The organism is Kitasatospora indigofera (genome assembly GCF_014655955.1).
In the GTDB taxonomy this organism is placed as follows: domain Bacteria; phylum Actinomycetota; class Actinomycetes; order Streptomycetales; family Streptomycetaceae; genus Kitasatospora; species Kitasatospora indigofera.
In genome coordinates this window covers 57,672-115,180 of sequence record NZ_BNBO01000025.1, presented here as the reverse complement: position 1 = coordinate 115,180, position 57,509 = coordinate 57,672, and the positions used below count along the sequence as shown (strand labels likewise).

The window sequence follows — 57,509 nt, the reverse complement described above, 5'->3', positions numbered from 1 at the left end:
AGCGAGGCCAGCGCCCGCACCAGGGCCTGCAGGGCGTCCGGGGCGGCGCCGCCGAAGGCGCCCGAGTGGAGGTTTCCGGCCAGCGTGCTGACGGTCACCTCGACCACGGTCATACCGCGCAGCGAGGCCGTGACGGTCGGCAGGCCCGGCGCGAAGTTGCCGGTGTCGCCGATCACGATGACGTCGGCGGCCAGCAGTTCGGGGTGCGCCTCGGCGTACCGCTCCAGGCCGCCGGTGCCCTGCTCCTCGGAGCCCTCGACGATCACCTTCAGGCCGACCGGGTACGAGCCGTCCACCGCCCGCAGCGCCCGGAGCGCCGTCAGGTGCATCAGGATGTTGCCCTTGCAGTCCGCCGCGCCCCGCCCGTACCAGCGGCCGTCCCGCTCGGTCAGCTCGAAGGCCGGGCTCGCCCAGGCCGCCTCGTCCAGCGGCGGCTGCACGTCGTAGTGCGAGTACAGCAGCACCGTCGGCGCGCCCGCCGGGCCCGGCAGTTCGGCGTACACGGACCGGGTGCCGTCCGGGGTGTCCAGCAGCCGCACACCCGTCAGGCCCTCGGCGGCGAACGCGTCGGCGACCCACCGGGCGGCCTTGTCGCACTCCTCGACCGGGAACTGGCGCGGGTCGGCCACCGAGGGGAAGGCCACCAGCTCGGCGAGGTCGGTGCGGGCCCGTCCCATCAGCGAACTGACGGCGTCGGCCAGGGACAACTGCGGCATCGGGGGCTCCAGGTTCTCCGAGGGGGTGGTTCGGGTGAACACGACAGGGGGATGGCCATGATCATAGGGGTGCGCCGGCCGCCCCCGGGAGGGGAATCTGACACGAGCGTGGTGGTGGGCGGCCGACCGGGCCGGTGGACGCATAGGATTGCTCGACGTGACAGACTCCGGTAGCTCCGTTTCCCGCAGCCCGCTCGGTGCAGACCGCCCGGCGGGTGCAGACAGCCCGGTCGCCGAAGCACTCCCCGGGGCCGGGCCCGGGCCCGAACCGCTCGACGGCATCTGGGACGTGGTGGTGGTCGGCGCCGGTCCGGCGGGATCCTCCGCCGCCCACGCCGCCGCCGCGCAGGGCCGCCGGGTGCTGCTCCTCGACAAGGCCGAGCACCCCCGCTACAAGACCTGCGGCGGCGGCATCATCGGCCCCTCCAGGGACAGCCTGCCGCCGGACTTCGTCCTGCCGCTGCAGGACCGCGTGCACGCCGTCACCTTCGCCTACGACGGGCGCTTCACCCGCACCCGGCGCTCCAAGCGGATGCTGTTCGGCCTGGTCAACCGGGACGAGTTCGACCTGCGCCTGGTGCAGGCCGCCAAGCAGGCCGGCGCCGTGCTGGTCACCGGAGTGACCGTCAGCGGCGTGGAGCAGCGCGGCGGCGACCACCGGACGGTCGTGGTCACCGCCACCGACGGGCGCCGCTTCGAGGCCCGCGCGGTGGTCGGCGCGGACGGCAGCGCCGGCCGGGTCGGCCGCCACGTCGGGGTGACCTTCGACCAGATCGACCTCGGGCTGGAGGCGGAGATCCCCGTCCCGGCGGAGATCTCCCGGCACTGGGCCGGCCGGATCCACCTCGACTGGGGGCCGCTGCCCGGCAGTTACGGGTGGGTCTTCCCCAAGACCGAGTCGGGCAGCCTCACCGTGGGCGTCATCTCGGCCCGCGGCGACGGCGAGCGCACCAAGCAGTACCTGGCCGACTACATCCGCCGGCTCGGCCTGGCCGGGTTCACCCCGAGCGTGGAGTCCGGGCACCTGACCCGTTGCCGCGCCGAGGACTCGCCGCTCAGCCGGGGCCGCGTGCTGGTCGCCGGCGACGCCGCGGGGCTGCTGGAGCCGTGGACCCGGGAGGGCATCTCGTACGCGCTGCGCTCGGGCCGGCTCGCGGGGGAGTGGGCCGTGAAGGTGGCCGAGGCGAACGGCAGCACCGACGTGCGCCGGCAGACCCTCAACTACGCCTTCGCGATCAAGGCGGGCCTGGGCGTGGAGATGCGCGCCGGCAAGCAGATGCTGGCGGCCTTCGAGCGCCGTCCGCACCTCTTCCACGCGGCCGTCTGCCTGGTCGACCCGGCCTGGCGGGCCTTCGCCCGCACCACCCAGGGGCACACCACCTTCGCCCAGGTGCTGCGCCAGTACCGCGCGGCGCGCCGGCTCTCGGCGCTCGCCTCGCGCTGAGCGGCCCGGTCGCGGGCGCCGAGGGGTGCCCGCGACCGTGACCCTGGACGCCCGGGCCTCACTCCCGGGGCGAGCGCCCGGCCGGGAGCACGCCCTGGTCGCGGGCCCGGGCGACCGCCCTGCGCAGCCGTTCGCCGGCGGGCTCCTCGTCGACCAGCCGCAGGACGGTGTCGAGCGCGGTGTGCGAGCGGTACAGCTGGTCCTTCAGCTCGCGAAGCTGCCGCTGGGCGTCGAGGAGTTCGGCCATCAGCGCGATGACCTGCTGCTGCGACTCGACCAGTTGCTCCTGCGAGGCGGTGCCCGCGGCCCCGTTCCGGACGTGGGTGGTGAAGGTGACACCGCCGTTGAAGACGGCGTCGTTCAGCACGACGCCGCCGCCGTTCGCCACGAACTCCGCCTCCGGTCCCGCACCCTGCTCGTCCTGCGGCTGCTCGTCCTGCGGGGCGGGGTCGGGCGGGGTCGGGGCGCGCCGTGCCCGCTCCCACAGCCGGCGGGCGGAGCCGATCCGCAGCCGCTGTTCGTTCTCCTCGTGGGAGGTGACGTCGATGACCGCCTCGACGAACTCCCAGTCGTTCTCCAGGTTCTCCGCCGCGAGCCGGCGCGCGGTGGTGGCCCGGCTGGGCGGCTGGCCCTCCCGGAAGTGCTCGGGCAGCAGCCGGTGCTGGAGTTCGCCGACGGTGAGGCCGCTCTCGTCGACCAGCGTGCGGAGCATCTCGGCGAGCTGGTTGATCTCGGCCGACGAGCCCTGAGGAGGCGCCCACGGGCGGCCGCGCCGGGTGTGACGCGGTGGCTCTTCGAGCATCGGTTCCTCCACCTCTCCCGCCGGTGCACTTTGTCTTGGGACAACATCGTCCGCTGTCAGCCTTCCCGGCCCGTTCCGTGAAACAAACCCGGAGCATGGCGTGGTCAGGTGGGCGCGCGTACAGTGGAAGGCCGAGCAGCACGAACCCGCCCCGAGGCGCGAATCTCCAGGGCGGGCCGTGTTCATCTCACCGCTTGAGGGGATCGTCACCGAGCAGATCGATGTCGATCCCCTTGAAGCGCAGACCGAGCTTCAGGAGTTCGACCGCGATCCTGACGGTTCCCTTCCCTGCGGGCGACGCCAACCACTTCGCGGTGACGCGGTGTGCCGAACGCAGGTGCTTTCCCGTCTCGCGGGCCTTGCCGCGCAAGCCGCCGGGCGGCAACAGGCGCCTTCTCAACGTCCCTCCCCGGTAGGTCCGATCCCGGTCGTCCCGGGATCGAGGGCCCAGTCCTGTACCGGGCCCGGTCAGGATGGGGAGGTGCGCAGAATCAGCGTAGCGCCCTTTGATGTCATTGTCTCCTGATGGTCCATGAGATGACGGGCCATCAATTCAGCCTATTCACACGGGTATCAGCAGCCCCAGGAGTGACGAAGCCCCGCCCGGGCCGGCGGTGGGCCGGTCCGGGCGGGGCGGTGCGGAGGGCCCCTACTTCAGGCCGTTGTCGAGCGCGGTGATCAGGGTGCCGGTGGGAGTGTCGCCGGACATCTCCCAGATCATGCTGCCCAGCAGGCCCTTGGACTTCAGGTAGGCGGTCTTCTGGCCGATCGACCAGGGGTCGTCGAAGGTCCACCACTGGCCGCCGGCCCCGGTGTACCCGTAGGTCGAGACCGACTGGGTGTCGTGGTAGACGGTCAGGTTGGGGACGCCGGCCAGCAGGTTGTTGTACCCCCTGGTGCCGGCCTCCTCGGCGAACTGGCCCGGCGCCGCGCCGGTCGCGGCCTGCCACTCGCCGTTCGCCCCGCCGGCGGTGACGCCCTGCCAGCCGCGGCCGTAGAACGGGAACCCGATGGTGAGCTTGCGCGGGTTCACCCCGGCGGAGAGGTAGGCCTGGACGGCGGCGTCCACGCTGAAGTGGAAGGGGTACGGGTCCTGGGCGTCGGCGTAGAGGTTGGCCTGGTGGCCGGCGCGGTTCGGCTCCCAGGAGTTGTCGCTGCCGGCGCCGTGGAAGTCGTAGCCCTGGACGTTGGCGATGTCCAGGTAGTTGAAGATCTTGGAGAGGTCCCAGCCCTGGTTGATCTTGACCGGGTCGGCCGGGGTGAAGGCGGTCAGCAGCTTGTGCGAGCCGCCGAGGGCGTCCAGCTGCTTGCGGAACTCGGCCAGCAGCAGGGTCAGGTTGTCCTTGTCGGCCGCGCTCCAGTGGTTCCCGGCATGGCCGTCGGCCGATCCGGGCCACTCCCAGTCCAGGTCGATGCCGTCGAAGATGCCGGCTCCGACGCCCGGGCCGCCCGCGCCGTTGTAGAGCGGCAGGTTGCCCTTGATCCAGATGTCGAGGCAGGACGAGACCAGCTTCTTGCGGGAGGCGTCGGTGGCGGCCGCGTCCGAGAAGTACTTGGAGTACGTCCAGCCGCCCAGCGAGACGACCACCTTGAGGTTCGGGTACTTGGCCTTGAGCTTCTTCAGCTGGCCGAGGTTGCCGCGCAGCGGGCCCCAGCCGTCGTCGGCCACGCCGTCCACCGACTGCGCCGCGCTCATCGGCCGGGCGTAGTCGGCGTCCGCGTCGCCCGCGCCGGTGCCCTGGTCCGGGTCCTGCGGGTCGGCGGTGGTGCCCTTGGTGACGCCGGCCAGGCAGGTCAGGTTGACCGGGTCGATGTTCTCGAAGGCGTAGTTGATGACGTCGAGCTTGGCCGCGCTGCCCGAGGTGTCCAGGTTCTTCACGAAGTACTGGCGCCCGTAGATGCCCCACTGGGTGAAGTACCCGACCCGGGCGTACTTGCCGGGGCCGACCAGGTCGCCGGTGCTGACGGTCAGCGCGTTGGACGCGGGCGAGGCGTTGTCGGCGGGGTCACGGGCCTTCACCGTGAAGGTGTAGGCGGTGGACGGGGAGAGGCCGGCGACGGTCGCCGAGGTGGTGGCGCCGGTGACGGTCTGCACCAGGGTGGCGCCCTGGTAGACGTCGTAGGCGGAGATCCGCTGGTTGTCGGTGGCCGCCGTCCAGGCGAGCGTGATCGTGGAGGAGGTGACGGCCGTGCTGCGCAGGGCGCCCGGCGCGGTCGGCGGGGAGGTGTCGGTGGCCGGGTCGACGGTGCGCGCGGTGACGCCCGCCCCGAGCGGGCCGGTGTTGCCCCGGGTGTCCTTGGCCCGGACGGCCAGGGTGTACGAGGTCGCCGGTGTCAGGCCGGTGACCAGGACCGAGGTGGCGGTGGAGGTGGCCAGCACGGTGGCGCCGTCCAGCACCTCGTAGGAGGCGACCGGGAAGTCCCCGGCGGTGGCGGCCGGCCAGCTCAGCGCCAGGCTGTGCGCGGTGGCCTCGGTGACCTGCGGGGCGCCGGGGGCGCCCGGCAGGACGTCCGAACTGCCGTCGCACTTGTCGCCGTTGATCCGGCAGCCGGTCGGCACGCCGATCGGGCCGTTCGCCACGAACCAGAAGCTGTAGGGCTCCGTGGTGCCGTGCGCGGCGACGTTGGCGTTGTAGTAGGCGTTCTTCGCGGTGACGTGGCGGCCGCTCACGGTGGCGTCGCCGTTGTAGCTGCCGCTGATGGTCACGCCCGCCGGGAGGTCGAACTCCAGCGTCCAGCCGGGGACGGCGGTGGCGTTGTCGTTGCGGACGATGTAGGTGCCCTTCCACCAGGAGCCGTTGTCGGCGCTGGTGAAGGCCGCGGTGAGCTTGCCGGCGGCGTGCGCCGGGGCGGCCAGGGCGGTGATCGCGGCCAGCGGCAGGAGCAGTGCGGTGAGCAGGGACGCTACCCTGCGGCGCGTTCTGCGCCGGCCGGCGCGGTGCTGTGCGGACATGGTTCTCCCTGTGGCAGTGGGGTTGGACAGGGCGGTTCCGAACCTTGCGCATGGCGCCCCCGGTGGTGGGGGTGGGGGCATGGGAACTGTAGGAGGACTGGACCAATGCGTCAACAGGTCCATACCATTTGGGAGTTGGTGGACGGAGCGGTGGTGTCGCCGAAGGCGCGAGGGCCCGGCGGGGCGGTCCGGGTCGAGCCGGGGCGGTGTCCGACCCGCCCTGGGCCGGGTCCGACGATTCGCGGTGGATCGGCGCCCGGCGTCGCGCGCCCGGCGGGAATGGTCCGACGCGCCCTAGCGTCCCGCCAGTTCGTCCCCGAGCGCGCTGCGCGCGTACAGCACCGAGCGGCCGTGCCGGGCGCGGGTGACCAGACGGGTGTCGAAGAGCACCGCCAGGTGCTGGCTGACCGCGCCGGGGGTCACGCCCAGCCGGCCGGCCAGCTCGGTGGTGGAGGCGGGCTCGGCCAGCAGGGCCAGCAGCCGGGCCTTGGGAGCGCCCAGCAGCAGTTCCAGCGCGTGCGAGGTCGGCGGGGAGGCGGGCGCACCGGCCATCGTCGCCTGCCCGCGGGCCGGGTAGCTGATCATCGGCGGGTGGTCGTCGCTGATCGACGTGATCGCGCCGCGGGCGAAGAAGGTCGGCACCAGCACCAGGCCCCGGCCGTCCACCGGCACGTCCCCGTCGACGGCCTCCCACTTGCGGTGGATCGCCAGCACGCCGTCGGCCCAGCGCAGCCGGCTGTCCAGTTCGGCGAAGAGCGCCGCCGCCCCGTAGTGGGCCAGCACCCGGGAGCGGTGCACCAGGTCGGCCTCCAGCACCGCCCGGGCCCGCGGCCACCAGTGCGGGGCCAGGCAGCGCTCCCAGTACTCCTCGACGGCGTCGGCGATCCTCGCCAGCAGCCGGGCCGGGTCGTCCAGTCCGGCGGCGAGCGGCTCGGGGATCACCCGGTCGTGCGGCAGGTAGGCCTGCTCCAGTTCGGTCCGCAGCCGCCCGGGCGGGGTGGCCCGCAGCACCGCCAGCTCGGAGCGGAAGTCCGGGGCCGGGTTGGGCGGACGCGGTGTCAGGAAGTCAGGCACCCAGCGGTTGGTCGCGATCAGGGAGCAGAGCAAAGGCCCGCAGTCGAGCTGCTCGAAGGCCGGGCGGAGCCGCTCGAAGCCCGGGGTCTGCCAGACGTACACCCCGGGATGGGTCCACATCCGCAGGCTGAGCACCGTCTCCTGGAGCGGCGACAGGGCGAACGAGGTCGCGGCGAGGTCCGCCGTGCCGAGCCGGAACCGGTGCACCTGGGCCTCCGTGCCGACGACGACGTTTGAGGCTCACCCTAAATCAGTTCTGCTGCGGCAGCGGGCGCGGTGGGATCGGGACATGACCACCACACCCACCGGGGTGCCGGCCGCCGTGAGCGGATCCGGTACCCCCGCCGCCGTCCCCGCCCGCGGTCCGTCCCGGCTGCTGCACCCCGACCCGATGGTGCGCCGGCTCGCCCGGCTCACCCTGCTCAACTGCCTCGGCAACGGGCTCTCGCTCGCCGTCGCGGTGCTCTTCTTCACCCGGGTGCTCGGCCTCTCCGCCGCCCAGCTCGGCTTCGGCCTCACCGCCGCCGGCCTGTGCGGGGTCGCGGCGAGCATCCCCGCCGGGCGGGCCGCCGACCGTTGGGGCATCCGGCGGGTGCTGGTCGTCCTGGTCGCCCTGGAGGCGGTCGGCACGGCCGGGTACGCCCTGGTGCACGGCTACGCCGCCTTCGTGCTGCTGGCCTGCGCGGTGACGGCCGCCGACCGGGGTTCCTCGGCGGTCCGCAACGCGCTGTACGCCGAAGTCCTGCCGGCCGACCGCCGGGTGGCCGGCCGCGCGTACCTCCGGGTGGTCACCAACGTCGGGATGTGCCTCGGCACGGCGCTCGGCGCCGTCGTCCTCCAGGTGGACACCCGCGCCGCGTACGTCGCCGCGATCCTGCTGGACGCCCTCTCCTTCGCCGTGGTGGCCGTCCTCTACGGCCGGATCCGGATCGCCCCGCCCGCCGGCGCGCACCCCGCGCCGGGCACCGGACCGGCGGCGGGGGCGGAGGGCGGCGCGGTCAGCGGCGCGCGGACCGGTGGGCCGACCGGTGGGCGCGGGCCGAACCCGGCGCTGCGCAACGGGCCGTTCCTCGCCGTGACGGCGCTCAACGCGGTGCTCTGCCTGCAGTTCGCGATGCTGGAGGTCGGGGTGCCGCTGTGGATCGTCAAGGAGACGCAGGCGCCGCGCATCGTGGTGGCCGGCACCCTGGTGGTGAACACGGTGCTGGTGGTGGCCCTCCAGGTGCGCGCCACCCGGGGCACCGAACGCCCGGAGCTGGCGGCCCGGGCCTGCGGCCGGGGCGGACTGCTGCTGGCCGGGTCGAGCGTGGTGCTGGGTCTGGCCCACGGGCTGCCGGCGGTGGCGGCCGCCGTGGTGGTGCTGGCCGGGATCGCCCTGCAGGCCCTCGGCGAGGTGCTCAGCCAGGCGGGCGGCTGGGCGCTCGGCTACGACCTCGCGGGCGAGGGCGCGCACGGCGCGTACCAGGGCGTCTTCAACGCGGGGACCTCCGCCGCGATGATGATCGGCCCGGCACTGGTCAGCACCGCGGTGATCGGGTACGGCCTGACCGGCTGGGCCGTCCTCGGCGCGGTCTTCGCCGCGGCCGGGCTGGCGATGGCGCCGGCGGTCCGTTGGGCCGCGCGGCGGAGCGCCCGGGCCACTGTGCCGGCGACGGCCTGACGCCCGGTCGGGGGCGCCGGGCCGCGCGTCGGACGCCCGCCGCCGGTCAGGCCGTCGCCGCCGGCCGGACGAGCCTGAGCAGGACTTCGCCGTACTCGTCGTCGTCGCGCCGGCCCTGCTCGGTGAAACCCGTCCGGGCGTAGAACTCCCGGGCGGCCGTGTTCTTCTCGTACACCTCCAGGGTCAGCGCGCCGTGCCGGGCGGCCGCGTGCGCGACCAGCGCCCGTCCGACGCCCCGCCCCTGGGCCTCGGGGGCGACGAACAGCCCGCCGATCTCGGCGCCGGCCTCCGGGCCTGACCCGGCGGAGGTCTCCGTGCGGGTCTCCGCGCCGGTCTCAGTGCCGGGCGCGGCCGCCTCCGTCCCGCTCCCGTCCGGCAGGGCGGTCCCGGAGTGCAGGAGGCCGAGCACCCCCACGGCCCGGCCGTCGATCTCGGCCACCCAGTTGTCCGCGTGGACCAGGTAGACCTCCCGCATCTTCCGCTCCCGCACGCCCGTCCCCTCGTCCGGGACGAAGGGGTGTGCGGGCCGGGCGGCCCGGGCCCACACCCGGACGGCCGCGTCCTCGTCCGCCGGCGTGTAGGGACGGATGGTCAGATGGTCGGTCATGGCGCCGACGGTAGCCGGGTCCGGGCCCGGGGGCGCGGCAATTTCCCGTCGGGTGCGGGTGCGGGTGCGGGTGCGGGTGCGGGTAGGGGCGAGGGCGCGGGTGCGCAGCCGCGCCGGGCTGCGGGCCGCCGGGCACCCGGTGCGGGGCGGGGTGATCATTCTGGTAATGTTCATCCCGTCGGAGAGAGATCTCCGCACATGCGTCGGTGGTGCTGGTGGAGCACGTCCTACTTTCAGTAGGAAGAGTCCGTTCGAATCGGGCCCGGCGCTCCAATTTTTTCCCTCCGCCCGGGATGCGATCCGCACCCCGGGCGGAGCTGTGTCAGCGGACCACCCGGGGGAGGTCCCGGCAGAACCGGCGGTCGGCGTCCCGGAGGTCGGCGGCCGGGCCGGCCGCGCGCAGGACCACGTCCAGCACCGCGTCCGGGTCGCAGGCGTAACCGCCGCTGGCCCAGGCCGGATTGGCCTCCACCACGCTCCAGGCACCGGAATCCGCGAGCAGGCCGATGTCGACCACGACCGCGCTCGGCAGGCTGCCGGCGCAGGCGGCCAGCACCTCGGCCGCGAAGGCCAGGGCCTGGTCGCGACGGGGGTCGGCGTCCAGCGGCGCCACCGACAGCGAGCCGTCCACCGCGTACCGGCTCGCCGCGTGCACCGCGCCGTCCAGGACGAACAGCCGGTACTCCCGTTCGAACGTGACGATGTCGCTGACCAGGACGAGGGTGTCGTCGTCCAGCGCGTCCGGGCCGGGCAGGCCGCTGCCGTCCGGGTAGATCCGGGCCGGGAAGAGCTTGTCCACCGGGGGCTTGAGGAACGCCGGGCGGCGCAGCCGGCGGGCGTCGGCCAGCGCGAGGCACTCGATCCGCCGCCCGGTCAGCCCGGCGGGCAGGGTGGTCAGCCAGTCCGGCGCGGCGTCCAGCAGGGCGAGGCCCAGCTCGCGGCCGACCGCGTCGGCGAACAGCGGCCCGCCGTACAGGTGGACGGCCGCCGACGCGGGCACGTCCTCGGGCACCCGGTACGCGGGCGCCGTCCGGGCCGCCAGCCCCCGCCGCTGCGCGGTGGTGCGCAGCTGGAGCCCGGTCTCGTTGATCCGGGGCGCCAGCAGGAGCAGACGGGCGGCCGGGCCGGCCGCGGTGGCGGCGGCCGGGCTGCCGGCCGTGGCGGAGCGGGCCTTGGCGGTGCGGGCCGTGGTGACGGTGTCGGCGGGACTGGTGGTCATGAGAGGCGATGCTGCCCCGCCGGGAGTACGGCTGACCAGTGGTTTTCGCCGGGGGATCTGGTGACCGCACCCTTCGGCGTGCCAGAGTCCTCCCTGGACCGACCGGCGACGCGGGCGGGGGACACCCGTCTCCGCGCGCCGCCCGTCCGGGCAATCCGACCCACCCTCAGCCGGAAAGCAGGCCACCGCCGATGACCCGCGAAGTACCCTTCGTCCGCGTCAGCACCGCCGACGCCGTCACCACGCTCGAACTCGACTCCCCGCACAACCGCAACGCGCTCTCCACCCGCCTGATGGCCGAACTCACCGCCGGGCTCGCCGCGGCGGCGGCCGATCCGGCGGTGCGGGCCGTGGTGCTGGGCCACACCGGCAAGGTGTTCTGCGCCGGCGCCGACCTGTCCGAGGCCACCGGCTCCGACCCGACGGTCGGGCCGCGCGGGCTGGTCGACCTGCAGCGGGCCCTGCTGGACTGCCCCAAGCCGGTGATCGCGGTGATCGACGGGCACGTCCGGGCCGGCGGTCTCGGCCTGGTGGGCGCCGCCGACCTGGCGATCGCCGGGCCCGCCTCCACCTTCGCCTTCACCGAGGTCCGGCTCGGGCTGGCGCCGGCCGTCATCTCGCTGCCGCTGCGCCCCAAGCTGCAGCCGCGCGCGGCCTCGCGCTACTACCTCACGGGGGAGACCTTCGACGCGGCCGAGGCGGCCCGGATCGGACTGGTCACCGAGGCCGCCGAGGACGTGCCCGGCGCGCTGAAGACGCTGCTGGACGCGCTGCGGCTGGGCTCGCCCCGGGGCCTCGCCGAGTCCAAGCGGCTCGCCAACGCCGAGGTGGTCCGCTCCTTCGAGCGGGACGCGGACGAGCTGGTCGCGCTCTCGGCCAGGCTGTTCGGCTCGGCCGAGGCACAGCAGGGCATGCGGGCGTTCCTGGAGCGCCGGCCGGCGCCCTGGGCGGAGTGACGCCGGCCGCCAAGGTGGTGCCGTCGGCCCGGTGAAGGCTTCCCCCGCGGTCGCCGGGCCGCCGCCGGCCGGGTCCGGCGTCAGCTCCAGGTGATGACCGCGGTCTCCCGCCAGAGGTCCAGCAGGGTGCGGTCGCCCTCGCAGCCGACCGCCGCGGGCCCCAGCCGGTTCCAGAGCAGCAGGAACAGGTCGCGGGCCGGCCCGGTCAGGGTGAGGTCGGCGGGGGCGGGCCCGGACCGGCCGTCCCCGAGCGCGACCGTGACCGGCTCGCCGGTGATGGTCACCAGCCAGGACGTCGGCCCGTCGGTGGGCCGGACCGCCAGGGTGCGGGGGCGCTCGCTGCGCAGCTTGGCACGCGGGCGGACCAGCATGGCCCGCAGCAGTTCGTCGATCCCGTCCAGCGCCGGCCCGGTGCCGGCCGGCGGGCCGGCCAGGCCGGCCGCCGCCTCGGCGTCGAAGCGGTGGACGGCCGTTTCGTGCGCCTGCCGGCGGGCCCAGAAGGCGAGCGGCGAGGGCGCGGGCAGGAAGGTCCAGCAGTCCAGGCCGGCGGGCGCGGCGCGGAGCGCGGCCAGCAGGTTCGCGTGGCCGGCCCGGAACCAGCCGACCAGCTCGGCGTCGGCCGGGACGGGCCCCCAGGCCGCCTCCTGGCCCGCGTCGTCCAGGGGTTCGGTGCGGGCCTGCGCGACGTGGGCGGTGGCCCAGCGGTGCACCTGGCCGGTGTGCAGGACGAGGTCGCGCAGCAGCCAGCCGGGACAGGTCGGGACGGGCGCGCCGAGGTCGGTGACGGCGGCCGCGTCGGCGAGGAGCCTGCCTTCCCGGCCCAGGGCTTCGATGTGCTCGTTGATCTCCATGGGGCGTCAGTGTGGCAGGGCGGCGGTGTGACGTTGGCCGCCCTGTCGGCCGGGCGGCCCGTACGGGCCGGTAACGTGAGCGCATGTCGATCATCCGTTCGCTGTCCTCCGCCGCCCGGGCCACCGGTCGTCGCGCCGCCGGGCGGCTGGTGCACCGCGGATGGCGGTGGGTGCAGCGGGCCGGCGCCGTCTCCAACGACAACCCCGGCCCCTACCGCTTCGGCGAGTTGGGGGACGGCACCAAGCTGGCCTTCCCGCTCGGCGCGGTCTTCAACGAGCAGTGGATCACCATCGGGCCGTTCTCGATCATCGGCGAGCGGGTCACCATCAGCGCGGGCTTCCTGCCCGGTCTCGACCTCGGCCCGGAGCCGATCGTCCGGATCGGCGGCGGCTGCGTGATCGGCCGGGACAGCCACATCGTCGGCCACCAGTCGATCGTGCTCGGCGACGACGTCTGGACCGGCCCCGGCGTCTACATCTCCGACCAGGCCCACGAGTACCGCGCGACCGACCTGCCGATCGGCAAGCAGTGGCCGCGCAACGAGCCGGTGGAGATCGGCGCGGGCAGCTGGATCGGCACCGGCGCGGTGATCCTGCCCGGCGCGCGGCTGGGCCGCAACGTGGTGGTGGCGGCCGGCTCGGTGGTCCGCGGCGAGGTGCCCGACCACAGCGTGGTGGCCGGCGCCCCGGCGAAGGTGGTCCGCAGCTGGACGCCGGACGAGGGCTGGCAGCCGCCCTTCCGCAACGACGCCCCGAGCCCGATCCCGGAGGGCGTCACCGCCGAGCAGCTGCGCGCCCTGGTCGGCTGGGACCTCCGGCTGCCCGGCGAGGGCGCCGCGCAGTGACCACCGGCCTGCCGTACGTCCACCGGGCGACGAAGGACGACCCGGCGGACCGCGACGAGCGCGGCTGCTGCACTGCCCCGAGGACAGCGACTGCGACCACGGCCCGGTCGAGGCGGCGTACCTGGCGGCGCTCGCGTCCTTCGCGGAGGAGGCGGGGATCACCGAACTGACCGTCCGTGACCCCGATTACCACGGGGGCGAGGCCTTCTGGGCCGAGGTGGCCGGCCTCGCGGCGAGCCGGCGCGCGGTGCTGCTGCAGGAGGTCCACGCGGGCAACTCGGCGCGCCGGCACCGGCTCCGGGCCGCCGACGTGCCCGGCGTACGGGCTCGGCTCACGCCGCGCGCCGTCCTCCACGTCCGGCCGGACCTCTCCACCGACCTGCCCGGCGTGCCGGCCGCCGGGCTCGCCCGGCAGTCCGCCGGACCGGTCTGGCAGGAGGCTGGATCGAGGATCTTCGCCGCCCGCTTCCAGCAGCGGGACCACCGGCTGCTGCCCGGGGTGCCGGCCGGTGCCCGGGCCGCTTCCCTCGTGGGGTACGGCGAGGACGCGGCGGACCCGCTGCTCTCCGCGGTGCTGCTCGACCCGGACGGGGTGGTCCGGGTCCGGCGGCCCTTCTGAGCGGTGGCGTCAACCGGGCGGCGGCGTCAACCGAGCGGCGGTGCGGACCGGGCGCCGGAGCGAGCGGGGGGGTGCGGCGGCGCGATCGCCCCGCCGGTCCGGCCCGCGGTGGCTCAGCCGGCCGGGTGGAGGGTGACCACCGCGGCGACGCCGTCCACCCGCAGCAGGTCGTGGCCGGGGGAGTCCAGCAGTGCGGCGTCGAACCGGCCGAGCCGGACACCGGCCGCGTCCAGCTCGGCGCCGCCGTCGAGGCAGACCAGCAGGACCGTGGCGCCGGGCGGCACCTCGACCGCACGCCCGCCCGCCGGTCCCGGTCCGCCCTCCGGCTCCTGCCGGCCCGCCGGTCCCCGTCCTTCCGAGCCCTCCCGGCCGGCGGTGGCGACCTCGGCCGTCGCGCGGCCGCGACGGGTCATCACGTTGAAATCGACGACCGGGCCGCCCAGCAGCCGGCAGCCGGTGTCGGCGTCGCCGGGGAAGGCGAACGGCTGGTACGGCTGCGCGAGGACGTGCTCCGTGCCCGCCACGGTGAGGGCCATGCCGGCGCCGTCCACCAGGGTGATCACCCGGTCGACCCCGGGGAAGACCGAGAACGGTCCGCCCTGCCCGACGTCCGCGAGGCTCACCCGCCAGTCGAAGTCGGCCAGTCCGGAGCCCTCGGGCGCGCCCGCGACCTCGCGGGTGACGCCGCCGCCGTTCAGCCAGGCCGTCGCGGGCCGCCCGGCCGCCCGCAGTACTCGTACCGCCATGCCGTGCCTCGTCCCGTCGCCCCTGGTACCGGTCAAGGCGATCCTCGCACGTACCGGCGCCCCGGCCGGACGGCGGACGGGGCCGGGCGCCCGGCCCCGTCCGGTGAACCGTTCGGGCAGGGCCGTCGGTGTCCCGGGGGCACGGTCGGCCGACCTCCGGGGCAGTGCTCCCGGGGACGGCAGGGCAGTGCTCCCGGCCCGGTCGGGACGGGAGCACTGCCCCGGGAACGGCCGGGCCGCGGAGCTGCTGCCCGGTCGTGACCCGGTCCGCCGGGCGGTTCCGTGCCCGGTTCGGCGGCTCGCGGTCAGTGGCTCGCGGCCACGGGGCGGCGGGAGCGCACCGCGAACGGGAGCAGGCCGGCCAGGGCGGCCGCGCCGGCCACCGTGGTGAGGGCCAGCGGGAGGCCGACGGCGTCGGCCAGGAAGCCGATCACCGGCGGGCCGATCAGCATGCCCGCGTAGCCGAGGGTGGAGGCGGTGGCCACGCCCCGCGGGCCGCCCGCCGCGCCAGCCTGGGCGATCGCCAGCGGGAAGATGTTGGCGAGCCCGAGGCCGACCAGAACCAGCCCGGCGAGGGCGGCCGCCACCGACGGCGCCAGCGCCACCACCAGCATGCCGGCGCAGGCGGTGAGGCCGCCGGTCGCGATCAGCCTGGTCTGGCCGATCCGGATGGAGAGCCAGGTGCCGCCGACCCGGCCGGCCGTCATGGCGAAGGCGAACGCCGCGTAGCCGGCGGCGGCCAGGCCCGCGGTCGCGTGCACGTCGTCGGTGAGGTGCAGGGTGGCCCAGTCGGCGATCGCGCCCTCGCCGTACGCGTCGAGCAGGGCGGTGAGGCCGAGCAGGACGACCAGCAGGCGGACCGACCGGGCGACGCCCGGGGCCGGCGTGGCGGAGGCCTTCCCGGCGGTCCCGGCACCGGTGTCGGCACCGGCCCTGGCACCGGCCCCGGCGGTGCGCCGGGCGGCCGGGGCCTGGGCCGGGCGGCCGGGCCGGCCGCGCAGCAGGGCGGTGCCGGCGGCGGCGGTGACGACGAGGCCGAGGGCGCCGCTCAGCGCCAGTGCCCAGGTGGTGCTGAGGGCGCCCGCGAGCAGCCCGCCGATGCCCGCGCCGAGCAGCCCGCCGAGGCTGTAGCCGGCGTGGAAGCTCGGCATGACCGGGCGGCGGAGCTCACGGACCAGGTCGACGGCGGCGCTGTTCATCGCGACGTTCGCGGCGCCGTAGCCGGCTCCGAAGAGCAGCAGGACGGCGCCGAGCGACAGCACCGAGTGGGTGTGCGCCGGCAGCGGGACGGCCAGGCTGAGCAGGGCGACCGAGGCGATCGTCACCGGCTTGGAGCCGTACCGGACGCAGAGCCGTCCGACCACCGGCATGGTGGCCACGGCGCCCGCGGAGAGGCAGAGCAGGGCGAGCCCGAGGGCGCTGTGCGTGGCGCTGACCTGGCCGCGGATGTCCGGGATGCGGACGACCCAGGCGGCGAACAGGAAGCCGTCCATGGCGAAGAAGGCGGTGAGGGCGAGTCGGGCGGGCGACCAGGCGCTCCGCTTGCTGGGAGACTGGTAGGGGGCTTCCGAGCGGGCGCGGGTTTTGTTTAGGAGCGGCACAAAGTAAGAATAGGCGTGTGCAGCACTCACCCACAAGCCCGAAGCCAGCACCGGACCCCAGCCGCCGGGCCGCGCCCGACCGCGGACGCACGCTGCTCGGCCCGGCGCTCACCCTCATCCACACCGGCCAGGCGCCCACCCGGTCCGCCCTGACCAAGGCCCTCGACGTGACCAGAGCCACCGCCGGCGCCGTCACCGGCGAACTGGAGGCACTGGGGCTGATCACCGTCGACTCCCGCCCCGCCGGCGGCGGCCGCGGCCGCCCCTCGCACCGGCTCGCCGTGGACCCGGCCGGCCCCGTGGTGGTCGCCGGCCAGATCCACTCGGACGGGTTCAGCGTCGCCCTCGCCGGGCTCGGCGGCCTGCTGGAGCCGCCCGTGCACCGGCCGCTGCCGGCCGCCACCGACCCCGTGCGGATGCTGCGCGCGGTCGCCCAGACCGGCGCCGAACTCGCCCGCGCCACCACCCGCCGCTGCCTCGGCGCCGCCCTCGCGCTGCCCAACCCCGTCACCGAACCGGACGGCACCGCGCTCGCCGCCCTGCACTTCGCCTGGCCCAGCGGCACCCCCGTCGCCGACCTCTACGACGTGGAGGTGCGGCGCGCCGACCACGGCCCGCACGCGCCGGCCGCGCTGCCGAGCTTCGTCGCCAACGACGCCAACCTCGGAGCGCTGGCCGAGTACCGGCACGGCGCCGGCCGGGGCGCCCGGCACCTGCTGCTGGTCAGCTCCGGGCACCGGGGCGTCGGCGGCGCGCTGGTCATCGACGGCAAGCTGCACACCGGCAGTGCCGGGCTCGCCCTGGAGGTCGGCCACCTCACGGTGGACCCGCAGGGCCGGCTCTGCCAGTGCGGGAACCGCGGCTGCCTCAACTCCGAGACCGACCCCAACGCCCTGTTCGCCGCCGCCGGACTCACCCCCGACCCGGCCCGCCCGCTGCTCGACCAGGCCCGCGAGCTGACCCGGGCCGCCGCCCACGACCCGCGCGCCCGGGCGGCCGTGGACCACGTCATCGACCGGCTCGGCCTTGGCCTGGCCGGGGTCGCGAACATCCTCAACCCCGACCGGGTGGTGCTCAGCGGCCTCCACAAGGACCTCTGGGAGGCCGATCCGGACCGGCTGCGGGCCGTGGTGGCCGAGCGCTGCCTGTGGGGCCGCAGCGGGCGGGTGCCGATCGTCGGCGCCGCGCTGGAGCACGGCGCCCTGGTCGGCGCGGCCGAACTCGCCTGGCTGCCCTACCTGGCCGACCCGCAGGCGGTGGCCGCCGACTGAGGCCCGGGCCGCGGCCCGGGGCTGCGCCCGGCCGCGGTCCGTACGCCGGTACCCGGGCAGGGGTGCCGGCGTACGGGCCGTGCCGGGCAGTGGTGCCGGGCCAGGGGACCGACCGGCCTACCGCAGGAGGGCGAGCGCCGCCCGGAGGTTGTGCTCCGCGATGCCCCGCATCGCCCCGCGGTCCGGGAAGTCCCCGTCCAGCAGCCGCAGCGGGCCGGGCACCAGGGCGAGCCGCATCGCCAAGGTGTGCAGGGCGAGCCGCTGTTCGTCCAGGCCGTCGTGGTCCAGCCACCGGTAGTGCTCGCCGAAACGGATCCGCAGGAAGGCGTGCTCCCACTCGACGTCGAAGTGCATCAGACCCTCGATGTCGATCAGGACAGGGTGCCCGTGCCGGTCCACCAGGACGTGGTCGGGGCCGAGTTCGCCGTGCACCAGCCCGTACTCGGCGCGCGGGCGGACGGCCGCGCCGTGCGCCTGGACGAGCGCCGCCAGTTGCTCCTCGGCCGCCGCCAGACGGGCGTCCCGGGCGGCGCCCTCGGCCAGGTCGGCCAGCGCCCTTTCGACCACCAGCCGCTCGGACGAAGGGCTCGCGGGCAAGGCCCCGGCACCGCTCGGGGCGGTCCGGCCGAGGTACGGGGCACGGTGCTCGCGCAGCAGGCCGAGGGCGTCGGCCAGCCGGGCCAGCACCGGTTCGGCGGCGCGCGGATCGCGCCCGAGCAGGGTCTCCAGGTTCTCGCCGGGGACGTCCTCGACGACCGCCAGGTCGGCCGGGTGCAGCGTGCGGCCGCCGTCGGCCAGGTACAGCCGGGGTGTCCGGACACCGAGGGCGGCCAGCCGGCGGTGGGCGGCCTGGAACAGGCCGAGGCCGGAGGCGGGGGAGAACGGGTCCTGCTGCCCGCCGGTGCCGCCGGCGCCCGCTCCGGGCTCGTCGCCCGCCCCCGGCCAGTAGTTCTCGGCGGCCGCCCAGCGGTAGACGACCACGCTGGACCCGTCGTCGAGCCGCAGGCGGTAGACACCCTTCTTGCTGCCGCCCCGCAGCCGTTCGACCGCCACCGGCCTGCGCCCGCCGCCGAGCGCCGCCCGGACGACACCCTCCCAGAGCTCCGGCGCCACCGCCCCGCGCACCGTCCCCATCCCGCGCCTCCTCGGTGAATCGGCGGCCGTCCCGTGCGGCCGTCCTGTCCCGTCCCGTCGGCCGTGGGCCGGCCGCCTCGCCGACCCTAGTGCGCGCTGGCCCGGCTGCCGTCCCGTGGCCGCTCCGGCAGCCGGAACCTTGCGCAGATCGTCATGTTTTTGCGTAAATGATCTTTGTTTTTGCGAACCATCCTGTAGGTTGATTCCCGTGACGAAACGACTCTCCGAAGTTGCCCGATTCGCCGGCGTCAGTGAGGCGACGGTCAGTCGCGTGCTGAACGGACGGCCCGACGTGGCGCGGTCGACCCGGGAATCGGTGCTGACCGCGCTCGACGTCTTCGGCTTCGAGCGGCCGGCCAAGCTCCGCGGGAACCGGGCGCCGCTGGTCGGCCTGGTCGTCCCCGATCTGCAGAATCCGGTCTTCCCGGCCTTCGCCGAAGCCCTCGCCGGGGCCCTCAACAAGCGCGGCCTGATCCCGGTGCTGTGCACCCGGACGGCCGACGGGGTCTCCGAGGCGCACTACATCCAGATGCTGCTGGAGCAGAACATCGGGGGCATCATCTTCGTCGGCTCCAGCTACGCCGACGCCGGGCCGGAGCACGGCCGGGCACTGCGCGAACGGCAGGTGCCGATCGTCCTGATCAACGCCGCCGACGAGAACCTCGGGGTGCCCCAGGTCTCCGCCGACGATGCCGTGGCGGTGGAGCAGGCGCTGGTCCACCTGACGGCGCTCGGGCACCGGCGGATCGGCCTGGCGCTCGGGCCGGTCGGCCATGTCCCCTCTGCCCGCAAGCTTGCTGCGTACGCGTCCTACTGGCGGGGGCAGGGCCGGGGGCCGGAGTTCTGGCGCCCGCTGGTGGCCCACTCCATGTTCTCCATGGAGGGCGGTGCGATGGCGCTGGGCCGGCTGGCCGGGCAGGGGATCACCGCGCTGGTGTGTGCCAGCGACGCGCTGGCGCTGGGGGCGATCCGGGCCGCCCGGCGGCGCGGGACGGCGGTGCCGGAGCAGCTCTCGGTGACCGGGTTCGACGACTCGCTGTACATGGCGGTGACCGACCCGCCGCTCACCACGGCCCGGCAGCCGATCCAGGCGATGGCCGCCGCGGCGATCGCCTCGCTGGTCGCGCAGATGGACGGCGGCGAGACCGCCGAGGAGCTGATGGTCTTCGAGCCGGAGCTGATCGTCCGGCAGTCGACGGCGGTCTGCCCGGTGCCGCGGGAGGGCTGAGCGGGCCGCGTTCGCGAGGGGTGTGGTGCCGTCGTCCGGCCGGACGACGGCACCACACCCCTCGGCGTTTCCCGGGGTGGGCGAGGCCGGCCGATAGTGACGCAGTGTTACGAGCATGGGCTTCGGCGATTAATATTTTGCGCGCATTGATTGACATCTTGCGGCAGCCACTTCTACTGTCGGCGCGAAGCCGGGCGGTCGACACCGGCGGATCCCACCCCATCACGCAAGCCGCTTGCAGCGCCGCGCCCGTCCCGGGCGGTGCCCTGCCGCGTACCCAGGAAGGCCCTGATCCCCATGGACGGCATCAGAACCCGCCAGGCCCTCGGGCTGAGCATCGCCACCGCCCTCGCCCTCGGGCTCACCGCCTGCGGCGGATCCGGCTCCGGCGGCGCCGCCGCGGACGGTGTGGTGACGATCAGCGTCAACGGCATGCCGGCCGCCACCCAGACCGTCGACCGCAAGAACTTCGAGGACGACGTCAAGGCGTTCGAGGCGAGCCACCCGAAGATCAAGATCGACGCCCGTGAGGGCCAGATGGACCCGACGACCTTCGCCGCCAAGCTGGCGGGCGGTCAGTTGGAGGACGTCTTCTACGTCTACTTCACCGACCCGGCCGGCCTGATCCAACGCCGCCAGGCCAAGGACATCTCGGCCGAGATCAAGGACTTCCCCGCCCTCGCCGACATCCGCCCCGCGCTGCAGGACGTCTTCCGGGACTCGGGCGGCAAGATCTACGGCGTCCCGGAGGGCAACTACTCACTGGGCCTGGTCTACAACCGCGCGCTCTTCACCAAGGCCGGCCTGGACCCGGACAAGCCGCCGACCACCTGGGAGGAGGTCCGCACCGCCGCCGGGAAGATCACTGCTCTGGGCGACGGGGTCACCGGCTACGCCGACTACAGCAAGAACAACCAGGGCGGCTGGCACCTCACCTCGTGGATCTACTCCATGGGCGGCGACGTGGCGACCCAGCAGAACGGCGGCTGGAAGGCCGCGTTCAACTCCGACGCCGGCCGCAAGGCGCTGCAGATGCTGCACGACATGCGCTGGACCGACCAGAGCATGGGCACCCGGCAGCTGCTGGAGATCCCCGACGTCCAGAAGATGATGGGCTCCGACAAGCTCGGGATGTACATGGCCGGACCGGACAACATCCCCACCATCGTCAAGCAGTTCGAGCGCAAGTACGACGACTACGGCCTGGCCGCCCTGCCCGGTTCCGCCACCCTCGGCGGCGGCGACGGCTTCATGTTCAACCCCAAGATCTCCTCCGAGAAGGTCAGGGCCGGCCTCACCTGGCTCCAGTGGAAGTACCTGAACCCGGACCGCGAGGAGGAGATCACCAAGAAGTCGGTCGGCGGCTCGATCCCGATCGGCCTGCCGCAGCCCAACCTCTGGTCCGGCGCCTCCGCCGCCAAGGTCGACGCGGTCCATAAGCAGTACGCCAACGTGCCGGTGCAGAACTTCAAGCCCTTCACCGACCGCAGCGACTCCGTCAAGGTCAAGGTCGAGCCGCCGAACGCGCAGCAGATCTACACCGTGCTGGACGCCGTGATGCAGGCCGTCCTGACCGAGAAGGACGCCGACCTCGGCCAGTTGCTGAGCGGCGCCGAGGGCAAGGTCAACACCATCCTCGCCACGGTCAAGTGAGCCGGCCGGGCCGGGGCCGCCGGGCCGGTCCCGGCCCGGCGGCCCCGGCCCGCCCGTCGGCCGTCCGGCAGCGGCCGGCCGTCCGGCCCCCGTCGGCCCCCGCGCCCGACCACCCCAGGAACCACGCAGAGCAGGAAACGAGCCCGCCATGACGGCCGAACCCCTCACCGCACACCGAGATCCCGCCCCCGCCCCCGGCGCCGCACCCGCACCCGGGCCCGTCCGGGCCGGCCGGCCCGGACCCGCAGGGCCCACGGCTCCCGCGCCCGCCGCCCCCGCCGGCCGGCTGCGCCGCAAGGTCCGCGACAACCTGGTCGCCCACCTCTTCCTCGCCGCCGGCATCCTCTGCTTCGCGCTGTTCTCCTGGTACCCGATCGTGCGGGGCCTGCTGCTCAGCTTCCAGCAGGTGAACTTCGCCGAGCCGGCCCGGTGGGTCGGGCTGGACAACTTCCGCCGGCTGTTCGAGGACCCGCTGTTCCTGACCGCCTGGCGGAACACCGGCTGGTTCACCCTGCTGGCGCTGGTCTTCGGCTTCGCGGCGCCGTTCGCCACCGCCGTGGTCCTCAACGAGCTGCGGGGCGGCCGGAGTTACCTGCGGATGACGGTCTACCTGCCGGTCATGCTGCCGCCGGTGGTCACCATGCTGCTCTGGCGCTGGTTCTACGACCCGGGACCGGGCCTGTTCAACCGGGCGCTGGACGTCCTGCACCTGCCGGCCCAGCAGTGGCTGGAGTCCCAGAACCTGTCGATGGTCTCGCTGGTGCTGGTCTCCACCTGGGCCAACATGGGTACCACCACCCTGGTCTACCTCGCCGCCCTCGGCGGCATCCCCGGCGAGCTGTACGAGGCGGCCGAACTCGACGGTGCCTCGATCCGGCAGCGGCTGTGGCACGTGACCGTCCCGCAGATGCGCTTCATCCTGATGATCACCCTGCTGCTGCAGGTCATCGGCACCATGCAGGTCTTCGTCGAGCCCTTCGTGCTCACCGGCGGCGGGCCGAACGACGCCACCGTGACCGTCCTGCTGCTCCTCTACCGCTACGCGTTCGTCTACAACGACTTCGGCCTGGCGAGCGCCATGAGCACGGTGCTGTTCGTGGTGCTCGGGCTCTTCGCGGGGATCTACCTGCGCCTGACCCGGACCAAGGGCTGAGAGGAAATCCCATGGCTGACGGAACCGCTGTCCGCACCCTTGTCGCACCGACCGAGATGAGCCGCCGGGCCGGCCGCCTGATCCACCGCTTCGTCCTGACCGCCACCCTGGTGAGCTTCACCCTGGCCTTCGTCTTCCCGCTCTACTGGATGGCGAGCGGCGCCCTCAAGTCCTCGGCCGAACTGGCCCGCTCCACACCGACGTTGACCCCGCACAGCTGGCACCCGGAGAGCTACTCGGCGGCCTGGTCGAGCGTCGGGCTCGGCCACTACTTCCTGAACACCCTGCTGCTGGCGGCCGGGGCCTGGGCGTTCCAGCTGGTGGTGGACGTGTCCGCGGCCTACGCGCTGTCCAAGCTCCGCCCTGCGCTCGGCAACGTGGTGCTGGGGATGATGCTGGCCACGCTGATGCTGCCGGTCTCGGCGCTGCTGGTGCCGACGTACCTCACGGTCGTCGACGTCCCGCTGATCCACGTCAACCTGATCAACACGCCGTTCGCGGTCTGGCTGCCGGCCGCCGCCAACGCCTTCAACATCTTCGTCCTGAAGCGCTTCTTCGACCAGATCCCGGCCGAACTGCTGGACTCCGCACGGATCGACGGCGCCGGCCCCGTCCGGGTGCTGGTCTCGGTGGTGCTGCCGCTGTCGCGGCCGGTCCTGGCGGTGGTGTCGATCTTCGCGGTGGTCGGGGTCTGGAAGGACTTCCTCTGGCCGATGCTCGTCCTGCCGGACCCGGCGAAGCAGCCGATCACGGTGGCGCTCAACCGGCTCGCCATCGACATGCCCGCCAACCAGTTGCTGGCCGGGATGGTGATGGCCAGCATCCCGCTGCTGGTGCTGTTCCTGATCTTCCAGCGCCACATCCTGGCCGGGCTGACGGCCGGCAGCCTCAAGGGCTGACCCCCGGGGCACCGCCCGGCGAGCCGCCCGGCCGCACCCACGTTGCTCCCCCACGCTGCTCCCCCCACGCCTCTCCTCCCGGGGTGCCGGCCCAGGTCACGCAGGCACCGGCCCCCGCGGGCCGGGCCGCCCTGCCCCGTTGCGCCACCCCGCGCGGCCGAACCACCCGGCCCGACCGCACCGTCCCGTCCGGCCGAACCACCCCGCCGCGCCCCACGCGCGGCGGGTCCCCCACCCATGGCAAGACCCGAACTCGGCAACGATGCCGGGAAGGACAAACCGTGTCATCACTCATGAACAACCCCCGCAGACGCGCCAAGCTGGCGCTGCCCGTCCTGATGTCCATGATCGGAGCCGTGGCGCTCTGGGGCGTCACTCCCACCGCCCACGCCGCCACCACCGTCGTCGAGGCGGAGTCCTCGGCGCTCTCCGGTGGTGCTTCGTTCGCCTCGGACCACGCGGGTTTCACGGGTTCGGGTTTCGTCGGTGGTTTCACCGATGCGAACAAGGGCGGTGCGTCGACGTCGTTCGCGGTGCAGTCGGCGGTGGCCGGTGCGGGGTCGGTGCGGATCCGCTACGCGAACGGGACGGGTTCGGCGATGACGCTGAGCCTGTTGGTGAACGGCGCGAAGGTGCGGCAGGTGAGTCTGCCGGCGACGGCGAACTGGGACACCTGGGGGACGAGCGACCAGGCGGTGACCTTCGCGGCCGGGGCCAACACGGTGGCGCTGAGCTTCACCACGGCCGACAGCGGCAACGTCAACCTCGACAACATCACCGCCGTCACCCCCGACCGGGCCACCACCCCGCCGCCGGTCTCCGGTCAACTGGAGGCGGAGTCGGCGGCGCTGTCGGGTGGTGCTTCGTTCGCCTCGGACCACGCGGGTTTCACGGGTTCGGGTTTCGTCGGTGGTTTCACCGATGCGAACAAGGGCGGTGCGTCGACGTCGTTCGCGGTGCAGTCGGCGGTGGCCGGTGCGGGGTCGGTGCGGATCCGCTACGCGAACGGGACGGGTTCGGCGATGACGCTGAGCCTGTTGGTGAACGGCGCGAAGGTGCGGCAGGTGAGTCTGCCGGCGACGGCGAACTGGGACACCTGGGGGACGAGCGACCAGGCGGTGACCTTCGCGGCCGGGGCCGACACGGTGGCGCTGAGCTTCACCACGGCCGACAGCGGCAACGTCAACCTCGACAACATCACCGTCACCACCCCCGCCGCCCCGACCACACCGCCGACCACCACCCCGCCCACCACGCCCCCGCCCACCACACCGCCCCCGGCCGGCAGCCCCACCCACCAGGCGGAGGACGCCTTCTTCTCCGGGGGCCCGGCCCTCGGCACGGCCGCCACCGGCTCGACCGGCACCGGTTACCTCACCGGCTTCGCCGCCCAGGGCGCCCGCGTCGTCTTCTCGGTCGACACCCCCGCCGCCGCGCCCTACCCGGTCGCCGTGCGCTACCGCACCGCCGGTACCGCCGCCGCCTCGATCACCCTCGCTGCCAACGGCCTGAAGGTCCGGCAGGTCGCGCTGCCCGCCACGGCCGGCGCCTGGAGCACCGTCACCGTCGACGCCCCGCTGCGGGCCGGCCTCAACACGGTGACCCTGCGCACCGAGGCGGGCGACGGCGGCAGCCCCGACCTGGACGGCATCACCGTCACCGGATCGGCCGCCAACGCCGGCCGGGGCGCCACCGTGCCGTACACCACCTACGAGGCGGAGAGCGGCACCACCAACGCCGCCACCGTCGGCCCTGACCGCACCTACCTCACGGTCGCCGCCGAGGCCTCCGGCCGGAAGGCCGTGGTGCTCGACAGCACCGGCGAGTACGTCCAGTTCACCCTGACCAGGCCCGCCAACGCGCTCACCCTGCGGTACTCGATCCCGGACGACGCGGCCGGCACCGGCACCGCCGCCACGCTCAGCCTGTACGCCAACGGCAGCCAGGTCCGCGACCTGGACCTCAGCTCCAAGTACAGCTGGGTGTACGGCTCCTACCCGTACACCAACACCCCCTCCCAGGGCGCCGGGCACCACTTCTTCGACGAGACCCGGCAGATCGTCGGCGACTTCCCGGCCGGTACGGTGCTGAAGTTCCAGAAGGACGCTGGCGACACCGCCGCCTCCTACACCCTGGACCTGCTGGAGACCGAGCAGGTGGCGCCGGCCGCGGCCATGCCCGCCACCGGGTTCGTCTCCGCCGCCGCCCTCGGCGCCACCGCCGACGACGGCACCGACGACACCGCCGCGCTGAACAGCGCGGTGGCCACCGCCAAGTCCCAGGGCAAGGGCCTCTGGCTGCCGGCCGGGACGTTCGACATCTCCGGCCACGTCAACCTCACCGGGATCGCGCTGCGCGGCGCCGGCGAGTGGGCCACCACGCTCAAGGGCCTGAACGGCAAGGGCGGCCTGTTCGGCCAGGGCGGCACCAACACCGTCCAGGACCTGACCATCGCCGGCGACGTCTCCTACCGCGACGACGCCAACTTCGACGCCGGGATCGAGGGCGACTTCGGCAGCGGCTCGACCGTCCAGGACGTCTGGATCGAGCACACCAAGGTCGGCCTCTGGATCGACGCGCCCACCGACGGGCTGCTCGTCCACGGCCTGCGGATCCGCGACACCTTCGCCGACGGCGTCAACCTGCACAAGGGCACCGCGAACACCGAGGTCCGCCACACCAGCGTCCGCAACACCGGGGACGACGGGCTGGCGATGTTCTCCGAGGGCCAGGCCGTCAGCAACTCGGCGTTCCGCTTCGACACCGTCCAGTCCCCGCTGCTGGCCAACGCGATCGGCATCTACGGCGGCAACGCCAACCGGGCCGAGGACAACCTGCTCGCCGACACCGTCACCGGCTCGGCCGGCATCGCGATCAGCAGCCGCTTCGCGCCGGTGCCGTTCAGCGGCACCACGTCGGTGCAGCGCAACACCCTGCTGCGCACCGGTGGCCTGGAGCCCAACTGGAACAGCCGGTTCGGCGCGCTGTGGATCTACGCCGACAGCTCGGACATCACCGCCCCGGTGCTCGTCCAGGACCTCGACATCCTGGACAGCACCTACAGCGGGCTCCTGCTCTCGTACCAGAGGACCATCAGCAACCTGACGGTCCGCAACGTGCGGATCCAGAACACCGGCGCCTACGGCGTGGAGATCATCTCCAACGGCTCCGGGAGCTTCTCCGGCGTCACCGTCACCGGTACCGCCTCCGGCGGGCTCAGCACCAGCGGCACCTTCACCGTCGACCGGGGGACCGGCAACACCGGTTGGTGACGCCGCCCCGCAGCATCCGGTCCACCCCGCCCCGACCGCCGGGGTGGACCGGCCCCGCGCTCCGGCCCCCGCCCCTCGCGGGGGCCGGCTTCCCAACGATCCAGGAGAGGGACCACCGTGTCCGAGAGCAACGCCCCCACCGGTACCGCTTGGTGGCGGCACGCCGCGATCTACCAGGTGTACGTCCGCAGCTTCGCCGACGGCAACGGCGACGGCACGGGGGACCTCGCCGGCGTCCGGGACCGCCTGCCCTACCTGCGCGAACTCGGCGTGGACGCGCTCTGGTTCAACCCCTGGTACCTCTCGCCGATGGCCGACGGCGGCTACGACGTGGCCGACTACCGGGACATCGACCCGATGTTCGGCACCCTCGCCGAGGCCGAGCGGCTGATCGACGAGGCGCACGGCCTGGGCCTGCGGGTGATCGTCGACCTCGTCCCCAACCACTGCTCCGACCAGCACGTCTGGTTCCGGCAGGCACTGGCGGCCGGGCCCGGCTCGCCGGAGCGGGAGCGGTTCTGGTTCGCCCCCGGGCGGGGCGAGAACGGCGAACTTCCGCCCAACGACTGGCAGTCGTACTTCGGCGGCAACGCCTGGAGCCGGATCACCGAGGCCGACGGCACCCCCGGCCCCTGGTACCTGCACCTGTTCGCGCCGGAGCAGCCGGACCTCAACTGGGAACACCTGGACGTGCGGGCCGAGTTCGAGTCCATCCTGCGGTTCTGGCTGGACCGCGGCGTGGACGGGTTCCGGATCGACGTGGCGCACGGCCTGGCGAAGAAGCCCGGCCTGCCCGACGTCGGCCCCGACCCGGACGTCACCGACCTGCCCTACCAGGACTGCGACGCCGTCCACGACATCTACCGCAGCTGGCGCAAGATCTCCGACTCGTACCCGGGGGAGCGGGCCTTCGTCGGCGAGGTCTGGCTGCCCACGCCCACCCAGTTCGCCCGCTACCTGCGCCCGGACGAGCTGCACTCGGCCTTCAACTTCGAGTTCCTGTGCTGCGCCTGGGAGGCGGACGCGCTGCGCTCGGTCGTCGACACCACCCTGGCCGCGCACCGCCCGGTCGGCGCGCCGCCGACCTGGGTGCTCTCCAACCACGACACCATCCGGCACGTGACCCGCTACGGCCGGGCCGACACGTCCTTCGACATGGGCGACAAGCGCCTCGGCGACCCCAGCGACCCGGTGCTCGGGCGGCGCCGCGCCCGCGCGGCCGCGCTGCTGACGATGGCCCTGCCCGGCGGCGTGTACGTCTACCAGGGCGACGAACTGGGACTGCCGGAGGTGCAGGACATTCCCGACCACCTCGTGCAGGACCCGACCTTCGTCCGTTCCGGCGGCCTCGACCGCGGACGGGACGGCTGCCGGGTGCCGCTGCCCTGGTCGGCGGAGGGCGGCTCGCTCGGCTTCTCGCCCGCCGGCGCGGACGCCCGGCCGTGGCTGCCGCAGCCCGCCGACTGGGCGGAGGTCGCGGTGTCGGTCCAGCACGCCGACCCGGATTCGGCACTGGCGCTCTACCGCGCGGCGCTGGCGCTGCGGCGGGAGCGGCTGGTGCCGCTGGGCGAGGGCTTCGACTGGGTGGCGGCGGGGCCCGGGGCGCTGTGCTTCACGCGGGGCGGGGGGTTCCACTGCCTGGTCAACTTCTCCGACGAGCCGGTGGGGCTGCCGGCGGACTCCGTCGTCCTGCTCAGCAGCTCCCCGCTCGTCGGCGGTGTCCCCGGCCAACGGGTGGTCCCGGGCGACACCTGTGTCTGGTTCACGACCGGCTGACGCACCTGCGCCGCCGGCCGGCGGTGCTACGCGAAGGACGGCCGCCGGCCGAACGGGCGCCGCCGCACCCGGGTGACGGGCCGGCCGGCGGCCGGTGCCTCCTCGCGGCCGGCCATCCCGGCGAGCCGGTCGGCCTGGTGGCCGGTCAGCCGGGGCGGCGGCCCCGAGCCGCTGTCGGCGTCGGTGTGCAGCTGGGTCAGGGCTGTGACGAGTGCGAAGTAGTCGCTCATTTCAGGGTTCCTTTCGGTCTTCATCCTCTGACCTCAAGGGTGACGTGCCGTCATGACGGCAGTTTTGCAGGCGGGTCTCGATCTGGTGGCCGTTGGGTGGACGTCCGGCCCCGGGCGTTACCGGCGGGCCGCGTGAGTGTTACGGCGGGATAAGCGGAAGCTGGAATGCCGGTAGCAGTTACTTATTGTAGTCGACTGTTACACTGGGTGCGGATGTGGAGCAGGATCCCTGCTGCGACGGATGTGCCTGCCTGAGGAGAGTGGCGATGACCGCCGGGAATGCCGCGACGACCACCGGGACCGTCGACGTGGACCGTTCGGACGCCGCCTACCGCGGCTGGCTCAAGGAGGCCGTCCGCAAGGTCCAGGCCGACGCCAACCGCTCCGCCGACACCCACCTGCTGCGCTTCCCGCTGCCGGCGGACTGGGGCATCGACCTCTACCTGAAGGACGAGTCCACCCACCCCACCGGCAGTCTCAAGCACCGGCTCGCCCGCTCGCTCTTCCTCTACGGGCTCTGCAACGGCTGGATCCGCCCCGGGAAGCCCGTGATCGAGGCGTCCAGCGGTTCCACCGCCGTCTCCGAGGCGTACTTCGCCGGGCTGATCGGGGTGCCGTTCATCGCCGTGATGGCCAGGAGCACCAGCCGGTCCAAGATCGACCTGATCGAGTTCCACGGCGGCAGCTGTCACCTGGTCGACAGCGCCTGCGAGGTCTACGAGGCCGCCGCCCGGCTCGCCGAGGAGAGCGGCGGCCACTACATGGACCAGTTCACCTACGCCGAGCGGGCCACCGACTGGCGCGGCAACAACAACATCGCCGAGTCGGTCTTCGCCCAGCTGCGGCTGGAGCCGCACCCCGAACCCGACTGGATCGTCGCCACCGCCGGCACCGGTGGCACCTCGGCGACCATCGCCCGTTACGTCCGCTACAGCCAGCACGACACCCGGATCTGCGTCGCCGACCCGGAGAACTCCTGCTTCTTCGAGGGCTGGGTGGAGCACGACCCGGACGCCTCCTGCGAGAGCGGCTCCCGGATCGAGGGCATCGGCCGGCCCCGGATGGAGCCCAGCTTCGTGCCCGGGGCCATCGACCGGATGATGAAGGTGCCGGACGCCGCCTCGATCGCCACCGTCCGGGTGCTGGAGCAGGTGCTCGGCAAGAAGGCCGGCGCCTCCAGCGGCACCGGGCTGTGGAGCGCGCTGCGGATCGTCGCCGAGATGCGGGCGGCCGGCCGGCACGGCAGCGTCGTCACCCTGATCTGCGACCCGGGCGACCGCTACCTGGACAAGTACTACTCGGACGAGTGGCTGGCCGGCCAGGGCATCGACATCGAGCCGTACCGCGAGCGGCTGACCGCCTTCCTGGCCGGCGCCGCCGGGCTGGACTGACACCTGCGCCGCCCGCCCGCCGGACCGCTGACGGACCGGCGGACCGACAGGCGTACGGACCGGCGGGATGCCGTCCCCGGCCGGCCTGACCTGGACACGCCCACGGGCGGCGCACTCACCGGCCCGTCGCACCCTCCCCGCCCAAGCTGGGACCCCCGGACGCCTGAGTCGCCGGGTGGAGCACCCCAGCGACAAGGTTCGAGGAGTCGGTTGCGATGGCCTGGCACGGGCGGACACTACGCAGGACCAGCGTCCTGGTACTGAGCGCGTTGGCGTTCGGCGGCCTCACGGCGGGCCCGCTGGCCGGCCCCGCCGTCCCGGCCGGCCTCCCCACCGGCGGCACGGTGATCGTGAACGAGACCTTCGAGGGCGACACCGTGCCGGACCCGGCCTGGGAGCCGCTCGGCCGGGCCTGCCTGACCGGCGCGCCGGTGGGCAGCACGCCGCCGTCCGGGGCCGCCCAGATCCCCGCCTGCCCGGCGGCCGGCCAGGGCCCGCCCCCCACCCCGGGCGTGACCCCCGGCTACCTCCAGCTCAACGACGCGAGCGGCTTCGTCGGCGGCTCGCTGCTGTACCGGCGCCCGGTGCCCGCCTCGGCCGGGCTCTCGGTCACCTTCGAGCAGTACCAGTACGCCGGGACGGCCGCGCCCGGCGACGGCATCGGCTTCTACCTGGTCGACGGGTCGACGCCGCTGGACAGCCAGGGCGCGGACGGCGGCAGCCTCGGCTACGCCCAGCGGAACCTCTCGCCCGGCGTGGTCGGCGGCTACCTGGGCGTCGGGCTCGACGCGTACGGGAACTTCTTCAACGACGGGGAGTCCCGCGGCGCCGGCTGCCCGGCCGGGCAGCAGTCGCCCGTCCAGGTGGACGGGCCGGTGGCGCCCAACGTGATCACCCTGCGCGGCCCGGGCGCCGGCATCTCGGGCTACTGCTACCTCGCCTCCACCACCACCCCGACCGCCGACCCGACCCGGTACGCCTCGACGCTGCCGGGCACGCTCAGCGCCGCCTTCGGCGTCACCGACCCGGCGGTCGCCAAGCGCCTGGTCAACGTGCAGATCACGCCGGCCCCCGCGCCCCGGGTGATCGTCCAGCTGGACTTCCAGGACGGCGCGGGCTGGCAGGAGGTGCTCAACCAGCCGGCCCCGGCCGGCCTGCCGCCGACCTACAAGTTCGGCTTCAGCGCCTCCACCGGCGGCAGCACCGACGTCCACCTGATCCGCGGCGTGAACGCCGCCACCATCGTGCCGCTCAGCCGCCTCGACCTGGTCAAGCAGGTCGACCGGACCGGCGCCCCGCTGCCCGCCGAGATCACGGCCGGCACGGTCATCCCGTACCAGTACGTGCTGACCAACGGCGGCCTGGACACCCTGACCGGGCTCCAGGTGACGGACAACCGGCTCGCGCCGGTCAGCTGCCCCGCCACCAGCCTCCCGCCCGCGCCGGCCACCGGCAGCACCGTGGTCTGCACCGGCAGCTACACCGTGACCGCCGCCGACGTGGCCGCCGGGCAGGTGGTGAACACCGCCAACGCCACCGCGACCGCGGAGAACGGATCGGCCGTCAACGCGCCGCCCTCCACGGTGACCGTCCCCTTGGTCTCCTCCGTCGGCCTGACCAAGACGGTGCTCACGCCGGCGCCGCAGACGGCCGGCCAGAGCATCGACTACGCGTTCACGGTCACCAACACCGGTGGCTCCACCCTCTCCACCGTGACCGTCCAGGACCCGCTGATCAGCCCGTCCGACGGGTCCAACCCGATCTCCTGCCCGGTCTCCGTGCTCCAGCCCGGTGAGTCGACCGTCTGCACGGCGAGCTACCTGCTCAAGGAGTCGGACCTGGTGGCGACCGGCACCTTCACCAACACCGCGACCGCCAAGGGCCAGACCGCTCTGGGACAGAACGTGGTCTCGGCCCCCGCCAGCGCCACGGTCGGCCAGGTGGCCGACATCGGGGTCACGGTGACCGCCGACCCCACCGCCCCGCTGGTCGGCGGGACGGTCACCTTCACCGTCACGGCCACCAACCACGGCCCGGACGACGCCTCCTCGGTGGTGATCTCCAACCCCGTCCCGGCCGGCTCGACGTACGTCTCGGCCACCCCGGGCACCGGCACCACCTTCGACCCGGCGACCTCGAGGTGGACCATCCCCGCCCTGCCGCTGAACGGCTCCGCGCAGCTCACCTTCGTGGTGCGGGTGGACGGCACCGACCCGGTGACGGACACCGCGACGGTCGTCTCCGCGGCCCAGACCGACCCGGTGGCCGAGAACAACACCGCCTCCGCGACGGTCACGCCGGTGCAGCGGACCGACATCGCGGTCACCAAGTCGGTCGACGTCGCGAGCCCGCAGATCGGGCAGCAGGTCACCTTCACGGTCGGGGCCGAGAACAAGGGCCCGGCCGCCGCCACCGGGGTCACCCTGACCGACGTCCTCCCGGCGGGCCTCACCCTGGTCCGGGCCACGCCCTCGACCGGGGCGTACGACCGGACCACCGGGATCTGGACGGTGGGCGGCCTCGCGGTGGGGGAGAAGGCGACCCTGACGCTGACCGTGGTGGCCACCAGCACCGGCCTGCTCACCAACAGCGCCTCGCTGACGACGGTTCAGCCGGCGGACTCCGTGCCCGGCAACAACGAGGCCTCGGCCGAGGTGCTGGTGCGGAACGTCAGCCCGAGCCCGAGCCCGAGCCCGAGCCCAAGCCCGTCGCCGTCGCCGAGCCCCAGCCCGAGCCCGAGCCCGTCGCCGTCGCCGTCGCCGAGCCCCACCCACACCCACAGTCCCAAGCCGTCGCCGAGCCCCACCCGCACCCACAGCCCGAAGCCGAGCCCGAGCCACAGCCCGGAGCCCAGCCCGTCCGACGACTGCTCCAGCCCCGCAGCGGGTGGCTGGCCCGGTCACCACGCCGCGCCGAGCCTGCGTCCGGGCGCCCGGGCGCTGCCGCCGGCCCTGCCGGTGGAGGTTCCGGAGGCCGCGCCGACGGGTGCGCCGAGCGGGAACGGGCCGGACGCGGCTGAGGCCGGGGAGCCCCGGGTGAGCCCGTCGGACGGTCCCGCCGGGGCGCCTGCCACGGCCGGCCTGGCGCACACCGGGTTCTCGGTGGTGTTGCTGGTGGTGGCCGCCGGGCTGCTGATCCTGATCGGCGGGCTGTTCTCCGCCGCTGGGCGTCGCCGCAGGCACTGATCCGGCGGACCGGCTCCGAGGCTGAAGCCGGCACCGCGAACGGCGGGCCGCCCCTTCGAAGGGGCGGCCCGCCGTCGTTCGGTGGGTCAGGCCGTCACGGCGGCGGTGGGCCGGTCCGTGCCGGCGCGGGCCGGCTCGGGGCGCCGGAGCGGCTCGCCGAGGAGCAGCACGCCGGCCGCGGCGACCGCGCCGGCCGTCAGGCCGTGCACCCCGAACGCGGTGGCCGCCGAGCCGTGGTGGTTCAGGACGACGAGCATGTCGCCGAGCGGGGTCAGGGACTCGACCAGCATCAGCCAGCCGAGGGCCCGGCGCTGCCGGGTGGCGAGCAGGGTGAGCACGGCCAGGCCGGAGACCAGGTCGCGGACGCCCTTGACGTTGAGGAACCCGGTGGCGTCGCCGCCGCGCGGCCAGTCGGGGAGCCCGAAGGCCGGCGCCGTGGCGGCCGGGTCCAGCAGGTAGCTCAGGCCGACGTAGCTGATGCCGAGGCCGGTCAGGACGGTGATGCCGGTGGCGAGGGCGCGCTTGACGGACATGGTGGTCTCCCCTTGCTCGGGCCGTCCGACCGGGTGGTCCGGTCCTGGCCGGTGGTATCTAGCATCGCTAGGAACAAGAACGACGCTAGAGCATTCATTGCTCTGATGTCTAGCGGTGCTAGGATTCAGCTCGTGTCCATCCAGCAGCGCCGTGAGCGCGACCGAGCCCAACGCCATCAGCTGATCATCGACACCGCGCGGGAGCTGGCCGAGGCCGAGGGCTGGGAGGCGGTGACCACCCGGCGGCTGGCCGAGCGGATCGAGTACAGCCAACCCGTCCTCTACAGCCACTTCGCGGGCAAGGACGCCATCGTGGCGGCCGTCGCCGAGCAGGGCTTCGCCGAGCTCGCGGCCCGCCTGGCCGCGGCCCGCGCCGCCGCCGGCGACCCGCCCGGGGCCTTCGCCGCCCTGGCCGGCGCCTACTGCGCGTTCGCCTACGCCAACCCCGCCCGGTACGACGCGATGTTCACCATGGCCAGCGAGCTGCCGTTCGGCACCGCCGATTCGCCCGCCGCGCTGAAGGCCGCCTTCGCCGAACTGGCCCAGGTGTTCGGGCGGGTGGCGGACGCCGCCGAGGCGGAGGCGTTCACCGAGATCGCCTGGGCCTCCCTGCACGGACTGGTGATGCTCACCCGGGGCGGGCGGCTGCGTCCCGGCCTCCAGGAGCAGCGGCTCGACCTGTTGGTCCGCCGGCTGCTGCGGGAGTCGCCGCCGGCCGGATGACCGCGCGCCGGCGGACGGCGGCGGAGCGGGGCGGCCGGGCTCAGCCGGCCGGGGCCACCAGGACTTCGCGGACGTGCTCGCGGGCCGTCCGGGCGGCGTCCGCCGGGAGCGCGGCGTCGGTCACCCAGGTGTCGGCCTCGGCGAGTTCGGCGAAGGTCGACAGGCCGACCAGGCCCCACTTGGTGTGGTCGGCGACCACCACCACCCGGCCGGCCGAGTCCACGAACTGCCGGTTGGTCTCCGCCTCGGCGATGTTCGGGGTGGACAGGCCCGCCTCGGCGGACAGGCCGTGCGTGCCGAGGAAGAGCAGGTCGAAGCGCATCGAGCGGATCGTGCGGTCGGCAACCGGGCCGACCAGCGAGTCGGACGGCGTCCGCACCCCGCCGGTGAGCACCACCGTCGCACCGGCGCCCTCCCCGGCGCGCCGGGCCCGTTCGAAGATCTCCGAGACCGGGACGGAGTTGGTCACCACGGTCAGCCGCTCGACACCGGTCAGGTGCGCGGCCAGCGCGTGGGTGGTCGTCCCGCCGGAGATCGCGACGGCCGAGCCGGGCGCCACCAGGGCGGCCGCCGCCCGGGCGATCTCCTCCTTGGCGGACAGCTCCAGCGCGGACTTCGCCTCGAAGCCGGGCTCGTGCGTCCGGGCGGCCTCGGCCGGCACGGCGCCGCCGTGCACCTTCTCCAGCACGCCGGTCCGGGCCAGGGCGTCCAGGTCCCGCCGGATCGTCATGTCCGAGACCTTGAGCCGTCGGGTGAGCTCGTTGACCCGCACCCCGCCACGCCGCCGGACCTCGTCCAGGATCAGCGCCCGCCGCTGTTCGGCCAGCAGATTGCTGTTGTCCGCCATCCGCCCGCGTCCGCCTCTCCGTGGTGGGTCAGGTGTTCGGGCCATCCTCGCACGGGCGTTCACCGGCCGGTGGACCGGATCGCCCCGGTGGGCCCGGCGCCGGTCCGCGCCGCCGGAGGCGTGGCGAAGGACCGCGCCGGGCCCACCGGCGCCGGCCCTACGGGCGGATCCGGTACAGCACGGCGTCGCGCAGCGGGCCCGACGGCACCTCCGGGTCGGCGAAGTCGTCGGCGGGGTCGTAGGTCATGCCGATCCGTCGCATCACGGCCCGGGAGCGGTGGTTGCCGGCGGTGGTCACCGCCAGGATCTCGGGCAGTTCGAGCGTCCGGAAGCCGAAGTCCAGGACGGCCAGGGCCGCCTCGGTGGCGTAGCCGTGCCCCCAGGCCGGGCGGGTCAGCCGCCAGCCGATCTCCACCCCGGTGAAGGGCAGGCCCTCGTCCACCGGGTCGAGGCCGGCGAAACCGACGAACTCGCCGGTGGCCGCCACCTCGACGGCCCACCAGCCCCAGCCGCGTTCGGTGAGCCCGGCCCGGAAAGCGGCCATCGAGGCGGCGCTCTGCTCGGGGGTGAGCACCTCGGGGAAGTGCTCGCGGACCTCGGGGTCGGCGTTCATCGCCGCCCAGGGGCCCAGGTCGGTGTCCTGCCACTGGCGCAGCAGGAGGCGTTCGGTGCGAAGTTCTGACATGGCCGCAACGTACGGGACCGCCGCCGCCCGGGCGACCGAATTCCCGGCCGGCCGCGGCGGCTACCGGCCGCCGGCCCCCGGCAGGTCGGCCGGGACGAGCAGTTGCAGCTCCTCGGTGGACGGGTCGGCCAGGTGGGCCACCCGCATGGCGTGCCGCTCGACCATCGTCTCGAAGACCTGCCGGGCGGTGCGGCCGTTGCCGAAACCGGGGCCGCGCTCCAGCCCGGCGAAGTGGACGAGCAGCGCCCCCTCGGTCTCCTCGGCGAGGGCGTACTCGTGCTCGGCGCACTGCGAGCGGGCGATCTCCAGCAGCTCGTCGGCGGTGTAGTCGGGGAAGGTGATGGTGCGGGAGAAGCGCGAGGAGACACCGGGGTTGGCGGAGAGGAAGCGCTCCATCTCCAGGGTGTAGCCGGCCACGATCACCACCACCTCGTCCCGGTGGTCCTCCATCAGCTTCACCAGGGTGTCGATCGCCTCGCGGCCGAAGTCCCGGGCACCGTCCTCGGGCGACAGCGCGTACGCCTCGTCGATGAAGAGCACCCCGCCGCGGGCGCGGTCGAAGGCGGCGGCGGTGCGGATCGCGGTCGAGCCGATGTGCTCGCCGACCAGGTCCACCCGGGCCACCTCCACCAGGTGGCCGCGCTGCAGCACGCCCAGCGAGGCGAGGATCTCCCCGTACAGCCGGGCGACGGTGGTCTTGCCGGTGCCGGGGGCGCCGGTGAAGACCAGGTGGCGGCGGAGCGAGGGCGCCTTCAGGCCGGCCTGCCGGCGGCGCCGGCCGACCGCGATCAGGTCGATCAGGGTGCGCACCTCCTGCTTGACGGTGGCCAGGCCCACCAGCGCGTCCAGCTCGGCGAGCGCCTCGTCGGCCGGGCGGCAGTCCGGGATCGCGGTGATCACGGCGGCCTCGGCGGGCGGCGCCGCGCTGGTCAGCCGGGCGGTGCGGGGCGGCGGCAGCGCGGTCGCCGGGGCGGCGGCGGGCGGTGCGGCGTGGGCCGGCGCGACGTCGTCCGAGGTGCAGTGCTCGACCACCGGCCCCGGCTCGGAGAACTCGAAGCCGGCCCGCTGGTTCTGCTCGGCCCGGCAGCGGGTCAGGGCGGTCCGGCAGCCGTCGATGATGTGGAAGCCGAAGCCCTTGCCGTGCGAGACCCGGCAGTCCTCGAAGGTGCCGCGCCCCTGGGCGGAGATGTAGACGGCGGCCTCGGCGCTGCCGCGGACCGCGCAGTCGCGCAGCACCGGGTCGGCCCCCTTGGTGACGATCACCCCGGTGGCGACCTCGGAGATCTCGCAGCCGGTGAGCACTCCGCCGCTGCCGTGGTCGCGGAACCAGAACCCGGTACCGGCCTCCTGGACCCGGCAGCCGGACAGCGCGACGGTCGCGCCGCCGCTGACCGAGACCGCCGAGCTCCGGATCCGGCTGAACGAGCAGTCCTCGGCGGTCGCCCGGGACTCCCGGTCCAGCACGAACAGCGCGTCCGGCAGGTCGTGCAGCGAGCAGTCGGTGAGGGTCAGCCGGGCGCCGTCGCTGACCCAGAGCGCCGGGTAGTCGCCGCCGCTGCTGTGGATCTCGCAGGACTCGGCGACCGCCGTGGTGCCCAGGTCCCAGACCGACAGGGCGCCGCGCCCGAAGTCCCGGACGGTGGTGTGCGTCATGGTCAGCCGGGCCCGTCCGCGCAGGTCGGCGCCGTTCTCCGGCAGGTCGTGCACCCGGCAGCCGGTGAGGGTCAGCTCGGCCTCGCCGTCCAGGGTGAGGCCGTTGCCGGTGACCCGGTGGATGTCGCAGTCGGTGAGCCGGCCGTCCGCGTGCGACTCGGCCTGCACCCCGCTGCCGCGGATCTCGTAGATCTCGCAGCCGGTGAGCTCGGCCGCGCTGCCCGGGTCGGTGAGCAGCACCCCGGCCCCGCCGGCGTGGTGCAGCTTGCAGCGCAGCAGCGCCGCGGTGGCGCCGCCGAGCACGGCGAGCCCGGCCTGGCCGGCGTCGGCCACCTCGCAGTCCTCGAACACGGCGGCGGTGCCCTCGCCGCGCAGCCGCAGGCCGAGGCCGGACGGGTTGCTGACCACGCAGCCGCTGAGTGCGGGCCGGGCGCCGTCGACGATCTCGATGCCGACGGCCGAGCGGGTGTCCACCCGGCAGCCGGTCAGCAGCGCGGCCGCGCCGAGGCCGGTGACCAGCACGGCGGGGGCGGAGCTGTCGTTGCCCTCGATCACCAGGCCGCGCACGGTGGCGGCGGCGGTGACGGTGAGCGGCACCCCGGACGGCGGGTCGATCCGGACGCTGCCCGGGCCCTCGGCGGGGACGACGGTGACGGCCTTGTCCAGCACCAGGTTCTCCCGGAACGTGCCGGGCCGGACGGTCACGGTGTCGCCCGGTTCGGCGGCCGCGAGGGCCTCCGTGAGCGTCTCGTACTCCCCGGCGCGGCGGCGCCACCGGGAGGCGCTGTCCTGTGTGACCCGGACCCTGTGCTCAGCCATGACGCTCCGCCATCCCCACCTTCGTCGGCCCACCTTCGTCGGCCCGGGGTCACCGGGCCCGGGCTCACCGGGCGCGATCCCGCCGGGCCCACCACGGCCCGGCCCGGCTGTCGTCGGGCCCGCTGTTGTCGAGCTGTTGTCGAGCCGGCGCGCGACCTGGCGCGCGGGCGTCCGCCCACCGTAGCGCGCTCGCGCGGTCCGGCCGGGCCGACCGCGCGTCCCTGAGGTCAACGAGCCCGGGGAGTTTCCGTTCCGGGCGGGCCGGCGGGCGCCGCCGGAGCCGGCCCCGGCCCGGGGCCGGGCGGCAGGACCGGGGGCATCCGCTCAGGTCAGGGCGCCGGCCGGCCAGCGCGGGCCGGTCTCCAGCACGGTGACCGGGTCGCCCAGCCGCAGGGTGCCGAGCACGTCGCCGCGCACCCCCTCGGGTCGTTCGGGGATCAGGTTCTGCCCGAAGGAGGCCTTCTGCAGCAGCCGGTTGTGCCGGGCCAGGGTGCGCAGCGGTTCCTTGCCGGTCCGGACGCCGGTCTCCTGGTCGGTGGTGGTGACCACGCAACGCCCGCAGGGCTTGACCACCTTGAAGGTCAGCTCGCCGATCCGGATCCGGCGCCAGGTGTCCTCCTCCCAGGCCTCGGTGCCGTCGACCACCAGGTTGGGGCGGAACCGGGTCATCGGCAGCTGCTGCCCGCCGTCCTCGGGGTTCTCGGCGGCGATCAGCTCGTTCAGCCGCGCCAGCGAGGCGGTGGCGGTGAGCAGCAGCGGGAACCCGTCGGCCATCGAGACCGTCTCGCCCGGCCCGGCCCACTCGGGGTCGACCGGCCGCCGGCGCGGGTCGTCCAGGTGCACCAGGCGGAAGTCCCCGATGTTCTCGGCGATCCAGGCCTGCGTCTTGTCGTCGGCCTCGGCGGCCCGGAACCGGGTGCCCCAGACCTCGACCTCGGCGAGCCGGTCCTGCCGGGCGGCGGACGGCGGCGGCACCTCGACGCCGGCGCCGTCGGGCGTCCGCAGGGTGAGGGTGCCGTCCTCGGCGGGGAGCGTGCGCAGTTGGCCGAGCTCGGGCCGCTCCCGCTGGCTGACGAAGCGGCCGGTGGGGTCCACCAGCATCCAGCGCCGGTCACCGGCCAGGCCCCAGGGTTCCACCCGGGCACTGTCCGGGCTCAACCGGTAGGTGGACTTGACGGGGTAGACGTGGAGTCCGGTCAACTGTGGCATTCCACCATCCTGCCAGCGTGCGGCGCGGAGCGGTGCGCCGGGGCGGAGCGGGGTCCGGGCGGTCGGTAGCGGGCGGAGGCGGGGGCGCGCGGGGCGGGGGCGGGGGCGCGCGGGGCGGGGGCGGGTCGTGCGGGGTACGGGCGGCGGCGGTGCTCTGCGGCGGCGCGGCGCGGCGCGGCCGGAAAACGCGCACGGACCGTCCGGACACCGCGGTGGCGGTGGTCCGGACGGTCCGTGGATGACCCGTTTCTCCGTACGCCCGGCTCTTCGTCGCGCCGGGGTGTGCTCAGGTGGTGCGGGTGGGACCAGGGGCTGGGTTCAGTAGGCCTGGCCCTGGGACTGGTAGCCGGGCTGGGCGTACTGGCCCTGCTCGCCGTAGGGCGCGGGGCGCTGCGGCTGCATCGGGCGGACCGGCGCGACCGGGGAGACGGCGGGGCGCAGCTGGTTGCCGCCGAAGCTCTGGTCGGACTGGTTCTGGAAGCCCTGGCCGGCCGGGCCCTGCCCGGTGAAGGACTGCTGCCCGCCGAACGACTGCCCGCCGAAGCCCTGCCCGTTGAAGCCCTGCTGGGCCTGCGCGCCGAACGGCTGGCCGCCGCCGACACCCTGCGGGGCGGTGGCGAAGGTGTTCTGGCCGCCGAAGCTCTGGCCGCCGGACTGGTACGCGGGCGCCGGCTGCTGGAAGCCGCCGGGCATCGGGGCCTGCGGCCGGAACGGCTGCGGCGGGCCGCCGTAGCCCGGCACCGGCGGCTGCGGCACCGAGGCGTAGCTGGGCTGCGCCGGGATGTAGGAGGTGGCGGGGCCGGCGCCCGGGCTGCTGCTCGGCCCGGGGCCGAGGGCGAGCCGGGCGGGCGGCAGAGCGGGCAGGTTGCTGCCGGAGCTCTCGTACCCGGTGGAGTACCGGCTCTCGTAGGACGGGCCGAGACCCGAGCCGTAGCCGGTGGAGAGCGCCGGGGGCAGGGCCGCCGGCACGTTGATGGGCGCGATCTGCGGGACACCGCGTTCTGCGACGAGGCTGTCGTAGATGGGCGTGCCGGAGGAGAAGGACGGAGAGGGGTAGCCGACTCCGTCGTAGGAGCGGGGCGAGGTCATGGGGCATACGGTAAGCCCACAATGTGCCTGCTGAGGAGAGTGGGAGGGCGGGCAGTTCAAGTGTTTACACACTCTTCGCTCGCACAAAGGTCTCGAAAGTAGGAAGATCCGACATATCGGCGTCGACTTCAGGCCAGCCGGGCACGCCGAGCGACCGCTCGAACACGATTCGGGTGGCCGAATGTCCGCCCCCTGGGACTCGACCACCCGTTCGACCGGGAGTGCCCCTCCCGTGCGGTGTGGCCGGCATCGGCCGGGGCCCCCGGCCCGGCGGATGCCGGAGGCGGGGGCCCGGACGGAAAGCCCGCTGGTGGGCGCGGTCAGTGCCGCTGCAGCGGCTGCGCCGGGAAGCCCGTCCGGCCGGCCAGCTCCGAGGTGCAGAAGGAGCAGCGGACCGCCGCGGTCGGGACGGGGCTCAGGCACTCCGGGCAGTCGGCCTTGGCGACCGGCACCGGCTTGGCCGACTCGAACCGGGACTGCAGCCGGCCGACCGGGACCACCACCACGAAGTAGATCACCGCCGCCACCAGGACGAAGCTGATCAGGGCGTTGACGAAAACGCCGTAGGGGAAGCTGGTGCCGCCGACCTCGAAGGTCTTCTTGGTGAAGTCGCCGACCGCACCCGTGGCGACGCCGATGAGCGGGGTCAGGAAGGCCGTGACGAAGCCGGTGACCACGGCGGTGAAGGCCGCGCCGATGACGATGCCGACCGCGAGGTCCACCACGTTCCCGCGCAGCAGGAAGCTGCGGAATCCCTTGAACACCGGGCTGACTCCAAATCCGTGCTGAGGGCGGCGTTCCGGCGGTTCCGATGCGTGGTCCCGGCGGGCCGACCTGGTGAGGGTGGTGGGCCGAGGCCCTCCGGAGCGTCATACTGCCCACTCAACATGCTTGTGGTCCAACCGAGTTCACCCGATCCGCGTAACAGGCGCACCGAGGTCCGGGGCTCGAAAGCGCGTGCCCTGCGGCCTCCCGGGGGCGAGGCGCCGGGGGTCGGGCCGGACGGTCAGAACGCCTCCAGGTCGCCCAGGCTGAACCGCCACGACGCCAGGGTGAGCCCGGCGGGCAGCGGGCCGGCGGTGCCGCGCGCCGCCAGCGTCATCCCGGTCCGCGGGGCGGTCAGGTACCCGCTGCGCAGCGCCGTCCGGGCGGCCTCGGTGCCGGGGGAGAGGTGGGTGGCGACGTGGTCGCAGCCGGAGCGGGCGGCGGCCCGCAGCAGCCGCGCGGCGGTGACCCGGTCGCCGGGGCGGACCAGGATGTCGGCCAGGGTGAACTCGGTGAGCGGCCCGCGCCGCCGGGGCCGCCCGAACGCCAGCCCGGTCAGCTCCTCGCCGCGCCGGCAGGTCAGCACCCGGTAGTCCAGGCCGGGCGCGTCACCGTACCGCCAGCGCAGGAACTCCGGGGTCCGGGCCACCGCGAGCCGCGGGTCGGACCGGTCGGCGGCCGCCCGCTCGGCCAGCAGTTCGGCCAACGGCCCTGCCGTGCAGTCGGGTTGGGAGGCGAACCAGTCGGCGGCCGTCGGCAGCGAGCACCGCACCGGCACCTCCCGGTCGGTGGGCCGCCGGGCCCGGGCCGCCCGGGCGCCGCGGGCGAAGGCCGCCGTGTGCACCGGGCGCAGCGCCACCGGGACCTGGCCGAGTTCGCTCCAGCCCATCGCCCGGTAGCCGGGCAGACTGCTGCCGTTCGGGGTGTTGAACACCAACTCGGCCTCGCCGGCGACCTGTTCGAGGAGGTCCTGGGTGAGCCGGCGGAAGATCCCGCGCCCTCGGAAGCCCGGACGGGTGGCGGTGTCCACCGGCCGCACCGCGCGGACCGTGCGGCCGGCCGCCGCGTCGTACCACTCCCAGCGCAGGAACAGCCGCACCCCCGCCACCCGCCCGTCGGGGGCCTCGGCGACCAGGCCGGGGCTGGCCCCGAACGGGCTGCGCCGGTGCTTCCAGGCGAAGAAGTCCGCGCCGCGGCCACCGGTCGGGCCGCCCGCGGTGGAGGCGGCCAGCAGCTCCAGCACCGCCGGGGTGTCGGCGTCGCGCAGCGGGCGCACGGTCATCTCGGCCAGGGGCGTCGGGGGCGCGGGCGTCCGGTCCGCCGGGGTCCGGTCCGGAGTGTCCAGGTCCGGGGTGTCCAGGTCCGGGGTGTCCAGGTCCGGGGCGTCCAGGGCGGGGCTGGGCAGGGCGGGGCTGGGCGGTGCAGGGGCGGGCACGGCGGGGGTGGGCAGGGCGCTCACGTCCGGCTCACAACTCCTTCGCGGGAGGGTCCTTCCGGGGGAAGGCCGTTCGGGATCTCGATGATGGGATGTGCGGCCTGGCGGCCGCGCCCGGTCAGGGTCGTAACACCCGCCGGTAGACCGCCTCGACCGCGCGCTGGGCGGCGGCCGCGCCGAAGCCGGCGGCCCGTTCACGGGCGGCCGCGCCCAGCCGCGCGCGCAGCGCGGCGTCGGCGAGCAGCCAGGCCAGCGCGCCGCCCAGGGCGGCCGGGTCGCCGGGCGGCACCAGCAGGCCCTGCGCGCCGTCGTCCAGCACCTCGGGCGTCGCACCGGCCCGGGCGGCCACGGACGGCAGTCCGCAGGTCATGGCCGCCAGCAGGGCGGCCGGCGGGCCCGGTTGCGGGGAGCCGAGGGCGAACACGTCCAGGGCGGGCAGCAGGGCCGGGACGTCCGGCCGGAAGCCGGCGAACACCACGTCGGTGAGGCCGAGTCCGGCCGCCAGGTCGCGCAGTCGCGGCTCCGACGGGCCGCCGCCGATCAGCACCAGCCGGGTGTCCGGCCCGGTGCGGCGCAGCCCGGCGTACGCGGTGAGCAAAGTGGCCTGGTCCTCGCCGGCTGTGCGGCCGGACACCGTGCCGATCACCAGGGCGTCGGCGGGCAGGCCGAGTCGGGCCCGGGCGGCGGCCCTGGCGGCCGGGCCGGCGCCGGCGTCCGTGAGGTCCGGGGCCTGGAGGACGACGGTGACCCGGTCGCCGGCGCGCCGCCCGGCCGGGACGGACCGGCCGACGGCGCGCGAGCCGGCGATCACGGCGTCGTTGCGACGGTACGTCAGGGCGTCGGCCCAACTGGTGACGAGGCGCCCGGGGCCCCACGGGCTCTGCTCGGAGTGCACCAGCCGGGGGGCGTTGCGCCCGAGGGCGAGCAGCCGCGCGGCGGCGGCCGGGACGGGCGTGTGGGTGTGCAGCAGCCCGTACCGGCGTTCGGCGAGCAGCCGGCGCAGGTGCCAGGGCCAGCGCGGGTCCGTCCGGCCGGTGGCGCCGGTGGTGCCGGGGGTGCGAGGAGAGCCGGGCGCGCCGGCCAGGTGGTGCACCCGCAGGCCGGCCCGCTCCAGCGCGGGGACGAGCGGGTCCCGGCCCGGCAGCAGGTACGCGACCTCGATCTCGAAGCGGGCGGTGTCGGCGTGCCGGGCGCGGTCGGCCAGCGCCTGCGCGGCCCCGTCCGCCCCGAGGTCCCTGGCCAGCCAGAGGATCCGGGTGCGGCGCGGGCTCACCGGGGCCCCGTCCCGGGTGAGGGGCGGGCGGGCCGCTGAGCGCGTCCGCCCGCCGGCCGCCCGGAGCGCCCGCGGCGGCCGGCGGCGGCAGGTGGCAGCGGGGTGCCGGCCGGGACGGCGGCGGCGGGCCGGCGACCCCCCTCGGGTGCGTGGCCGGCCGGCCGGCGGTCGTCACGATCCGGCGCGGTCGGGTGGTTGGCCGGTTCCACCGATGGGATCCCCTCGCGTTGGTGGTGCCGTGGCGCAGCGGAACCCCGCGCCGGGAGCGGTGGTACCGGTGCCGCGGCGGAGCCCCGGGCCGGTGGGCGCCGGGGGCTGCCGGCGGGCGTCGGTGCCCGGACAGCCCGGCGCGGCCGCGCGGGACCGACCCGTGGGCGGGCATGCCCCGGCGCGCGGAACGCCGCGGCCCTCACCCCCACCCGCCGGTCGGTCCACCCCTGTCGGCCGTCCGGATCCCTCTGCGATGCTTGCCGTCCGCGCGGTGGGGCGCAACCGCTTTGGCGATTCTCGGAGGGCGCGTTGGGGCATCCGGCGCGCCGGGCCGGCAGACCGTCCTGGGCATGCCAACCGGCCGGGCGGCGGCCGCCCCGCGACGGGACGTGCCGGCGCCCCCGTGGGCCCTGCCGGGCCCGGCCCGGACCATCGTCGGCCCGGCTCGAACGCTCCGCCCGGGGCGGACGTCCGGTGCCCGGCTCAGACGCTGCGCAGCCGCAGCGACCGCTCGTAGAACTGCACCATCTGACCGGTCACCTGATGGAGGGTGAAGGCGGTCAGGAACCGCGCTCTCGCCGACTTGGCCCGCACCCCCGCCGCCGCCCGGTCGTCCAGCGCCTCCGCCAGCGCCGCCGCCAGCGCGGCCGGCCGCTCGGGGGCGACCAGCAGGGCGTAGTCGCCCGAGCCGACCGTCTCGCGCAGGGCCGGCACGTCGGCACAGACCAGCGGCACGCCGACGCCCATCGCCTCGATCGCGGTGCCGCCCAGGCCCTCCCGGCGGGACGGCACGGCGAAGGCGTCGGCGGCGGCCATCAGGTCGAAGACGTCCCCGCGCGGGCCGAGGAAGCGGACGTCCCCGGCGCTCCCGGCGAGGGCCCGCAGCCGGGCGCTCTCGGGGCCCTCGTCACCGGCCAGCAGCAGCACCGCCCCCGGCACCTCCCGGCGTACCTGCGGCCAGGCCTCCAGGAGTATGTCCAGTCCCTTGCGGTACTGCTGACGGGCCGCCGCCAGCACCACCGGCACGTCGTCCGCGAGGCCGAGGCCGGCGCGGACGGCGCCGCGGCGCTCCGGCGTGACGGTGCCGAGCAGTTCCGGGTCCCGCCCGCGGGGGACGACGTCGATCCGGTCCGCCCGGATCCGCAGCCGGCGGGACATCGCGGCGGCCACGTGCCGGGTCAGCGCGTGGAAGCGCCGGGTGCCCTGGGCCGTCGCGGCGTCGACCGCCTGGGCGGCCCGGACCTTCCACGGGCTGAGGCCGCGGGTCCGCAGGTGCTCCGGTCCGTACACGGAGTCGACGAGGCTGGAGACCACCGGGGTGCCGGCCGCCAGCGCCGCCGCCCGGCCGAGCACGTCCGACCGGTACCGGGTGGTGTGCACCAGGTCCGGGCGGCGCTCGCGGACGAGTTTGCGCAGCGCGGCGGCCGTCCCGGCGCCGGTGCCGTGGTGCACGCCGAACACCCCGGCGCCGGCCAGGGTCAGTTCCGCCTGCAGTCCGCCAGGCGACTCGCCGAGGTACGCGACGTCCAACCGCACGCCCGAGCGCACCAGTTGCGGGGCCATCGCGGCCAGGCTCTGCTCGGCGCCGCCGACCCGCTCCAGGCTGTCGATCACATAGAGCACGTGCACTGGCCAACCCCCGGGGATCCGGGGCGCGGCCGGTCTCCCGTGCCGGCCGGCGCCCTGAGTGTGGATCAGCATCGCAGCTGGGGCGCGCCGCCCGCCAGGGATTAGGGCCTGCCCGGGGGAGGCAGTGGGGGCACCGGGGCGGCGCGGGCAGGGGCGGCCGGGGGCGCATACGGGGGCGCGCGACTCTCCTGGTGTGCCGTGCGGCCCGGTGCGGGCCGGGCGCGCACCGCGCGGGACCCGGGCGCCCGGGACCCGCGCGGGGTGCGCGCGTCCGTCCGGGTGCCGCGCGACGGTCCTGCCCCGCCGCCGGCTCCGGCCCGCCGACAGCTCCGCCCCGCCGCCGGTCCTGCCCGCGCCCGCAGGCCCAACTCGCGGACCCTACCCGGCTCCTGCGCCGAATGCACCGGAAGCGCCGAACCGGACGGAAGCCGTACGGTTTTCCGTTCAGGCGCTGTACGGCCCCCGCGCCCTGTGCCAAGGTCGGTGCCATGTCCGACGCAGCGTCACATCTGCCCGCCGGAGCCCGTCCGAGGGTCCTGCACGTCATCGCCGACCCGCGCCGCCGGGGCGCGCAGAGCTTCGCCCGTGACCTCGACCGGGAGCTGCGCCGACGGGGACAGGCCTCCGCCCTGCGCGCCCTGGCCCCGCACCCGGACGACCGCCGGTCCCCGGACGCCGGCCGGTACCCCGGCGCCCCCGAGCGCCCGGCCGCCGCCCGGCCGCCCGGCGCACTCCCCGGCCCGCGGCCCCCGGCGGGCGCCGCCCCGACCGGCGTGCTCGGGCCGGGCCGCCTGCACCCGCGCACCCTGCGGGCCCTGCGCGCCGCGGCCCGCACCGCCGACGTCGTCGTCGCGCACGGCCTCGGCACCCTGTCCGCCTGCGCCCTCGCACTGGCCGGGACCCGTACGCCCTTCGTCCACGTCAGCTCCGGCGAGCCCGGCCGCCGGACGGCGGGCCCCGCCCGGCGCCTGCACACCGGGGCCCTGCTGCACCGCGCCGCCGCCGTCACCGCCCTCTCCGACGAGGCCCGAACGGCGCTGCTGGACCGCTTCCGGCTGCCCGGCACGGTGGTCCGCACCATTCCCAACGGCCGCTCCGCCGAACGCTATCCGCCCGCCCGGGACGCCGCCGAACGGCGGGCCGCCCGGGCCGGACTCGGCCTGCCCGCCGAAGGCCTGCTGGTCGCCTGGGTCGGCGCGATCACCCGGGAGAAACGCCTGGACCTCGCCCTGGACGCGGTCGGCCGGATGCCGGACGTACGGCTGGCGGTGGCCGGCGACGGGCCGCTGCGCGCCGCACTGGAGTCCCGGTACGCGTGTGCCCGCGCGATCTTCCTCGGCGACCTGGCGGACCCGGCCGCGCTCTACCGGGCGGCCGACGCGCTGGTGCTGACCGGCGACGTCCGGAGCGTGCCGGGCGTGCTGATCGAGGCCGGGCTGGCCGGGCTGCCGGTGGTCGCCCCGGACACCGGCCCGGTGCGCGCCGCCGTCCAGGACGGCGTGACGGGCGTGCTCGCCCCGCCGGGGGACCCGGCCGCGTTCGCCGAGTCGCTCGCCAAGGTGCTGGCCAGGGAGGGCCCCGCACTCGCCGCGGCCGCCCGGGCGCACCTGCTGCCCCGGTTCGAGCTGGGGGCGGTGGCCGACGCCTGGCAGGGCCTGCTCGCCGAGGTCGCCCGGCCGGGGCGGGCCTGACCGGAAGGACAGGCCTGACCGGACGGGCCGGGAGAGCCGGACGGGCCGGGCCGGGGCCGGCCGTGGTGGTGCGGGCCGCCGGGTGCCGGTGCGGCCGCCGGCCGAAGGCCCGTCAAGTCGGTACCGGGGCATAGGCACCGGCCGTCCGACGGCGCATACTTTCGTCGCGGCCCCGCACCCGCCGCGCCAGGCCGGCAGGGCCCGGCCCGGGCGCGCCGCCGGCGGGAGAGGTCGGCCGACATGGCGGTACTCGTGGGCATCGTGGTTCTCGGACTGGCGTGGTTCGCCACCGGATTCCGGGTCGTGCAGCAGTACGAGCGGGGGGTGGTGTTCCGGCTGGGCCGGGTGCGCGGGCGGGTCCGCCAGCCGGGCCCGGCGCTGCTGATCCCGCTGGTGGACCGGATGCGCAAGGTCAACGTGCAGGTCATCACGATGCCCGTGCCCGCGCAGGAGGGCATCACCCGCGACAACGTCTCGGTCCGGGTCGACGCGGTCGTCTACTTCCGGGTGGTCGACCCGGTGCTCGCCACCGTGGACGTGCAGAACTACTCCTTCGCGATGTCCCAGGTCGCGCAGACCTCGCTGCGCTCCATCATCGGCAAGAGCGAGCTGGACGACCTGCTCTCCGGCCGGGAGAACCTGCACCGCGGGCTGGAGCTGATGCTGGAGAGCCCGGCGGTCGGCTGGGGCGTGCACATCGACCGGGTGGAGATCAAGGACGTCGCGCTGCCCGACTCGATGAAGCGCTCGATGGCCCGCCAGGCGGAGGCCGACCGTGAGCGGCGGGCCCGCATCATCACCGCCGACGGCGAGTTCCAGGCCGCCGCCAAGCTCTCGCAGGCCGCCGCGATGATGGACGACACGCCGTCCGCGATGCAGCTGCGGCTGCTCCAGACGGTGGTGGAGGTGGCCGCCGAGAAGAACTCGACGCTGGTGCTGCCGTTCCCGGTGGAGCTGCTGCGCTTCTTCGAGGGCGCCACGCCCCGGGGCGCCCGGGCGGCGGCCGGCGGTGCCGGGGGCGGGCCCACGGCGGAGGCCGGGCCCGGTGCGGAGGCGAAACCCGGGACGCCGGCCGGGCCGGAGTCCGCGCCGGAGCTCGCGGCCCCGGCCGCGCCGGTCCTGCCGCCGCCGCGCCCGGAGCACGCGCCCCGGGCGGACTGACCGGGGCGGCCCGGCCGGGGCGGCCCGGCCGGTACGCCGTCCCGTCCCGTCGCGTCCCCGGGTCGGGACGGTCGGTCCCGGCGGGTCAGGCCCGGTCGCCCACCGGCTCGATCACGGGTGCGTCCGCGGGCAGCGGTACGGGCCGGACGGTGCCCGCGCGCCCCCGGGAGGAGCGGGACAGCAGCACGTACAGCACGGCCGCCACCGCCCCCGACAGGACGAAGCTCAGGTCGATCCCGCCGGTCAGCGGCAGCAGCACGCCCCGGTACACGGGGGTGTCCACGGCGCACAGGCCGACCGCGCTGCCCGCCGCCCAGGCGGCCGTGGCCGGGACGTTCCACCCCGAGCGGTACCAGTACACGCCCCCGCGGGTGCGCCGGTTGAGGACCTGCAGCGAGGCACGGTCGTAGTCGCCGCGGCAGCGCCGGTAGCCGATCAGGGTGATCACGGCCCAGGGGGCGCCGATCGCGGTCAGCACCAGCACGAAGGAGGTCACCGCCGACTGCGCGTTCCAGACGAAGTGCCCCAGGAAGACCAGGGTGACGGCCACCGCCCCGACCACGTAGGTGGCCTGCCGACGGGTGGCCCGGGGCAGGATGGCGTCCAGGTCCAGGCCCATGCTGTAGAGCATCAGGCCGGTGTTGCCGGCGCTGCCCAGCAGCCCGTTGAGCAGCAGCGGCACCAGGAACCAGACCGGCGCGCCGGAGACCAGCCCCCCGACGTAGTCCTCGCCGGCGCCGGTCGCGATCGCCGTGAAGGTCCCGAACAGCTGCGGGACCAGCAGGCCGATCAGCAGCCCCAGCGCCGTGGCCCCGAGCACCTTGCGCCCGCTGTGCCGGGCCGGCGAGACGTACCGGGTGTAGTCGCCGAGCAGGGTGATGAAGGCGATCGGCCCGCTCAGCCCGGCCGCCACCACCGACAGCAGCCAGGTCGGCCAGAACCCGCCCAGCAGGTAGCTGCCGTGCCCCGAGGGGTCGAAGTGCGGCGCGAAGGCGACCAGGCCGGCCAGCAGCAGCGCGGACATCGCCCACATCAGCCACCGTTCCAGCTTCAGCATCAGCCGGTAGCCGAACACCGCCGCCGTGGCGCTCAGCGCCGCCAGCACGGTGTACGTCGCCACGTACGCGGGGCCGCCGGAGGGGAGGCCGAGGAGCCGGTTCAGCGCCCCCACCACCACGTCCCCGCCGACCCAGAGCGACAGCGCGGTGTAGCCGAGCGAGAGCAGCAGCCCCACCACCGAGCCGATCAGCCGCCCGCGTACGCCGAAGTGCGCGCCGCTGCTGGTCGAGAGGTTGGTCGCGGTCCGCAGTGAGACCAGCGCCAGCGGTGCGGTCAGCGCGATGCCGAGGACCGTCCCGAGCACCACCGAGGTCACGCTCGCCCAGAACGACAGGCCGAAGGAGACCGGCAGCCAGCCGAAGACCACCACGCCGAACGCGAGGTTGGAGCCGACCAGGATCGAGAGCACGTCGCGCGGGGTGCTGGTGCGTTCGGCCTCGGGGATGGTGTCCACACCGTGCTGTTCGATCATCGACGGCGCGGCGGGTGCGGGGGAGTGGGGCATCGGCACTTCCTGGGGCTCGACGCGGCGGCGCGTCGGTGCACGGCCGCCGGTGGTCCGGCGGTGCGGGCAGGGGGTGGGTGCTGCCTCGGTGGGGTCCGCCGACCCAGCCATGATCCGGGTCCGGCCGGGCCGGGGACACTGGCGGATCGTCCACAGAGCGGCCGGCGATGTCCGGACATGTCTGTACGGAAGGCGCGGGACGGGCGGCACGGGACGGCGGGCCGGCCAGGCCCGCGGGTCCGCCCGTCCGCCCGCCCGTCCGCCCGCTCGCCACCCCCGGACCGCCGCTCACCGGCGGCCCACCCCCGGACCGCCCCCCGGACCGCCGCCGCTGGGCCGTCCGGGCGAACCGGCGGCCGGACAGCCGGGAGTGACTGTCCGGTAACACCGGGTGGGCACCAGACTGCCCGCGTGAAACCGCTGCTGCGCTCCGCCGTCCTGCTCGTCGTCGCCACCGGCCTCGCCGCCTGCCCGGTCCAGGCCGGCGCCGCCACCCACCAGCCGCCCGCCGAGGGCCGCCCCTACGTGCAGCTGCACCACCCGCAGCCGGTTCGCGAGGCGGCCGCGACCGAGGCGGTGGAGTTCTTCTGGTACGACTGCGTCCACTCCCAGCAGCTGGAGCAGCCGTTGCAGGACTGGGCCCGGCGCCACGGTGCCGACGTGGTGCTGCGCCGGGTCCCGGCCGTCTGGCAGGGCAGCCCGGGCGAGGGCCGGCAGCTCGGCCACGCCCGGCTCTACTACGCGCTGGAGCGGCTCGGCGAGGTGGAGCGGCTCCAGCTCGCCGTCTACCGATCGGTCCGGGAGCAGAAGGAGGACGTCACCACCGAGGACGCCGCCACCGCCTGGGCCGTGCGCCAGGGTGTCGACGGAGGGGCGTTCCGTGCGGCCTACCGGTCGGCGGAGGTCGGCCGGCAGACCTCGGAGGCCGCCGAGCTGTTCCGGCGGTACGAGATCGACGAGCTGCCGAGCGTGGTCGTGGGCGGACGCTACCGCACCTCGCCGACCGCGGCGGGCGGCGTCCGCGAGATGCCGGCGGTGCTGGACCGGCTGGTCGAGGCGGGCTGACCGGGCTCCAGCGCCCGGGCCGGAGGGGGCGGTGGTGCGCCCGTGGGGCGTGCGTCAGGCCGGGGGCACCACCAGCAGTCCGGCCCGCGCCGAGTGCGCCGCCACCGCCGCCGCGCGGTCCGCGTCCCGTTCGGTGACCGGCTCGCCGCTGATGAACCGTCGGTAGTAGAAGGCCGAGGACAAGGTCCGGATCACCTCCAACCGGTCGGTGCCGGGCGGGACTTCGCCGCGGGCCGCGGCGCGGTCGACCAGTGCGGCGCTGGCGTCCAGCCGGAAGGCGTAGAAGGCGGAGAGCGCCTCCCTGGCCTCCCGGTCGTGCAGCGCGGTGGCGAAGATCGCCTCGAACATCACCAGGTCCTCGGTGGACCGGAAGAGCTCCAGCAGGCTGCGGGCCAGCTGCCGCAGGTCCTCCTCCAGCGATCCGGTGTCGGGCACCGGCACGGTCCGGACGGTCAGTTCGGAGAGCAGGTCGACGATCAGGCCGGAGATGTCGCGCCAGCGGGCGTACACGGTGGTCTTGGCGACCCCGGCGCGGGCCGCGACCTTCTCGACGGTCATCCGGGCGAGACCGGTGTCGGTCAACTCCGCCCGGGTGGCCGCCAGTACGTCGGTGCGGGTGCGGGCGGTCCGTCCGCCGGGGCGCACGGTGCCGGGCTTCCCTTCCGGGGCGTGAGACAAACGAAACTCCCGTTGTCTTTGTATGAGGGGTCTGCCACCATCAGGCTAATCCAACTCGGGTCCGCTTAGGGGAAGCGTGTGACATGACCGAACTGGCACTCCCGCACATCAGACACCGCTACGCCGAGGCCGGCGGACTGCGGATCTTCTACCGCGAGGCGGGGCCCGCCGACGCCCCGGTCCTCCTGCTGCTGCACGGATTCCCGTCCGCCTCGCACCAGTTCCGCCGGCTGTTCGACGCCCTCGGCAGCCGGTTCCGCCTGATCGCCCCGGACTACCCCGGCTTCGGCTTCAGCGACAGCCCGGCACCCGCCGACTTCCGCTACAGCTTCGACGGACTGGCCGACGTGGTCGAGGACTTCTGCCTGGTCCTCGGGCTGGACCGGTTCGCGATGTACATCTTCGACTTCGGCGCCCCCGTGGGGCTGCGACTGGCCACCCGCCACCCGGAACGGATCACCGGCCTGGTGGTCCAGAACGGCAACGCCTACGAGGAGGGGCTCTCCGGCCTCGCCCTCGACTTCATCGCCAACCGGCCCGGCGTCGAGGGCGCCGAGGAGCGGGTGCGCGGCCTGCTCACCCTCGACATGACGCGGGGTCAGTACGAGGGCGGAACCACCGACCCGGCGGCCGTCGCGCCCGACAGCTGGACCCTCGACCAGCACTTCCTCGACCTGCCCGGCCGCAAGGACATCCAGGTCGAGCTCGCCCTCGACTACCACTCCAACCTGGGCCACTACCCCGCCTGGCAGGAGTGGCTGCGCACCGCCCAGCCGCCCACGCTGATCGTCTGGGGCCGCGGCGACGCCTTCTTCACCGAGCCCGGCGCCCGCGCCTACCTGCGCGACGTGCCCCAGGCCGAACTGCACCTCTTCGACACCGGCCACTTCGCGCTGGAGGAGAACCTCCCCGAAATCGCGCCGCTGATAGCCGACTTCCTCGACCGCACGCAGAAATAAGGAACGCCATGTCCCACGACATCTCCGTCGCCATCGCCTACCACAGCCGCTTCGGCCACACGGGACGGCAGGCCGAGGCCGTCGCCCGCGGCGCCGCCGAGGTGCCGGGCACCACGGTCAGCCTGATCGCCGTCGACGGGATCACCGAGCAGGACTGGGCGGTCCTGGACGCCGCCGACGCCATCGTCTTCGGCTCGCCCACCTACCTGGGCGACGTCTCCGCCGGGTTCCGCGCCTTCGTCGAACTGACCAGCGGCCGCTGGGCCGCGCAGGCCTGGCGCGACAAGATCGCCGCCGGGTTCGTCAACTCCGGTTCGATGAGCGGCGACAAGCTCAACTCCCTGCAGTCGCTCACCATCGTCGCGGCCCAGCACGGGATGACCTGGGTCAGCCTCGGCCTGCTGCCCGGCTGGAACCGCAGCACCGCCTCCGACCAGGACCTCAACCGGCTCGGCTTCTGGCTCGGCGCGGCCGCCCAGTCCAACGGGGACCAGGGCCCCGAGGGGATGCACCCCTCCGACCTCGCCACCGCCGAGCACCTCGGCCGCCGGGTCGCCGAGCAGACCCGCCGGATCACGGCCGGCGACGCCCTGCTCGCCGTCGCCGCCGGCTGAGCCCCCGCGGCAGGCCGTCACGGACGGGTGCCACGGACGGGTGCCACGAACGGGTGCCGCCCGGCCGCGTACGCACGCGCGGCCGGCCGGCGCCCGTCGGTGCCGGTGCGGCCGGCGGAGCCGTCAGGGCGCCGAGGTGCGCCGCAACAGCAGGGTGACGAACCCGAGCGTCCCCCGGTAGCCGTGCAGCCATTCGGCGCGGTGCACGTCGGCCGCCGCCAGGGCGGCCGCGCTGTCCGGGTGCTCCGGGTGGTCCAGGGCCCACTCGGACAGCGAGCCCGTCCAGGAGAGCTCGTAGTCGTCCCACTCCTGCACGCTGCTGACATGACCGTGGACGGGTGTCCAGCCCTCGGCCCGGACCAGGTCCAGGGTGCCGGCCAGGTCGGTGAAGTCCTCGCGGGCCGCGCCCAGCGCGTCGAGCGCCGCCGGCGCCGGGTCCCGCTCCCAGAAGGCGTCGCCGACCAGGAGCCGTCCGCCGGGCGCCAGGTGCCGGCCGGCCGCCGCCAGGGTGGCCGCCAGCCCTCCGAAGGCGTGCGTGGCGCCGATGCTCAGCACCAGGTCGAAGGGCTCCTTGGCGGTGAACCCGGTGGCGTCCAGGTGGTGCAGGCCGATCCGCCGCTCCAGCCCCATCGCCTGCGCGGTCTGCCGGGCCCGGTTCAGGCCGGCCGGGTCCAGGTCGACCCCCACCGCCTGCCAGCGGGGCTTCGCCGCCAGCGTCCGCAGCAGCCAGCCGGCCTCCCCGCAGCCCAGGTCCAGCGCCCGCCCGGACTCGGCCCGCGCGGCGCGGCCGATCAGCCGGGCCACCGCCTCGTCCGCGACCGGCGCGGCGATCGGATGGTCGGTGTGGGCGATGCGGGAGATCGTTCGGCGGTCCATCCGGCCAGTGTCGCCCACCGGGCCCCCGCCCGTCCTGGCTTTTCCCGCCCCGTCCGTACGCCCCTGCCGGGCCCGGGGCCGGAGCTGCCCCGGGCCGCTCCCGGACCGATCGGGACGCCGCTGCCGGACACCGGCACCGGGCCGCCGCGCACCCGCCGGGCGGTCAGTTGTCCGGCAGGCCCTGGTACGTCCGGCCCTTCCAGGCCGCGCCCCGGCCGCGCCGGTGCTGCACCGCCGAGTCGACCGTCATCAGCAGGTACAGGAACGCGGTGAACGGCAACAACGGCGCGGCCAGGGCCGGCCGGCCGTAGTAGCGCAGCATCGGCAGGTACGTCCCGGCCATCAGCGCCCAGGCGGCCGCGCCCGCCGCCGCCACGTCCGGCCGCCCGGCCGCGAGCCCCGCCACGGTCGCGGCCGGCGGCACCAGGTAGACCAGGACCAGGCCGAGCACCGTGCCGAGCAGCAGCGCGGGAGAGTGCCGCAACTGCGCGTACGCGCTGCGCGAGACCATCCGCCACAGCGGCGCCAGCCCCGGGTACGGCCGGACGCTGTCCACCTGTTCGGCGAGGCCCAGCCAGATCCGCCCGCCGGTGGCCTTCACCGCCTTGGCGAGGGACACGTCGTCGATCACCGCGCCGCGGATCGCCGCCACCCCGCCGGCCCGCTCCAGCGCGTCCGTCCGGACGAGGGAGCAGCCGCCGGCGGCCGCCGCCGTCCGGCTGCCCGGCCGGTTGCTCCGGCGGAAGGGGTAGAGCTGGGCGAAGAAGTAGACGAAGGCGGGCACGATCAGCCGCTCCCACCGGGTGCTCACCCGCAGCCGCGCCATCTGCGAGACCAGGTCCAGGCCGGCGCTCCCGGCGGCCGACACCAGCGCGGCCAGCGACCGCGGACCGTGCGCGATGTCGGCGTCGGTCAGCAGCAGGTAGGCGGGCCGGTCCGCCGGCGGCCCGGCGCAGGCCAGCTCGACGCCGTGGCGCAGCGCCCAGAGCTTCCCGGTCCAGCCGGCCGGCAGCGGGGGAGGGGCGGTGACGGTGAGCGGCAGGGCGCCGGAGTCCGCCAGCGCGGCCGCGAGCCCGGCCGTCCCGTCCCCGCTGTGGTCGTCGACCAGGATCACCCGGGCCCGGCCGGGGTACTCCTGCGCCAGCAGGCCGGGCAGGGTGAGCGGCAGGACGTCGGCCTCGTCCCGGGCCGGCACCACGATCGCCACGTCCGGCCAGCGGTCGGGCGCACGGCGCTCCGGCAGGGTCACGTCGGTGCGCCAGAAGAACCCGTGGCAGCAGGTCAGCCAGAGCCAGACCAGCAGGGAGAGCAGGGAGACCCACAGCAGGACCGTCACCCGGGCAGTCTGCCGCACCGGGGGGCGCCAGGGGTGGATCGACTAGAGTCGTTCCCCGTGAAGATCGCACTGCTGGACTCCGGAATCGGCCTGTTGGCGGCCGCCGCCGCACTGCGCACCGTTCGGCCCGACGCGGACCTGGTGCTCACCTCCGACCCGGACGGCATGCCCTGGGGCCCGCGTACGCCGGCGGACATCACGGCGCACGTTCTGGCCTGCGCGCGGGCGGCCGCGGCGCACGAGCCGGACGCACTGGTGGTCGCCTGCAACACCGCCTCGGTCCACGCGCTGGAGGCGCTGCGGGCGGAGCTGGAGCCCGGACTGCCGGTGATCGGCACCGTCCCGGCGATCAAGCCCGCCGCCGCGGCCGGCCGGCCGGTGGCGATCTGGGCCACCCCGGCGACCACCGGAAGCCCGTACCAGCGCGGCCTGATCCGTGACTTCGCCGGCCGGGCCGCCGTCACCGAGGTGGCCTGCCCGGGCCTCGCCGACGCGGTGGAGCGAGCCGACGACGCGGCGATCGACGCCGCCGTGGCCGCGGCCGCGGCGCTGACCCCGGCGGGCGCGGCGGCGATCGTGCTCGGCTGCACCCACTACGAGCTCGTCGCCGAGCGGATCCGGGCCGCGGTGGCCCCCGCCGCCGCCCCCGACCTGGTGCTGCACGGTTCGGCCGGCGCGGTCGCCGCCCAGGCGCTGCGCCGGATCGCGGACCTCGGCCGCGCCGCCGGGGCGGGCACCGGCCGGCTCACGGTGCTGCACAGCGGCCGCCCGGCCGGCCTGAGCCCCGCCGCCGCGCACTACGCCGAGGGCCGCCTGCTGGCCGCCCAGGCCCGGGCCGAGGCCCAGGCACCCGCCCGGGCCTGACCGGTCACCGGCGCGGATCACCGGCGTCGAACACCGGCCCCGGCCCGGCACTGTGCGCCCGGCCGTCGGCACCCGCCTCGGGGCTCCGGGCGCCGGCCCGGGCCCGGTGCCGCCCTCAGGCCACCGACTGCCCCCGCCAGCGGCGGTAGGCCGGCTCCAGCCCCGACAGGATGGTGTCGAAGCGCCGCGCACTGGTGGTGGAGTCCACCTGGAGACGGCTGATCTGCAGCGGGTGCTCCGGCAGCCGCGGCCCGAGCCGGTGGTCGGAGAGGAAGCCGAGCCGGTAGCCCAGCTCGTCCAGCACCGCCTCGGCCCGCGGGTCGTGGCCGCCGTCGGGGTACGCGAACGCCACCGGCGGCTCGCCGAGCCAGCGGGTCAGGGCGTCGTGCGCACCGGTGATCTCGGCCCGTACGGTCGCGGCGTCGCAGCGGCCCAGACAGGGGTGCCCCTGGGTGTGGTTGCCGATCGCCACCCGGGCGTCGCGCAGGGCCAGCAGGTCCTCCGGGGTGAGCTGCTCCTGCCGCGGGGGCCGGCGGTGCGCGCTGA

48 protein-coding genes (2 of these 48 cut by a window edge) are annotated in these 57,509 nt (G+C 75.1%); 21 read left to right on the top strand and 27 right to left on the bottom strand.

What is annotated here, in order from left to right; translation table 11 throughout:
* Positions 1-716, bottom strand: partial view of a dipeptidase gene (locus IE329_RS21800; protein ID WP_190212638.1) — the 5' portion only. The gene continues 649 nt to the left of window position 1, outside the view; 716 of the gene's 1,365 nt are visible here — the first part of the coding sequence; the start codon lies at positions 714-716; its stop codon lies beyond the left edge, outside the window.
* Between the two features lie 157 nt (positions 717-873).
* On the opposite strand from IE329_RS21800, the gene IE329_RS21795 reads away from it, so the two are divergent.
* Positions 874-2,160 (top strand): geranylgeranyl reductase family protein, encoded by a 1,287-nt coding sequence (locus IE329_RS21795; RefSeq protein WP_190212621.1) that lies wholly within the window; start codon positions 874-876, stop codon positions 2,158-2,160.
* A 58-nt stretch (positions 2,161-2,218) separates the two neighbouring features.
* Here IE329_RS21795 and IE329_RS21790 read toward each other — a convergent pair whose 3' ends face one another.
* The 4 genes from IE329_RS21790 to IE329_RS21775 form a co-directional block, all read right to left on the bottom strand.
* Positions 2,219-2,962: a hypothetical protein gene (locus tag IE329_RS21790; RefSeq protein WP_190212620.1), complete on the bottom strand. Its 744-nt coding sequence runs from the start codon at positions 2,960-2,962 to the stop codon at positions 2,219-2,221.
* A gap of 187 nt (positions 2,963-3,149) precedes the next feature.
* On the bottom strand, positions 3,150-3,362 hold the full coding sequence (locus IE329_RS21785; protein WP_190212619.1) for a hypothetical protein: 213 nt from the start codon (positions 3,360-3,362) through the stop codon (positions 3,150-3,152).
* Positions 3,363-3,611: 249 nt separating this feature from the next.
* The gene (locus tag IE329_RS21780) at positions 3,612-5,915 is read right to left on the bottom strand and encodes a glycosyl hydrolase family 18 protein (protein WP_190212618.1); all 2,304 of its coding nucleotides are present in this window, start codon (positions 5,913-5,915) and stop codon (positions 3,612-3,614) included.
* Between the two features lie 294 nt (positions 5,916-6,209).
* Positions 6,210-7,196 (bottom strand): ArsR/SmtB family transcription factor, encoded by a 987-nt coding sequence (locus IE329_RS21775; RefSeq protein WP_190212617.1) that lies wholly within the window; start codon positions 7,194-7,196, stop codon positions 6,210-6,212.
* An 82-nt stretch (positions 7,197-7,278) separates the two neighbouring features.
* Between IE329_RS21775 and IE329_RS21770 the strand changes: the two genes are divergently transcribed.
* Entirely contained in the window at positions 7,279-8,649 is a 1,371-nt protein-coding gene (locus IE329_RS21770) for an MFS transporter (RefSeq protein WP_190212616.1), read from the top strand.
* A 46-nt stretch (positions 8,650-8,695) separates the two neighbouring features.
* On the opposite strand, the gene IE329_RS21765 is transcribed toward IE329_RS21770, so the two are convergent.
* Together IE329_RS21765 and IE329_RS21760 are read right to left on the bottom strand one after the other, a co-directional pair.
* Positions 8,696-9,256, bottom strand: coding sequence for a GNAT family N-acetyltransferase (locus IE329_RS21765; protein WP_190212615.1), 561 nt, complete (start codon positions 9,254-9,256; stop codon positions 8,696-8,698).
* A 322-nt stretch (positions 9,257-9,578) separates the two neighbouring features.
* Complete coding sequence (locus IE329_RS21760; RefSeq protein ID WP_190212614.1) at positions 9,579-10,475, bottom strand: ATP-grasp domain-containing protein; 897 nt, start codon at positions 10,473-10,475, stop codon at positions 9,579-9,581.
* A 191-nt stretch (positions 10,476-10,666) separates the two neighbouring features.
* Between IE329_RS21760 and IE329_RS21755 the strand changes: the two genes are divergently transcribed.
* Positions 10,667-11,431, top strand: a complete 765-nt coding sequence (locus IE329_RS21755; RefSeq protein ID WP_190212613.1) for an enoyl-CoA hydratase family protein — start codon at positions 10,667-10,669, stop codon at positions 11,429-11,431.
* A gap of 80 nt (positions 11,432-11,511) precedes the next feature.
* Here IE329_RS21755 and IE329_RS21750 read toward each other — a convergent pair whose 3' ends face one another.
* Positions 11,512-12,282, bottom strand: a complete 771-nt coding sequence (locus IE329_RS21750) for a maleylpyruvate isomerase family mycothiol-dependent enzyme (RefSeq protein ID WP_190212612.1) — start codon at positions 12,280-12,282, stop codon at positions 11,512-11,514.
* 83 nt (positions 12,283-12,365) lie between these two features.
* Between IE329_RS21750 and IE329_RS21745 the strand changes: the two genes are divergently transcribed.
* A complete protein-coding gene (locus IE329_RS21745; protein WP_190212611.1) occupies positions 12,366-13,127 on the top strand; it encodes an acyltransferase in 762 nt (253 codons plus the stop codon).
* 217 nt (positions 13,128-13,344) lie between these two features.
* The gene (locus tag IE329_RS21740) at positions 13,345-13,746 is read left to right on the top strand and encodes a hypothetical protein (protein ID WP_190212610.1); all 402 of its coding nucleotides are present in this window, start codon (positions 13,345-13,347) and stop codon (positions 13,744-13,746) included.
* A 113-nt stretch (positions 13,747-13,859) separates the two neighbouring features.
* Here IE329_RS21740 and IE329_RS21735 read toward each other — a convergent pair whose 3' ends face one another.
* Together IE329_RS21735 and IE329_RS21730 are read right to left on the bottom strand one after the other, a co-directional pair.
* Entirely contained in the window at positions 13,860-14,492 is a 633-nt protein-coding gene (locus IE329_RS21735; protein WP_190212609.1) for a HutD/Ves family protein, read from the bottom strand.
* A 305-nt stretch (positions 14,493-14,797) separates the two neighbouring features.
* Positions 14,798-16,093 (bottom strand): MFS transporter, encoded by a 1,296-nt coding sequence (locus IE329_RS21730; RefSeq protein WP_190212608.1) that lies wholly within the window; start codon positions 16,091-16,093, stop codon positions 14,798-14,800.
* 17 nt (positions 16,094-16,110) lie between these two features.
* Here IE329_RS21730 and IE329_RS21725 point away from each other — a divergent pair, with 17 nt between their 5' ends.
* Positions 16,111-17,364, top strand: coding sequence for an ROK family protein (locus tag IE329_RS21725; RefSeq protein WP_190212607.1), 1,254 nt, complete (start codon positions 16,111-16,113; stop codon positions 17,362-17,364).
* Between the two features lie 117 nt (positions 17,365-17,481).
* Here IE329_RS21725 and IE329_RS21720 read toward each other — a convergent pair whose 3' ends face one another.
* The gene (locus IE329_RS21720) at positions 17,482-18,498 is read right to left on the bottom strand and encodes a phosphotransferase (RefSeq protein ID WP_190212606.1); all 1,017 of its coding nucleotides are present in this window, start codon (positions 18,496-18,498) and stop codon (positions 17,482-17,484) included.
* Between the two features lie 208 nt (positions 18,499-18,706).
* On the opposite strand from IE329_RS21720, the gene IE329_RS21715 reads away from it, so the two are divergent.
* From IE329_RS21715 to IE329_RS21690, 6 genes are all read left to right on the top strand, one after another.
* Entirely contained in the window at positions 18,707-19,726 is a 1,020-nt protein-coding gene (locus tag IE329_RS21715) for a LacI family DNA-binding transcriptional regulator (RefSeq protein ID WP_190212605.1), read from the top strand.
* Positions 19,727-20,023: 297 nt separating this feature from the next.
* Positions 20,024-21,379, top strand: coding sequence for an ABC transporter substrate-binding protein (locus IE329_RS21710; protein WP_229927638.1), 1,356 nt, complete (start codon positions 20,024-20,026; stop codon positions 21,377-21,379).
* Positions 21,380-21,527: 148 nt separating this feature from the next.
* Complete coding sequence (locus IE329_RS21705; protein ID WP_190212604.1) at positions 21,528-22,532, top strand: carbohydrate ABC transporter permease; 1,005 nt, start codon at positions 21,528-21,530, stop codon at positions 22,530-22,532.
* 11 nt (positions 22,533-22,543) lie between these two features.
* Complete coding sequence (locus IE329_RS21700; protein WP_190212603.1) at positions 22,544-23,431, top strand: carbohydrate ABC transporter permease; 888 nt, start codon at positions 22,544-22,546, stop codon at positions 23,429-23,431.
* 281 nt (positions 23,432-23,712) lie between these two features.
* Entirely contained in the window at positions 23,713-26,703 is a 2,991-nt protein-coding gene (locus tag IE329_RS21695) for a carbohydrate-binding protein (RefSeq protein ID WP_229927637.1), read from the top strand.
* 117 nt (positions 26,704-26,820) lie between these two features.
* The gene (locus IE329_RS21690; RefSeq protein WP_190212602.1) at positions 26,821-28,479 is read left to right on the top strand and encodes a glycoside hydrolase family 13 protein; all 1,659 of its coding nucleotides are present in this window, start codon (positions 26,821-26,823) and stop codon (positions 28,477-28,479) included.
* Between the two features lie 26 nt (positions 28,480-28,505).
* Here IE329_RS21690 and IE329_RS21685 read toward each other — a convergent pair whose 3' ends face one another.
* Positions 28,506-28,709, bottom strand: a complete 204-nt coding sequence (locus IE329_RS21685; protein WP_190212601.1) for a hypothetical protein — start codon at positions 28,707-28,709, stop codon at positions 28,506-28,508.
* Positions 28,710-28,975: 266 nt separating this feature from the next.
* Here IE329_RS21685 and IE329_RS21680 point away from each other — a divergent pair, with 266 nt between their 5' ends.
* Together IE329_RS21680 and IE329_RS21675 are read left to right on the top strand one after the other, a co-directional pair.
* Complete coding sequence (locus tag IE329_RS21680) at positions 28,976-30,100, top strand: PLP-dependent cysteine synthase family protein (RefSeq protein WP_190212600.1); 1,125 nt, start codon at positions 28,976-28,978, stop codon at positions 30,098-30,100.
* 215 nt (positions 30,101-30,315) lie between these two features.
* Positions 30,316-33,285 (top strand): DUF7507 domain-containing protein, encoded by a 2,970-nt coding sequence (locus IE329_RS21675; RefSeq protein WP_190212599.1) that lies wholly within the window; start codon positions 30,316-30,318, stop codon positions 33,283-33,285.
* An 86-nt stretch (positions 33,286-33,371) separates the two neighbouring features.
* Here the strand turns inward: IE329_RS21675 and IE329_RS21670 are convergent, their stop codons facing one another.
* Entirely contained in the window at positions 33,372-33,818 is a 447-nt protein-coding gene (locus IE329_RS21670) for a DUF4267 domain-containing protein (protein ID WP_190212598.1), read from the bottom strand.
* A gap of 132 nt (positions 33,819-33,950) precedes the next feature.
* Between IE329_RS21670 and IE329_RS21665 the strand changes: the two genes are divergently transcribed.
* The gene (locus IE329_RS21665) at positions 33,951-34,541 is read left to right on the top strand and encodes a TetR/AcrR family transcriptional regulator (RefSeq protein WP_190212597.1); all 591 of its coding nucleotides are present in this window, start codon (positions 33,951-33,953) and stop codon (positions 34,539-34,541) included.
* Positions 34,542-34,581: 40 nt separating this feature from the next.
* On the opposite strand, the gene IE329_RS21660 is transcribed toward IE329_RS21665, so the two are convergent.
* The 9 genes from IE329_RS21660 to IE329_RS21620 form a co-directional block, all read right to left on the bottom strand.
* Positions 34,582-35,388, bottom strand: a complete 807-nt coding sequence (locus IE329_RS21660) for a DeoR/GlpR family DNA-binding transcription regulator (RefSeq protein ID WP_190212596.1) — start codon at positions 35,386-35,388, stop codon at positions 34,582-34,584.
* Between the two features lie 157 nt (positions 35,389-35,545).
* A complete protein-coding gene (locus IE329_RS21655) occupies positions 35,546-36,073 on the bottom strand; it encodes a GNAT family N-acetyltransferase (RefSeq protein WP_190212595.1) in 528 nt (175 codons plus the stop codon).
* A gap of 60 nt (positions 36,074-36,133) precedes the next feature.
* Positions 36,134-38,545, bottom strand: coding sequence for a right-handed parallel beta-helix repeat-containing protein (locus IE329_RS21650; RefSeq protein WP_190212594.1), 2,412 nt, complete (start codon positions 38,543-38,545; stop codon positions 36,134-36,136).
* 324 nt (positions 38,546-38,869) lie between these two features.
* Positions 38,870-39,754 (bottom strand): MOSC domain-containing protein, encoded by an 885-nt coding sequence (locus IE329_RS21645; RefSeq protein WP_190212593.1) that lies wholly within the window; start codon positions 39,752-39,754, stop codon positions 38,870-38,872.
* A 318-nt stretch (positions 39,755-40,072) separates the two neighbouring features.
* The gene (locus tag IE329_RS21640; protein ID WP_190212639.1) at positions 40,073-40,843 is read right to left on the bottom strand and encodes a DUF6643 family protein; all 771 of its coding nucleotides are present in this window, start codon (positions 40,841-40,843) and stop codon (positions 40,073-40,075) included.
* Between the two features lie 320 nt (positions 40,844-41,163).
* Positions 41,164-41,607: a large conductance mechanosensitive channel protein MscL gene (gene mscL, locus IE329_RS21635; RefSeq protein WP_190212592.1), complete on the bottom strand. Its 444-nt coding sequence runs from the start codon at positions 41,605-41,607 to the stop codon at positions 41,164-41,166.
* Positions 41,608-41,849: 242 nt separating this feature from the next.
* Positions 41,850-43,067 carry a GNAT family N-acetyltransferase gene (locus IE329_RS21630; RefSeq protein ID WP_229927636.1) on the bottom strand — a complete coding sequence of 406 codons (1,218 nt, stop codon included), beginning with the start codon at positions 43,065-43,067 and terminating at the stop codon, positions 41,850-41,852.
* 94 nt (positions 43,068-43,161) lie between these two features.
* Entirely contained in the window at positions 43,162-44,316 is a 1,155-nt protein-coding gene (locus tag IE329_RS21625; RefSeq protein WP_190212591.1) for a glycosyltransferase, read from the bottom strand.
* A 693-nt stretch (positions 44,317-45,009) separates the two neighbouring features.
* The gene (locus tag IE329_RS21620) at positions 45,010-46,155 is read right to left on the bottom strand and encodes a glycosyltransferase family 4 protein (RefSeq protein ID WP_190212590.1); all 1,146 of its coding nucleotides are present in this window, start codon (positions 46,153-46,155) and stop codon (positions 45,010-45,012) included.
* Between the two features lie 488 nt (positions 46,156-46,643).
* On the opposite strand from IE329_RS21620, the gene IE329_RS21615 reads away from it, so the two are divergent.
* Both IE329_RS21615 and IE329_RS21610 read left to right on the top strand, forming a co-directional pair.
* Positions 46,644-47,846, top strand: coding sequence for a glycosyltransferase (locus IE329_RS21615; protein WP_190212589.1), 1,203 nt, complete (start codon positions 46,644-46,646; stop codon positions 47,844-47,846).
* 240 nt (positions 47,847-48,086) lie between these two features.
* Complete coding sequence (locus IE329_RS21610; protein WP_190212588.1) at positions 48,087-49,007, top strand: slipin family protein; 921 nt, start codon at positions 48,087-48,089, stop codon at positions 49,005-49,007.
* A gap of 85 nt (positions 49,008-49,092) precedes the next feature.
* On the opposite strand, the gene IE329_RS21605 is transcribed toward IE329_RS21610, so the two are convergent.
* Entirely contained in the window at positions 49,093-50,571 is a 1,479-nt protein-coding gene (locus IE329_RS21605) for a purine-cytosine permease family protein (RefSeq protein WP_229927635.1), read from the bottom strand.
* Positions 50,572-50,982: 411 nt separating this feature from the next.
* Here IE329_RS21605 and IE329_RS21600 point away from each other — a divergent pair, with 411 nt between their 5' ends.
* Complete coding sequence (locus tag IE329_RS21600) at positions 50,983-51,636, top strand: thiol:disulfide interchange protein DsbA/DsbL (protein WP_190212587.1); 654 nt, start codon at positions 50,983-50,985, stop codon at positions 51,634-51,636.
* 54 nt (positions 51,637-51,690) lie between these two features.
* On the opposite strand, the gene IE329_RS21595 is transcribed toward IE329_RS21600, so the two are convergent.
* On the bottom strand, positions 51,691-52,314 hold the full coding sequence (locus IE329_RS21595; protein ID WP_190212586.1) for a TetR/AcrR family transcriptional regulator: 624 nt from the start codon (positions 52,312-52,314) through the stop codon (positions 51,691-51,693).
* An 83-nt stretch (positions 52,315-52,397) separates the two neighbouring features.
* Between IE329_RS21595 and IE329_RS21590 the strand changes: the two genes are divergently transcribed.
* On the top strand, positions 52,398-53,273 hold the full coding sequence (locus IE329_RS21590; protein ID WP_190212585.1) for an alpha/beta fold hydrolase: 876 nt from the start codon (positions 52,398-52,400) through the stop codon (positions 53,271-53,273).
* A gap of 8 nt (positions 53,274-53,281) precedes the next feature.
* On the top strand, positions 53,282-53,887 hold the full coding sequence (locus IE329_RS21585) for a flavodoxin family protein (protein WP_190212584.1): 606 nt from the start codon (positions 53,282-53,284) through the stop codon (positions 53,885-53,887).
* A gap of 123 nt (positions 53,888-54,010) precedes the next feature.
* Here IE329_RS21585 and IE329_RS21580 read toward each other — a convergent pair whose 3' ends face one another.
* Together IE329_RS21580 and IE329_RS21575 are read right to left on the bottom strand one after the other, a co-directional pair.
* Positions 54,011-54,763: an SAM-dependent methyltransferase gene (locus IE329_RS21580; protein WP_190212583.1), complete on the bottom strand. Its 753-nt coding sequence runs from the start codon at positions 54,761-54,763 to the stop codon at positions 54,011-54,013.
* A 163-nt stretch (positions 54,764-54,926) separates the two neighbouring features.
* The gene (locus tag IE329_RS21575) at positions 54,927-56,099 is read right to left on the bottom strand and encodes a glycosyltransferase (RefSeq protein WP_190212582.1); all 1,173 of its coding nucleotides are present in this window, start codon (positions 56,097-56,099) and stop codon (positions 54,927-54,929) included.
* A 57-nt stretch (positions 56,100-56,156) separates the two neighbouring features.
* Here IE329_RS21575 and IE329_RS21570 point away from each other — a divergent pair, with 57 nt between their 5' ends.
* Entirely contained in the window at positions 56,157-56,963 is an 807-nt protein-coding gene (locus tag IE329_RS21570; RefSeq protein WP_190212581.1) for a glutamate racemase, read from the top strand.
* A 115-nt stretch (positions 56,964-57,078) separates the two neighbouring features.
* Here the strand turns inward: IE329_RS21570 and IE329_RS40785 are convergent, their stop codons facing one another.
* A protein-coding gene (locus IE329_RS40785; RefSeq protein ID WP_229927634.1) for a polysaccharide deacetylase family protein crosses the window boundary here: on the bottom strand, positions 57,079-57,509 show its final stretch. 514 nt of this gene lie beyond the right edge of the window; the window shows 431 of its 945 coding nt (coding positions 515-945); its start codon lies beyond the right edge, outside the window; its stop codon occupies positions 57,079-57,081.

Coding starts and splice junctions, on each gene's coding strand:
- IE329_RS21745 (WP_190212611.1), top strand. CDS start 12,366: ATGTCGATCATCCGTTCGCTGTCCTCCGCCGCCCGGGCCACCGGTCGT.
- IE329_RS21650 (WP_190212594.1), bottom strand. CDS start 38,545: ATGGCTGAGCACAGGGTCCGGGTCACACAGGACAGCGCCTCCCGGTGG.
- IE329_RS21710 (WP_229927638.1), top strand. CDS start 20,024: ATGGACGGCATCAGAACCCGCCAGGCCCTCGGGCTGAGCATCGCCACC.
- IE329_RS21780 (WP_190212618.1), bottom strand. CDS start 5,915: ATGTCCGCACAGCACCGCGCCGGCCGGCGCAGAACGCGCCGCAGGGTA.
- IE329_RS21640 (WP_190212639.1), bottom strand. CDS start 40,843: ATGACCTCGCCCCGCTCCTACGACGGAGTCGGCTACCCCTCTCCGTCC.
- IE329_RS21680 (WP_190212600.1), top strand. CDS start 28,976: ATGACCGCCGGGAATGCCGCGACGACCACCGGGACCGTCGACGTGGAC.
- IE329_RS21700 (WP_190212603.1), top strand. CDS start 22,544: ATGGCTGACGGAACCGCTGTCCGCACCCTTGTCGCACCGACCGAGATG.
- IE329_RS21675 (WP_190212599.1), top strand. CDS start 30,316: ATGGCCTGGCACGGGCGGACACTACGCAGGACCAGCGTCCTGGTACTG.
- IE329_RS21720 (WP_190212606.1), bottom strand. CDS start 18,498: ATGGGGACGGTGCGCGGGGCGGTGGCGCCGGAGCTCTGGGAGGGTGTC.
- IE329_RS21610 (WP_190212588.1), top strand. CDS start 48,087: ATGGCGGTACTCGTGGGCATCGTGGTTCTCGGACTGGCGTGGTTCGCC.
- IE329_RS21705 (WP_190212604.1), top strand. CDS start 21,528: ATGACGGCCGAACCCCTCACCGCACACCGAGATCCCGCCCCCGCCCCC.
- IE329_RS21755 (WP_190212613.1), top strand. CDS start 10,667: ATGACCCGCGAAGTACCCTTCGTCCGCGTCAGCACCGCCGACGCCGTC.
- IE329_RS21685 (WP_190212601.1), bottom strand. CDS start 28,709: ATGAGCGACTACTTCGCACTCGTCACAGCCCTGACCCAGCTGCACACC.
- IE329_RS21615 (WP_190212589.1), top strand. CDS start 46,644: ATGTCCGACGCAGCGTCACATCTGCCCGCCGGAGCCCGTCCGAGGGTC.
- IE329_RS21585 (WP_190212584.1), top strand. CDS start 53,282: ATGTCCCACGACATCTCCGTCGCCATCGCCTACCACAGCCGCTTCGGC.
- IE329_RS21655 (WP_190212595.1), bottom strand. CDS start 36,073: ATGTCAGAACTTCGCACCGAACGCCTCCTGCTGCGCCAGTGGCAGGAC.
- IE329_RS21660 (WP_190212596.1), bottom strand. CDS start 35,388: ATGGCGGACAACAGCAATCTGCTGGCCGAACAGCGGCGGGCGCTGATC.
- IE329_RS21580 (WP_190212583.1), bottom strand. CDS start 54,763: ATGGACCGCCGAACGATCTCCCGCATCGCCCACACCGACCATCCGATC.
- IE329_RS21750 (WP_190212612.1), bottom strand. CDS start 12,282: ATGGAGATCAACGAGCACATCGAAGCCCTGGGCCGGGAAGGCAGGCTC.
- IE329_RS21770 (WP_190212616.1), top strand. CDS start 7,279: ATGACCACCACACCCACCGGGGTGCCGGCCGCCGTGAGCGGATCCGGT.
- IE329_RS21790 (WP_190212620.1), bottom strand. CDS start 2,962: ATGCTCGAAGAGCCACCGCGTCACACCCGGCGCGGCCGCCCGTGGGCG.
- IE329_RS21645 (WP_190212593.1), bottom strand. CDS start 39,754: ATGCCACAGTTGACCGGACTCCACGTCTACCCCGTCAAGTCCACCTAC.
- IE329_RS21735 (WP_190212609.1), bottom strand. CDS start 14,492: ATGGCGGTACGAGTACTGCGGGCGGCCGGGCGGCCCGCGACGGCCTGG.
- IE329_RS21670 (WP_190212598.1), bottom strand. CDS start 33,818: ATGTCCGTCAAGCGCGCCCTCGCCACCGGCATCACCGTCCTGACCGGC.
- IE329_RS21765 (WP_190212615.1), bottom strand. CDS start 9,256: ATGACCGACCATCTGACCATCCGTCCCTACACGCCGGCGGACGAGGAC.
- IE329_RS21590 (WP_190212585.1), top strand. CDS start 52,398: ATGACCGAACTGGCACTCCCGCACATCAGACACCGCTACGCCGAGGCC.
- IE329_RS21760 (WP_190212614.1), bottom strand. CDS start 10,475: ATGACCACCAGTCCCGCCGACACCGTCACCACGGCCCGCACCGCCAAG.
- IE329_RS21605 (WP_229927635.1), bottom strand. CDS start 50,571: ATGCCCCACTCCCCCGCACCCGCCGCGCCGTCGATGATCGAACAGCAC.